Origin of the sequence: Ensifer sp. B1-9, from assembly GCF_050474445.1 — a bacterium.
In the GTDB taxonomy this organism is placed as follows: Bacteria; Pseudomonadota; Alphaproteobacteria; order Rhizobiales; family Rhizobiaceae; genus Ensifer.
Genome location: NZ_JBCHVG010000027.1, coordinates 1 through 57,671, shown reverse-complemented (window position 1 = coordinate 57,671; position 57,671 = coordinate 1). Strand labels below are relative to the sequence as shown.

Annotated in this window: 46 protein-coding genes and 1 pseudogene (1 of these 47 running past the window's edge); 24 read left to right on the top strand and 23 right to left on the bottom strand. The window is 62.3% G+C overall.

What is annotated here, in order from left to right; all coding sequences use genetic code 11:
- The 10 genes from ACQ5BM_RS32760 to ACQ5BM_RS32715 all read right to left on the bottom strand — a co-directional run.
- Nucleotides 1–850, bottom strand: partial view of a Zn-dependent hydrolase gene (locus tag ACQ5BM_RS32760; protein WP_429820165.1) — the 5' portion only. It extends 404 nt beyond the left edge of the window; 850 of the gene's 1,254 nt are visible here — the first part of the coding sequence; its start codon is at nt 848–850; its stop codon lies off the left edge, out of view.
- Nucleotides 847–1,383 carry an L-2-amino-thiazoline-4-carboxylic acid hydrolase gene (locus tag ACQ5BM_RS32755; protein WP_429820163.1) on the bottom strand — a complete coding sequence of 179 codons (537 nt, stop codon included), beginning with the start codon at nt 1,381–1,383 and terminating at the stop codon, nt 847–849. The genes ACQ5BM_RS32760 and ACQ5BM_RS32755 overlap by 4 nt, the downstream gene beginning before the upstream one ends.
- 167 nt (nt 1,384–1,550) lie before the next feature.
- Complete coding sequence (locus tag ACQ5BM_RS32750) at nt 1,551–4,103, bottom strand: spermidine synthase (RefSeq protein WP_429820160.1); 2,553 nt, start codon at nt 4,101–4,103, stop codon at nt 1,551–1,553.
- A 69-nt stretch (nt 4,104–4,172) separates the two neighbouring features.
- Nucleotides 4,173–5,816, bottom strand: coding sequence for an arylsulfatase (locus tag ACQ5BM_RS32745; RefSeq protein WP_429820156.1), 1,644 nt, complete (start codon nt 5,814–5,816; stop codon nt 4,173–4,175).
- A gap of 153 nt (nt 5,817–5,969) precedes the next feature.
- Complete coding sequence (locus tag ACQ5BM_RS32740) at nt 5,970–7,340, bottom strand: BatD family protein (RefSeq protein ID WP_429820154.1); 1,371 nt, start codon at nt 7,338–7,340, stop codon at nt 5,970–5,972.
- Nucleotides 7,337–8,908 carry a VWA domain-containing protein gene (locus ACQ5BM_RS32735; RefSeq protein ID WP_429820152.1) on the bottom strand — a complete coding sequence of 524 codons (1,572 nt, stop codon included), beginning with the start codon at nt 8,906–8,908 and terminating at the stop codon, nt 7,337–7,339. The genes ACQ5BM_RS32740 and ACQ5BM_RS32735 overlap by 4 nt, the downstream gene beginning before the upstream one ends.
- A complete protein-coding gene (locus ACQ5BM_RS32730; protein ID WP_429820150.1) occupies nt 8,905–9,909 on the bottom strand; it encodes a vWA domain-containing protein in 1,005 nt (334 codons plus the stop codon). Before ACQ5BM_RS32730 ends, ACQ5BM_RS32735 begins: the two co-directional genes overlap by 4 nt.
- Complete coding sequence (locus tag ACQ5BM_RS32725; protein ID WP_429820148.1) at nt 9,896–10,423, bottom strand: DUF4381 domain-containing protein; 528 nt, start codon at nt 10,421–10,423, stop codon at nt 9,896–9,898. The genes ACQ5BM_RS32730 and ACQ5BM_RS32725 overlap by 14 nt, the downstream gene beginning before the upstream one ends.
- A 2-nt stretch (nt 10,424–10,425) precedes the next feature.
- A complete protein-coding gene (locus tag ACQ5BM_RS32720) occupies nt 10,426–11,421 on the bottom strand; it encodes a DUF58 domain-containing protein (protein WP_429820146.1) in 996 nt (331 codons plus the stop codon).
- A gap of 16 nt (nt 11,422–11,437) precedes the next feature.
- Nucleotides 11,438–12,409 carry an AAA family ATPase gene (locus ACQ5BM_RS32715; protein WP_429820144.1) on the bottom strand — a complete coding sequence of 324 codons (972 nt, stop codon included), beginning with the start codon at nt 12,407–12,409 and terminating at the stop codon, nt 11,438–11,440.
- 263 nt (nt 12,410–12,672) lie between these two features.
- Here ACQ5BM_RS32715 and ACQ5BM_RS32710 point away from each other — a divergent pair, with 263 nt between their 5' ends.
- From ACQ5BM_RS32710 to ACQ5BM_RS32695, 4 genes are all read left to right on the top strand, one after another.
- The gene (locus ACQ5BM_RS32710) at nt 12,673–13,638 is read left to right on the top strand and encodes a formylglycine-generating enzyme family protein (protein WP_429820142.1); all 966 of its coding nucleotides are present in this window, start codon (nt 12,673–12,675) and stop codon (nt 13,636–13,638) included.
- Nucleotides 13,639–13,681: 43 nt separating this feature from the next.
- Complete coding sequence (locus ACQ5BM_RS32705; protein ID WP_429820139.1) at nt 13,682–14,728, top strand: HAD family hydrolase; 1,047 nt, start codon at nt 13,682–13,684, stop codon at nt 14,726–14,728.
- A 451-nt stretch (nt 14,729–15,179) separates the two neighbouring features.
- Nucleotides 15,180–15,455 carry a hypothetical protein gene (locus tag ACQ5BM_RS32700; protein WP_334198018.1) on the top strand — a complete coding sequence of 92 codons (276 nt, stop codon included), beginning with the start codon at nt 15,180–15,182 and terminating at the stop codon, nt 15,453–15,455.
- Between the two features lie 219 nt (nt 15,456–15,674).
- Nucleotides 15,675–17,438, top strand: a complete 1,764-nt coding sequence (locus tag ACQ5BM_RS32695; RefSeq protein ID WP_429820137.1) for a tetratricopeptide repeat protein — start codon at nt 15,675–15,677, stop codon at nt 17,436–17,438.
- Nucleotides 17,439–17,459: 21 nt separating this feature from the next.
- Here the strand turns inward: ACQ5BM_RS32695 and ACQ5BM_RS32690 are convergent, their stop codons facing one another.
- The 9 genes from ACQ5BM_RS32690 to ACQ5BM_RS32650 form a co-directional block, all read right to left on the bottom strand.
- Nucleotides 17,460–18,485, bottom strand: coding sequence for an NADP-dependent oxidoreductase (locus tag ACQ5BM_RS32690; RefSeq protein WP_429820134.1), 1,026 nt, complete (start codon nt 18,483–18,485; stop codon nt 17,460–17,462).
- 234 nt (nt 18,486–18,719) lie between these two features.
- A complete protein-coding gene (locus ACQ5BM_RS32685) occupies nt 18,720–20,081 on the bottom strand; it encodes an O-acetylhomoserine aminocarboxypropyltransferase/cysteine synthase family protein (protein ID WP_429820132.1) in 1,362 nt (453 codons plus the stop codon).
- 27 nt (nt 20,082–20,108) lie between these two features.
- Nucleotides 20,109–21,155: an isopenicillin N synthase family dioxygenase gene (locus ACQ5BM_RS32680; RefSeq protein WP_429820130.1), complete on the bottom strand. Its 1,047-nt coding sequence runs from the start codon at nt 21,153–21,155 to the stop codon at nt 20,109–20,111.
- Between the two features lie 599 nt (nt 21,156–21,754).
- Nucleotides 21,755–22,045 (bottom strand): hypothetical protein, encoded by a 291-nt coding sequence (locus ACQ5BM_RS32675; protein WP_429820128.1) that lies wholly within the window; start codon nt 22,043–22,045, stop codon nt 21,755–21,757.
- A 65-nt stretch (nt 22,046–22,110) separates the two neighbouring features.
- On the bottom strand, nt 22,111–22,836 hold the full coding sequence (locus ACQ5BM_RS32670; RefSeq protein WP_429820126.1) for a TfuA-like protein: 726 nt from the start codon (nt 22,834–22,836) through the stop codon (nt 22,111–22,113).
- Entirely contained in the window at nt 22,833–24,065 is a 1,233-nt protein-coding gene (locus ACQ5BM_RS32665; RefSeq protein ID WP_429820195.1) for a YcaO-like family protein, read from the bottom strand. Before ACQ5BM_RS32665 ends, ACQ5BM_RS32670 begins: the two co-directional genes overlap by 4 nt.
- A gap of 27 nt (nt 24,066–24,092) precedes the next feature.
- Nucleotides 24,093–24,314: a hypothetical protein gene (locus tag ACQ5BM_RS32660; RefSeq protein WP_429820124.1), complete on the bottom strand. Its 222-nt coding sequence runs from the start codon at nt 24,312–24,314 to the stop codon at nt 24,093–24,095.
- 32 nt (nt 24,315–24,346) lie between these two features.
- Nucleotides 24,347–26,218, bottom strand: a complete 1,872-nt coding sequence (locus ACQ5BM_RS32655; RefSeq protein WP_429820122.1) for an SARP family transcriptional regulator — start codon at nt 26,216–26,218, stop codon at nt 24,347–24,349.
- 27 nt (nt 26,219–26,245) lie between these two features.
- Nucleotides 26,246–26,698: a helix-turn-helix domain-containing protein gene (locus tag ACQ5BM_RS32650; RefSeq protein WP_429820120.1), complete on the bottom strand. Its 453-nt coding sequence runs from the start codon at nt 26,696–26,698 to the stop codon at nt 26,246–26,248.
- Between the two features lie 453 nt (nt 26,699–27,151).
- Here ACQ5BM_RS32650 and ACQ5BM_RS32645 point away from each other — a divergent pair, with 453 nt between their 5' ends.
- From ACQ5BM_RS32645 to ACQ5BM_RS32620, 6 genes are all read left to right on the top strand, one after another.
- The gene (locus ACQ5BM_RS32645; RefSeq protein ID WP_429820118.1) at nt 27,152–29,710 is read left to right on the top strand and encodes an SH3 domain-containing protein; all 2,559 of its coding nucleotides are present in this window, start codon (nt 27,152–27,154) and stop codon (nt 29,708–29,710) included.
- Nucleotides 29,711–29,818: 108 nt separating this feature from the next.
- Entirely contained in the window at nt 29,819–31,939 is a 2,121-nt protein-coding gene (locus ACQ5BM_RS32640; RefSeq protein ID WP_429820116.1) for a mechanosensitive ion channel domain-containing protein, read from the top strand.
- A 40-nt stretch (nt 31,940–31,979) separates the two neighbouring features.
- Nucleotides 31,980–33,434, top strand: coding sequence for a transglycosylase SLT domain-containing protein (locus ACQ5BM_RS32635; protein WP_429820114.1), 1,455 nt, complete (start codon nt 31,980–31,982; stop codon nt 33,432–33,434).
- Between the two features lie 38 nt (nt 33,435–33,472).
- The gene (locus ACQ5BM_RS32630; RefSeq protein ID WP_429820112.1) at nt 33,473–33,757 is read left to right on the top strand and encodes a hypothetical protein; all 285 of its coding nucleotides are present in this window, start codon (nt 33,473–33,475) and stop codon (nt 33,755–33,757) included.
- Between the two features lie 69 nt (nt 33,758–33,826).
- The gene (locus ACQ5BM_RS32625) at nt 33,827–34,924 is read left to right on the top strand and encodes a glycosyltransferase family 4 protein (protein WP_429820110.1); all 1,098 of its coding nucleotides are present in this window, start codon (nt 33,827–33,829) and stop codon (nt 34,922–34,924) included.
- Nucleotides 34,921–35,691, top strand: a complete 771-nt coding sequence (locus ACQ5BM_RS32620; protein WP_429820108.1) for a polysaccharide deacetylase family protein — start codon at nt 34,921–34,923, stop codon at nt 35,689–35,691. Before ACQ5BM_RS32625 ends, ACQ5BM_RS32620 begins: the two co-directional genes overlap by 4 nt.
- On the opposite strand, the gene ACQ5BM_RS32615 is transcribed toward ACQ5BM_RS32620, so the two are convergent.
- Nucleotides 35,678–36,508, bottom strand: coding sequence for an MBL fold metallo-hydrolase (locus ACQ5BM_RS32615; protein WP_429820106.1), 831 nt, complete (start codon nt 36,506–36,508; stop codon nt 35,678–35,680). The genes ACQ5BM_RS32620 and ACQ5BM_RS32615 overlap by 14 nt on opposite strands.
- 278 nt (nt 36,509–36,786) lie before the next feature.
- Between ACQ5BM_RS32615 and ACQ5BM_RS32610 the strand changes: the two genes are divergently transcribed.
- The gene (locus ACQ5BM_RS32610; RefSeq protein ID WP_429820104.1) at nt 36,787–37,956 is read left to right on the top strand and encodes a DUF3095 domain-containing protein; all 1,170 of its coding nucleotides are present in this window, start codon (nt 36,787–36,789) and stop codon (nt 37,954–37,956) included.
- 38 nt (nt 37,957–37,994) lie between these two features.
- Here the strand turns inward: ACQ5BM_RS32610 and ACQ5BM_RS32605 are convergent, their stop codons facing one another.
- Nucleotides 37,995–39,332 (bottom strand): nucleotide sugar dehydrogenase, encoded by a 1,338-nt coding sequence (locus tag ACQ5BM_RS32605; RefSeq protein ID WP_429820101.1) that lies wholly within the window; start codon nt 39,330–39,332, stop codon nt 37,995–37,997.
- Between the two features lie 376 nt (nt 39,333–39,708).
- Between ACQ5BM_RS32605 and ACQ5BM_RS32600 the strand changes: the two genes are divergently transcribed.
- The 9 genes from ACQ5BM_RS32600 to ACQ5BM_RS32560 all read left to right on the top strand — a co-directional run bounded on the left by ACQ5BM_RS32600 (nt 39,709) and on the right by ACQ5BM_RS32560 (nt 51,773).
- Complete coding sequence (locus ACQ5BM_RS32600) at nt 39,709–41,058, top strand: adenylate/guanylate cyclase domain-containing protein (protein ID WP_429820099.1); 1,350 nt, start codon at nt 39,709–39,711, stop codon at nt 41,056–41,058.
- Between the two features lie 9 nt (nt 41,059–41,067).
- Nucleotides 41,068–42,018 carry a polysaccharide lyase gene (locus tag ACQ5BM_RS32595; protein WP_429820096.1) on the top strand — a complete coding sequence of 317 codons (951 nt, stop codon included), beginning with the start codon at nt 41,068–41,070 and terminating at the stop codon, nt 42,016–42,018.
- A gap of 120 nt (nt 42,019–42,138) precedes the next feature.
- On the top strand, nt 42,139–44,031 hold the full coding sequence (locus tag ACQ5BM_RS32590; RefSeq protein WP_429820094.1) for an ABC transporter ATP-binding protein: 1,893 nt from the start codon (nt 42,139–42,141) through the stop codon (nt 44,029–44,031).
- A complete protein-coding gene (locus ACQ5BM_RS32585; protein ID WP_429820092.1) occupies nt 44,028–45,929 on the top strand; it encodes an ABC transporter substrate-binding protein in 1,902 nt (633 codons plus the stop codon). Before ACQ5BM_RS32590 ends, ACQ5BM_RS32585 begins: the two co-directional genes overlap by 4 nt.
- A 1-nt stretch (nt 45,930) precedes the next feature.
- Nucleotides 45,931–46,929, top strand: coding sequence for an ABC transporter permease (locus tag ACQ5BM_RS32580; RefSeq protein ID WP_429820090.1), 999 nt, complete (start codon nt 45,931–45,933; stop codon nt 46,927–46,929).
- The gene (locus tag ACQ5BM_RS32575) at nt 46,926–48,101 is read left to right on the top strand and encodes an ABC transporter permease (RefSeq protein ID WP_429820088.1); all 1,176 of its coding nucleotides are present in this window, start codon (nt 46,926–46,928) and stop codon (nt 48,099–48,101) included. Before ACQ5BM_RS32580 ends, ACQ5BM_RS32575 begins: the two co-directional genes overlap by 4 nt.
- 69 nt (nt 48,102–48,170) lie before the next feature.
- Nucleotides 48,171–49,388, top strand: coding sequence for a glycosyltransferase family protein (locus ACQ5BM_RS32570; RefSeq protein ID WP_429820086.1), 1,218 nt, complete (start codon nt 48,171–48,173; stop codon nt 49,386–49,388).
- A gap of 4 nt (nt 49,389–49,392) precedes the next feature.
- On the top strand, nt 49,393–50,637 hold the full coding sequence (locus tag ACQ5BM_RS32565; protein WP_429820084.1) for a glycosyltransferase family 4 protein: 1,245 nt from the start codon (nt 49,393–49,395) through the stop codon (nt 50,635–50,637).
- A complete protein-coding gene (locus ACQ5BM_RS32560) occupies nt 50,637–51,773 on the top strand; it encodes a glycosyltransferase family protein (protein WP_429820082.1) in 1,137 nt (378 codons plus the stop codon). Before ACQ5BM_RS32565 ends, ACQ5BM_RS32560 begins: the two co-directional genes overlap by 1 nt.
- 95 nt (nt 51,774–51,868) lie before the next feature.
- On the opposite strand, the gene ACQ5BM_RS32555 is transcribed toward ACQ5BM_RS32560, so the two are convergent.
- On the bottom strand, nt 51,869–52,543 hold the full coding sequence (locus ACQ5BM_RS32555; protein ID WP_429820193.1) for a class I SAM-dependent methyltransferase: 675 nt from the start codon (nt 52,541–52,543) through the stop codon (nt 51,869–51,871).
- Nucleotides 52,544–52,848: 305 nt separating this feature from the next.
- Here ACQ5BM_RS32555 and ACQ5BM_RS32550 point away from each other — a divergent pair, with 305 nt between their 5' ends.
- The 4 genes from ACQ5BM_RS32550 to ACQ5BM_RS32535 all read left to right on the top strand — a co-directional run bounded on the left by ACQ5BM_RS32550 (nt 52,849) and on the right by ACQ5BM_RS32535 (nt 57,548).
- Complete coding sequence (locus ACQ5BM_RS32550; RefSeq protein WP_429820080.1) at nt 52,849–55,551, top strand: ABC transporter transmembrane domain-containing protein; 2,703 nt, start codon at nt 52,849–52,851, stop codon at nt 55,549–55,551.
- A 91-nt stretch (nt 55,552–55,642) separates the two neighbouring features.
- Complete coding sequence (locus tag ACQ5BM_RS32545) at nt 55,643–56,107, top strand: cyclic nucleotide-binding domain-containing protein (RefSeq protein ID WP_334198743.1); 465 nt, start codon at nt 55,643–55,645, stop codon at nt 56,105–56,107.
- Between the two features lie 106 nt (nt 56,108–56,213).
- Complete coding sequence (locus tag ACQ5BM_RS32540; protein ID WP_429820078.1) at nt 56,214–56,975, top strand: FkbM family methyltransferase; 762 nt, start codon at nt 56,214–56,216, stop codon at nt 56,973–56,975.
- Nucleotides 56,976–57,344: 369 nt separating this feature from the next.
- Entirely contained in the window at nt 57,345–57,548 is a 204-nt protein-coding gene (locus ACQ5BM_RS32535) for a hypothetical protein (RefSeq protein ID WP_429820076.1), read from the top strand.
- On the opposite strand, the pseudogene ACQ5BM_RS32530 reads toward ACQ5BM_RS32535, so the two are convergent.
- A pseudogene (locus ACQ5BM_RS32530) lies at nt 57,545–57,671 on the bottom strand (IS481 family transposase); the annotation flags it as partial. The gene ACQ5BM_RS32535 and the pseudogene ACQ5BM_RS32530 overlap by 4 nt on opposite strands.

Genomic DNA, 57,671 nt, shown 5'->3' with positions numbered 1-57,671 from the left:
AATTGGGGCCGACCTCGACGAAGCCGACGGTTCCCACACCGGGGGGATTCTCCCGGGCAATGTCGCGCACGGCAAGCACGATTTCGGCGGCGGCAACGAGCGCGTCGTCGCGCTGCGCCATCGGCGTGCTGCCCGCATGTGCCTCGGTGCCGGTGATGACGACATCGAACCAGCGCAGGCCCTGGATGCCGGTGACGACTCCGATCTCGGTTGCGGACGCCTCGAGCAGCGGTCCCTGTTCGATATGGAGCTCGACGTAGGCGGCGAAGGCCGTCGGTTCGAGCGTTCCTCTTCCGCGATAGCCGATCGCATCGAGGGCCGCGCCCACGGTGGCGCCTTCGCGGTCGCTAAGGGCATGGGCCGCATCAAGCGAAAGCGCGCCGGCAAAGACGCCGGATCCCAGCATCGCCGGGGAGAATCGCGAGCCTTCCTCGTTCGTCCAGTTGACGACCGTCAGCGGATGGCGGAGCCGCGTGGAGGTTTCCTTGAGGGTACGCAGGATCTCGACCCCGGCCAGCACGCCAAGGATGCCGTCGAACCGACCGCCTTGCGGCTGGGTATCGAGATGGCTGCCGACGGCGATCGCCGACAGCGCCATGTCCTCACCCGGATAGGTCGCGAAGATGTTGCCGATGCCGTCGACTTCGACCGAGCAGCCGAGCGCCCGGCACTCGCCGACGAACCAGTCGCGGACCTGGCGATCCTCCTCGGTCAGCGTCAAGCGGGTGACCCCGCCCTTGTCGGTCCCGCCGAACCGGGCGGTCGTGACGATGTCGTTCCACAACCGATCGCCGCTTGTCGCCGGCGTGTTGATGCGCTTGGGGTCAATGCGCAAGGCTTCGACGCTCATTTCGGCTGCTCCGGGGCATCCTTGTTGAACCGGTAGCGGAAGTCGCAATGGGTGGCGCCCTGCATCACCGTCTGGGTGCGTTCCAACGTGATACGCGGATCGTAACCGGTGCAGAAGACGCCGTCGCGGTTGCAGGAAAGCAGGTGCCCGATATGGCCGAGCCCCATCTCGCGATAGGTCTCGGCGTAGCGACAGCGCTTCACGTTGTAGTGGAACTCTTCGTCCGTCGCTTTCGTGACTTCGATCGTCAGCGCATCATCCTGGGTCCACAGATCCTGCAACTCCTGGAACGTGCGTAGATTGGTGCCGCCGGGCGTTTTTGCCGCAAACGTCCGGCCGGCCTCGATCGCGGCCTTTGTGATCGCCTTGTCGAGGATTGCCTGGGCGCGCTCCTCGCCGATTTCCTCGCGCATCGCCTCGTAGATCGGCGCGATGATGCCGGCCTCGATGCGGCGACGCGCGAGAATGCCGATTTCGCCGTCCATCGCCGCCCGCGACGTGGTTTCGGTATTTTCTTTGTCCGTCTTTTCCATGGAATGCCTCCCTGTCTGCATAGGGCAGAACGACAGGGGGAGGATACTACGGCAGTGATGCCTTTGTGTTGCAAATCTGTGCCGGAAGGATCCGATGCTGTGCAAATATTTTGCGCAGACTTGAGCTTGTGCCGGAATCAATCTCGCCGACGCACTGGTTTACGCCATCAACGCTCGCTGCTCGAAACGAACCAGCGATAATAGGGATTGTCCGGCTCGACACGCATCAGCAATTCCATGTCGCGCGCCCATTCGTCGCGATAACCGGCATAGGCGTTGAGCGATGCCTGGTAGAACAGCATCAGCCGGTTGTGGGCATCCGCCACGGGTTTCTCGAGCGCCGCGTCCGCACCGACAAGCGGTGCCTTGCTGCGCAGGGCGACGAGGTTTGGCAGGGTCCGCTGCAACTCGTCGGGCCGAACCCAGCTCGCATATTCGATCCGCGGCTGGTCGTCGGTCACCGGCAGGATTTCACCCGCATAGCGCTTGAGCCCGTCGCGATCGGTCATCCAGGTTGCCAGCAAATCCGCGACGCTGCTGATGCCGACCTCGCCAAGCGCAGAGACGAGGGCCGGGTCGGCCATCCGCGAAGCAATGCGACCGACGTCGAGTTCCTGCGGTTCGACGGAGCCGACCAGCAGCATCTCATGCAGTTCGGTCGACCAGAGCGAGGCGTGCGGGAAACTGTCGAGGAAGCTGCGCACGAGCGCGCGTGTGTCCTCGTCGTTCTGGGTGGCGATCGGCAGCCATTGCGCAACGAGACCGTTCGGCGCCAGACGTTCGCGTGTCAGTTGATAGAAGTCGGACGAATAGAGGTTGACGACGCCGACGGCCGATGGCGGCGGCGGTTCCAGCGTGATGAGATCGTAGCGCTCCGCGCTTCGCATCAGTTCTCGACGACCGTCAGCAACACGCACTTCGAGGCGGCTATCCTTTGCCGCATTGAAATTGCCGGTAAAGAATCCTGAGGCGCGGGCGACGGACGGCAGCAACTCGGCGGCAACGCGCCGGTCGAGCCCGGGATAGGCAAGCAGCGAGCCCGCGGTAATCCCGGTGCCGAGCCCGATCACCAGTGCCGATTTCGGTTCCCCCTTGTGGATGAGGAGGGGCAGGAGCGCCTGGAGCCGCATGTAGCGCAGCGACGGCATGGCATCGCCGGTATTGGAAACGCCTTGGATGTAGAGGCGGCGGAAACGCCGGTCCGGCTGGCCCTGTTCGATGACGGCGACAGTGGCGCCCAGCCCTTCTTCGTAAGAGATGACCGTACCGTTGCCGCGCGAGAGGTTCAACAGGTTTGCCAGGCGGTCCGACGGCACGGTGACGGCGATCAGCACCGTGACGATGCCGAGCGCCGGCGTCGCCATGCGCCAGCCCGCCCAACCGTTCTTTCCGCGACTGAGCGCAATGAGGCCGATGATGGCTGCGGTGAGGGCGAGAATGGCGAAGCTTCTGATGATGCCGAAGGACGGGATCAGCACGAATCCGGTCAGCAGCGTGCCAGCGATGCCGCCCAGCGTGTTCAAGGCGAGAACCCGCCCGGTGTCGCGCCCGACATTTTCGGGGTCGACGGCGAGCCGCAGCGCGACCGGGAAGGCGGCGCCGAGGATCAGCGTCGGGATGAAGACGATGGTGAGCCCCGCGGCAAGGAACCGTGCGCACATTCCGGCAAAGATGCTGCCGGTGATGCCGGCCACAGCCGCTTCGGCGCTGGTCTGCAACACCGTCAGCCAGGGGCCGAGCAGGGCGAGCTCGGCGAGCGCCACGAGGCCCGCCAGAGTGATGAGCAGGCCGAAGGTGCCCCAGGGATCCGACAGTCTGTCGGTCCGGCGGGCAAAGAGTGCCGCACCGAGCGCCAGGCCAGCAAGATAGGTCGCCAGCACCACCGAGAAGGCAAATGAGCGGGTGGAGATGAACTGGACGATCGCCTGCGACCAGGCGACTTCGTAGCCAAGCGCGACGCCGCCCGCGATCGCATAGAGGATCAGCGCGAGACGCGAACCGGCGCCTTGCGTTTCGGCAGGCTGCTCGGTTTGCTGCGTTTTGCCCATCCTTGCCGTATTCAGCGAGAGGGCCATGGCCGCGGCGGCAGCGCCAAGGGCGCCGGCGGCAAAACCGGTCGCCTGGACGCCGAGCGCTGGAACGATCACGAAGGCGACCGCCAGACAGCCGACGATCGCGCCGAGCGTGTTGGCTGCGTAAAGGCGACCGCCCTTCGCTCCGACCCCACCCGGCGCCCCTTCGAGCGAACGCAGCAGCACGGGGAGGGTGCCGCCCATCAGGAAGGCAGGTGTCGCGACGATCAAGACCAGCAAGGCCCAGGCGGCGAAGGCGCTGACGCCCTCGATCGCGACGAAGAGCGGGGCGATATGGGAAAGGACGACGGTGACGCCAGTGCCAAGCACGGCAACGCCGGTTTCCAGCAGGGCATAGAGGCGGAGCGGCCGTTCGGAACGGTCGCCGATGCGGCCGAGGGCGAAGCTGCCGAGCGCAAGGCCCAGGAAAAAGGCGCTGACACCGGTGCTGACCGCGTAAACGTCGATGCCGGTCACGAGCGAGAGCTGCTTGATCCAGAGAACCTGGAAGATGAGCGCGGCGGTGCCGGAGAGAAAGAGCATGAATGCGGCGATGGCCGGACCGAAGCGTGTCCGCCTTGCCGCCAAGTCGTGTTCATTCGACTCCTCGAAGGCGACCGTTCGAGCGGGCGGAATGTTCTTCGTCATCACGATACGCCATCTGAGCAAACGCAAGAAAGAGAAGGCGGCGCGTATGGCGCACCGCCTTCGATATTGTCATTGAGCCGGTTGGGTCTTGGCCAGGATCTCGTTGATCTTGGCATGCACGCCTTCTTCGATCTGATCGACCGAGAAGCTCGCCGGCTTCTGGCTCGGCGGATACTCAATGAAGGTCTCGAGGAAGGCGGCAGCCTTGATGACGCCCTGAGCGGTCAGATAGGCGTTCTTGGTGACCCAGTCGTTGTACTGGTCGGAAACGATGTCCGCGCGCTCATAGGGGTCCATGCGCAGATTGAAGATCTTCGGGACGCGCAAGCAGGTGAACGGATCCTGCCAGACATCGAAGCCGCCGGGCTTGCGCATTTCGCAGAAGGCCAGTTTCCAGTTGTCGAAGCGCATGCCGACGAGCTTGGCGTCGTCGTTGAAATAGTAGAATTCGTTGCGTGCGCTCTTCGGTTGCTCACCGGTGAGGTAGGGCAACTGGTTGTAGCCGTCGAGATGCACCTTGAAGGTCTTGCCGTCAAGATCGGTGCCCTTGAGCAGACGCTCCTTGATGTCCTTGTCGCCGGCTGCCGCCAAAAGCGTCGGGAACCAGTCGAGACCCGAGAACATCTCGTTGGAAACGCCCGGCTTGATCTTGCCGGGCCAGCGGATCATGGCCGGTACGCGGAAGGCACCTTCCCAGTTGGAGTCCTTTTCGCTGCGGAACGGCGTGGTTGCCGCGTCCGGCCAGGAGAACTGGTTGGGGCCGTTGTCTGTGGTGTAGACGACGATGGTGTTGTCGGCGATCTTCAGCTCGTCGAGCAGGTCGAGCAGCTTGCCGACGTCACCATCATGCTCGATCATGCCGTCGGCATAGTCATTGCCCGGCATGCCGCTCTGGCCTTTGTATTGATCGCGCACATGGGTGAAGAGATGCATGCGCGTCGTATTCATCCAGGTGAAGAACGGCTTCTTGGCTTCCGTCTGCTTCTTGATGAACTCCATCGCCGCCGCGGTCGTCTCGTCGTCGATGGTTTCCATGCGCTTGGTGTTGAGCGCCCCGGTATCTTCTACCTTGCCGTCGGCGAAGGAGTGCAGCACGCCGCGCGGCGCGTAGGATTTGAGGAAGGCGGGATCGTCTTTCGGCCAATAGGGCCGCTCCGGCTCTTCCTCTGCATTCAAATGGTAGAGATTGCCGAAGAATTCGTCGAAACCGTGTGCGGTCGGCAGGAAACGATCCTGGTCCCCGAGGTGGTTCTTGCCGAACTGACCGGTGGCATAACCCTGCGCCTTCAGCGCCTGGGCGATCGTCACATCACGGTCCTGGAGGCCGACCGGAGCGCCGGGAACGCCAACCTTGGACATGCCGGTTCGCAGCACCGTCTGGCCGGTTATGAAGGTGGAGCGGCCGGCGGTGCAGCTGTTCTCGGCGTAATAATCCGTGAATATCATGCCGTCCTTGGCAATCCGGTCGATGTTCGGTGTCTTGTAGCCGACGACGCCGAAGGAATAGGCGCTGATGTTGGTCTGGCCGATGTCGTCGCCGAAGATCACGAGAATGTTCGGCTTGGCGGCATCCTGCGCAAAAGCAGGGAGCGCCGAGCCGGAAATCGTCGACATCAGCACGGTGCCGGCGAGCGCCAGCGCTTTCGGTTTCGTGGACCGCTCGACGGCACATGTCGCGAACCGCCCAAGCCTGTTCTTCAAATCGATACTCATTTCAAATCTCCCTGAGGCCGCAAACAATCGCTCTCGGAATGCAGACAAGGTTCGAATTTACCGACGTAATCTCCGCGCGAACGCGCCCGCGGGTAAGTACGTAACGGTTACGAAGGCGCACGCACGCGTGTGACGGAGGCGACGCGTGGGGCCTCAGCGGCTCTTCCGCAACGTACTGTCGAACACCGGGTTGAGTTCGGGCAATTCATCGGCCGCTTCGCCGCCATCGTCGGAGAACTCATCCAGCCAACGTCGCCGGGCCGACTTCAACCCACTTCGCAGACGGGCGAAATCGGAGCGCTCGTGTTTTGATTGCGCAGTGCCGTAGCGGCTCTGCCGATGGCGAGCAAAGGCGCTTCGCGTCTCCGGATCGGCAAACCGATCCAGCCATTTCGCAAGCGGCACGTTGCCGGTCTTGCGCGACCATTTATCGAGCGCCGATTCCAGCCGTGTCCTGTCGTGGTCGCGGCAGGCATCGAGAACGTGTCGGAAGGCCGTCTCCTCTGATTGCGCTTTGCGCAAGAGCGCCGCACCGATCCAGCTTTCCAGCCGGCCAGCCAGATTGGCGGCAAGCTGGACCAATAAGGCAAATGCGAGGACGGCGGCCACGGCAGACGTCCACCACAGCCAATCAATTGGTTCCTCGGCGCGCGGCGGCGGGGGCGGCGCAAGGGCAACTTCCGTTGCCGGTGCCGCGCCGACCACGACCTTCGCTCCGTCGGCCTCGGCCGTTTCGGCTTTTCCGGTCGCGGGGTTGAACCATTCCAGTGTAATCGCCGCCAGCGAGAAGGTTCCCGGCACCGCAAAGACATAGGTTACGGTGTCCTTGCGCAGTCCCGCGGCAACATCGCCGCGTGGCGTGCGCTCCTCCGAGAGCACCGGATCGTCCCGATAAATCTTGACGCCCTCGGGCGCTTCGAAGGTCGGTTCGGGGATCATCATCGGAGCCAGGCCGGTCGCGCGGGTGGTGACCGTGCGCACGAGCGCATCACCCGCATGCAGGCCGGCCGCGTCCCGGTCGAATGTCTGCGTGATCGTTATTTCCCCGGCGGTGACACCGGGCGCACCGGCGGCGCCTCCGGGAACCGCAGCAACGGTAAATTTGAGCCGTGGTACCGCCACCTTGCCTTGTGTCGTCTGGCCGGGCACGGCGGCATAGCCGAAGGGGATCACGATCGTCGGCAGGGCATAGTGACCCGCTGCCTGTGGCGTGATCACATAGGTCTTGCGGATGCCGGAAAAGGCCTCGCCATCAACAGTCTCATTGAGGTTCATGCCACGGTCGTCGGGCATGGTGACCACCGCACCCGGGAGATCGAACAAAGGAAATTGCGGCGGCGCCAGGAAATAGTTCGGCACGAAGACGTCGATGTCGATCTCTACCTGCTGCCCGGCATAAATCGTCCCCTCGGTTGCGAGCGTGGCGCGCGCGAAGGGGTTCGCGGCGAGCGCGTTGCCGGCGAACCAGAGCGACAGGCCGACGAGCCAGGCGAGCAGCCGAGGCAAATTGGACGAGGCGCTCACGGTGTCGCCTCCTTCGCCTCGATCGCAAATTTGCGGGCGAGCAGCTCGGCGGGCGAGACCTGGATGTTGCGCATCCACATGTCCGCCGTCTGCGGTCCACCCTGGATCGTCGCGTCCGTGCCCTTCTTCCCCTGGTCGTCGAACTGTACCTGATCGGGGTCGATACCCGCCTGTTCCTGTTGCTCGTCCTGTTCCTGCTTGTCCTTGTCGGCCTTGAACTTTTCGGCAGCCGCCAGGTTCCTTTTCGCGTCGGGCCAGTCGGGGCGGCGGTTCAATGCCTGCTCATAGGCAGCGATCGCCTCTTCCGCCTTCCCAAGGTGCATGAGGGCGTTGCCCTGGTTGTAGTAGCTTTCGGCCGTATCGGTCTCAGCGAAGGCGTCGATCGCGTCCTGGAAACGACCGGCACGATAGAGTGCCGCCCCGCGCCAGTCGGGATCGGCGAACTTTTCAGCCGCGCCCGGGAAGTCACCTTGCTCGAAGGCGCGACGGCCCTGCTGGTCCGGCGTCAGCCAGAGATCGAGGAAGCGGTCATCGGCGGCCTGCGCCCGTTCATTGCCCGTAAGCAGGGCGACGGCGACCAGATAGACTGCCCAGCGCACGGTCCAGCCGCGCCGGAACCAGAACAGACCGAAGACGGCGATCGGGATCGTCAGCCACCAGCCGGCATCGTGCCAGCGGGTCAGCCCCTCGGCGGTCTTTGCGGCAAAGTTGGTCTGGATACGCCTGACGATCCAGCGCACGTCGGCATCGTCGGCCGTGACGGTCGCGACCTCGGCCTCGGACGCGGACTGCAACGCCTTGAGGCCGTCGACATCGAGCTTGGAGCGAACGTGAGCGCCCGTCGGGTCGGTCAGGAACCCGCCGTCGGCGGTCTTCACCGGCCCGCCTTCGGCCGTGCCGATACCGAGCACCATCAGGGCGTTGCGGCCCTTGTACCGGCTGAACGCCTGAAAGGCGGCGCGCTCGACCCCGTCGGTCATGAACAGGATCGTGCCGGGAACGGTTTCATTGGCCAGAGCCTTCTCGACTTCCTGCAGGGCCTTTGCCGTATCCTTGCCGTCGACCGGCATGATCTGAGGCGAGAGGGCGGCGAGATAGGTCTTGACCAGCGCTGCATCGTCGCTGAGCGGCAGCACCATATGGGCGGAGCCGGCATAGGCGAAGAGCGCGGTGCGCGAGCCCTTTCTGAGGCTAAGGATATCCTGGACCTTGAGCTTGGCCCGTTCGAGCCGCGTCGGAGAGATGTCCGTCGCATTCATGGTCGGATTGAGGTCAATGGCGATTGCCAGCGGCGCGGTGTCCTCGACGAAGGGTGGGCGCTCGCGCTGCCAGGTCGGCCCAGCGGCGGCGATGGCCGCTACGGCGATCAGCGCCGCCGTGATGTGAACGGGTTGGAGGCGCCGCTTGCCGCCCTTTTCGACCAACAGGTGATCGAGCAGATGCGGCGCGATCATGCCCTGCCATTGCGAGCGGACATCTCCTCGCCGGCTGACGAGGTAGATGAGCAGAGGGGCGGCGACCAGTGCCAGCAGCCAGAGCGGTCTCAGGAAGTGGAAATCCGAGATCATGGCGCTGCCTCCTGCCGCCGGCGACGCTCGGCAAGCGAAGAGAGAAGCCACATGATGGCGTGATAGGCGAGGACGATCAGCAGTGCTGCGCCAAGTGGGTAGTGGAACAGTTCGATGCGCGGTCGCCAGGACAGCGTCTTCTGATTGGCCGGTGTCAACTGGTCGAGCAGTTCGTAGATGTTCTGCAGGCTCGCCTGGTCCTGACCGAAGAAATAGCGGCCCTTCGTCGTCTCGGCGATGCCCTGGAGGGTTGCCGTGTCGAGCTTCTGCTCGCCTTCTGCATTGGGGTCGCCGATGCCGACGGTGTGAATCACCACCTGTCTGTCGGCGGCGATGCCGGCGGCCTTGTCGGGCGGCATCTTGCTGGCGGTGTCGTTGCCGTCGGTCAGGAGGATCATCACCTTGTCCGGCGCGGTGCTGGCGTCGAACATCTTGATCGCGAGGCCGATCGCGTCGCCGACCGCGGTGCGCGGACCGGCCATGCCGGGCAGGCTGTCGGCCAGCATCAGCTTGACGGTCGCGTGGTCGAGCGTGAACGGCACCAGCGGATAAGGTGCGTCGCCGAAGGCGATCAGGCCGAGCCGATCATTCGGCCGCCGGTCGATGAAATCGGCGACCACCTTGTGAACCGCCTCTGCCCGGGTCTGCAGTTCGCCGGAGGGAGCGCGAAAGTCCCGCGTATCCATTGACTGCGAGAGATCGATCGCCAGCATCAGGTCGCGCTGCGGCTCGGTCTTCTCGATCGGGGGCTCGACATATTGCGGGCGCGCCAGCGCCAGCACGATCAAAGTCCAGCAGATCGGCGCAATCACCTTCTGGCCGAGATTGGTTCTCGGAACGACCGAGCCTTCGGTCGGACCGAGATTTGCGGCGGCGGTAATATCCTTGAAGAAAGGTATTCTGACGGCGGCCGATTGCTCGCGGTAGGGCGGAAGCAGCCACCAGACGAGGAAGGGCAGCGGCAGGAGGATCAGCACCCAGGCATGATCAAGCACGTACATGGTGTGCCTCGATCCAGTGACGTGCCGCGGCAACATAGGCCTGCGCTTCCGGCTCCGGAACCGCGCAAAGCGCTGCGCTGCCGCGATATTCGGCCTCCTCGAAGAAGCGCGCCGAGGCGATCGGAAACACGGGGCCGCCGGAATGGATATCGAGGAAAGCCGTCCAGCCCGTGCCGTGGAGCCCGGCTATTGTTTCGCGCGGCCAGAGCACCAAGGCGGTGCGCTTCAGGAGGACGGGCAGGGCGACGAGCGCTTCGCCACGGGTGGGGGGGGCGGTCAGCCGTCGTTCGATCTCCTTGAGGTCGGCGAGCGCTTCGCGACGGTACCGATTGGTCTCCCAACGCCGGTACCAGTGCCAGCAGGCGAAGGCGATCAGCAGGAGTATGACGCAGCCGAGAACCGCCCATGCCACGGTCTGCGGCATCATCGAGACAGGCTTGGGCATGGCGATGTCCGCAAGCTCTCGAAGGGTTGCCTCGAGCAACGGATCTTTTGCTGGGGCTGCCGTCGCCATCGCTATCGCCTCCGCTGCCGGCTGGCGAGCTGGCCGAGCATGGTGCGTAGTTGCGGCGCGACTTCCTCGGCTGCCGAAATCGGCAACATCGGCAGACCGAGCTCCTCCTGCCAGGCGCGCAGCGCCCGCCCGCGCTTTCTGGCGAAGCTGTCGATGGCCTCGCGAACATTGCCGTGGCCGAATTGGACTTCGGCCTGAAGCAGCCCGCCGCTGAAGACGATGTCGCCCTTGCGGGGCAGTTCGAGCAGGAACGGATCGTAGATGAGAACGGAGATCACATCATTGTGGGCCGAGAGCTTCAGGAGCATGTCGCGGGTTTCGAGGCTGTAGCCGTCGAAATCGCTGATGACGATAATCAGGTGATCGTGCCGCGCAATGTTGGCGACGGTGGAGAGAACCACGTCGAGCTGTTCCCCGCCATGCGGCGCGTGCGAACCGGCCTGCAGTGCCGTGTTATGGCGAACGATGCTGTCGGCCAGGCGGATCACCGCTTGCCGGCTGCGATAGGGGCGCACCTCGGTCACCTCTTCGTCGCCGAAGACAAAGCCGCCGACGCGATCGCCGCGCGCCAGCACGCGCCAGGCCGAGAGCGCGGCGACTTCCGCAGCCGCGACCGACTTCATCGCGCGGCGGCTGCCGAAGAACATGTTGATGCGCTGGTCGACGAGGATCAGCGCCGGCCGGTCCTTCTCTTCGTCATAGACTCGGACGACCGGCTTGCCGGTGCGCGCCGTCACCCGCCAGTCGATGGTACGGATGTCGTCGCCGGGGAGATAGTTGCGCAGTTCTTCGAATGAGAGCCCACGGCCGCGCATGCGCGATTCATGACGTCCGGCAAGCAGTCGCCGCACCGGTGCTTTACGCAGGAAGGTCAGGTCGCGGGCCATGGCTTCAAGGCTGACGAGCGTGTCGACCGACGTATAGACGCCGGTCGCATTGACCTGGCGGGGCTTTACGATGCCGCGGGAACGGGCGAGAGCCGGCAGGGATATGGCCATCGACAGACCTCCATCCTTAGGCAACCGCGACGAGTTCGACGATGCGGTCGATCACCTGGTTGGCGGTGGTGCCGCCCGCGTGCCCTTCGTAGGAGAGCACCAGCCGGTGGCGAAAGACGTCATGCACGGTGGCCTGCACGTCGTCTGGGGTCACGAAATCACGCCCGTTCAGCCAAGCGTGCGCCCGCGAGACCTTGTCGAGGCCAATGACGCCGCGCGGGCTGACGCCGACCTGGAGCCATTTGGCGAGGTCCTTGTCGACCTTGTCGGGATAGCGGGTCGCCATGACGAGCGCGACGATGTAGTTCTCGATCGCTTCGGAAACGGTGATCGCCGATATCTCCTGGCGCGCGGCAAACACTGAATCCTGGGCGAGTTTTTCCGTTGCGTGATTGTTGGATTTCGCGTGGATTTCCTCGGACCGCACGAGCCGCATGATGTCGGCCTCCGACGCAGCGTCGGGGTAATCCACTTGGATATGCATGAGGAAGCGGTCGAGCTGTGCCTCCGGCAGCGGGTAGGTGCCTTCCTGCTCGATCGGGTTCTGGGTCGCCATCACCAGGAACAGGTCTGGCAGGGTGTGACGCTTGCCACCGATGGTGACCTGGCGTTCCTCCATCGCTTCGAGCAGGGCGGATTGCACCTTCGCCGGCGCACGGTTCACCTCGTCCGCCAGGATGAGATTGGCGAAGATGGGGCCTTCCTGAAAGCGAAACTCGCCTTTGGTGCCATCGGAAAAATAGATCTCGGAGCCGGTGATGTCGGCAGGCAGAAGGTCGGGCGTGAACTGAATGCGCGAAAGCTCCGCGTCGAGGTTCTTCGCCATGCTCTTGATGGCACGGGTCTTGGCCAGCCCCGGCAGGCCCTCGACGAGCAAGTGGCCGTTGCTAAGCAAGCCCAGCAGCAGCCGCTCTATCATGCCTTCCTGGCCGACGATCGCTTCGCCGATGCGCTTGCCGAGTTGCTCGATGTCGTCGCGTGCACCCATGAATTCCTGCTCCCTCTGCCTTTCGGGCAGCATCAGTCATCATGAAATTTCGGCAGAGCTTATTGTTAAATCAGGTCAATTGGAAAGGACGTAACAGTAACAAAGATCAGGCAGGAAGCGCATTTGCCCGATTTCGACCATGGCCCGCGAGTTTTGCTTGTCGTCGTAACGGTTACGCACTTTGGATCGAAGGGAAATGGCGTTAGCCTGCAGCGACTTGGTGGTCGAAACCGCCGCTTCGGGGAGATGGAAGCCGCATGCCCATGTCGCAGAAGAGACCGCTTCTCAACGAAACGCCGGCGGCGATCAGTGCGCGTGAGCCGATCTGGATCGAAGGCGGCACTTTCGTCATGGGTTCGGACAAGCACTATCCGGAGGAGGCTCCGGCGCATCCGGTTACGGTGGGCGGATTCTGGATCGACGTGGCGCCGGTGACCAACCGGCAGTTTGCCGCTTTCGTCGAGGCGACGGGCTATGTCACCGAGGCGGAGAAGACGCCTGATCCCAAGGATTATCCGGGCGCACTGCCGGAGATGATGCGCGCCGGGTCGGTGATCTTCGATCCGCCGAAGAGGATTTCCGGCAGCAGTCCGTCGCAATGGTGGAACTTCAAGTTCGGCGCCGATTGGCGGCGACCCTATGGGCGGCAGAGCAACATCCGCGGCAAGCTCGATCATCCGGTCGTCCAGGTTTCCTATCTCGATGCCAAGGCCTATGCGGAATGGGCGGGCAAGGACTTGCCGACGGAGGCGGAATGGGAGTTCGCGGCAAAGGGCGGGCTCGAGGGCGCGGAATTTGCCTGGGGCGACGAACTGGTGCCGGAAGGTCGCTTCATGGCGAACACCTGGCACGGCATGTTCCCGACGGAAAATCTCAGGCCCGATGGCTTCGAACGGACCTCGCCGGTCGCAAGCTTCCCGCCGAACGGCTACGGCCTCTACGACATGATCGGCAATGTCTGGGAATGGACGAGCGACTTCTGGTCGACCCATCACCCGGCGCCGGCGCAAAAGAGCTGCTGTATCCCTTCCAATCCACGCGGCGGCGACAGGGAGGCGAGTTTCGATCCGAGACAGCCGACGATCCGCATCGCCCGCCGGGTGGTGAAGGGCGGTTCGCATCTCTGCGCACCCAGTTATTGCCGCCGCTACCGGCCGGCGGCGCGCCATGCGCATGAGGAAAACGCGGCGACCACCCATATCGGTTTTCGCTGCATTCGGCGGTCCTAATCCTTTCAGAGGATTCAAATCGTTCCCGCAAGGAGGATGCGTGATGACGGCAATTGCAACGCGATCCAATGCCACGCCAAGCCGGCGCCGATCGCGGTTCGCCGGTCTCCTGTTCCTGCTTTCGACCGCGTTGGCGGCGCCGGCTGCCGCCGTCGCGGCCGATGCGCCCGCCGACAATCTTCCGTCCTGGAACGATGGTGAGGCGAAGACGGCCATCGTCGATTTCGTCACGCGGGTGACCAGCGAGAACGGCGCGGACTTCGTGGCGCCGGAGGAACGCATCGCCGTCTTCGATAATGACGGCACGCTGTGGACCGAGCAGCCGACCTACTTCCAGGGCCTGTTCGCCGCAGACCGCGTCAAGGCCATGGCGCCGGAGCATCCGGAATGGAAGGACAAGGAGCCGTTCGCATCGCTGTTGAAGGGCGACATGGCGGGCGTCGCCGCCGCCGGCGAGAAAGGCCTCGTCGAACTCGTGATGGCGACCCATGCCGGCATGACGACGGATGCGTTTACCAAGACGGTCAAGGATTGGTTCGCGACGGCCAGACACCCGCGTTTCAACCGTCCCTATAACGAGATCACCTATCTGCCGATGCGCGAGCTGCTCGATTATCTCAGGGCCAATGGCTTCAAGACCTATGTCGTCTCCGGCGGCGGCATCGAGTTCATGCGGCCAATGACCGAACAGATGTATGGCATCCCGCCCGAACAGGTCGTTGGCAGCAGCATCACGACGAAATATGAACTCGACGGCGATACGCCGGTGCTGACGCGCGAACCCAAGATCGACTTCATCGACGATGGCCCGGGCAAGCCCGTCGGCATCAACACGTTCATCGGCCGGCGGCCGATCTTTGCTGCCGGCAATTCCGACGGCGACTACGAAATGCTGCGCTGGGTTACGGCGGGCTCAGGCCCTCGCTTCGGCCTGATCGTGCACCATACGGATGAGGAGCGCGAATGGGCCTATGACCGGCAATCGCCCGTCGGCAAGTTGGACAAGGCGCTGACGGAAGCCGGACAGAGAAACTGGCTGCTGGTCGACATGAAAGAGGACTGGCGCAAGATCTATGCCTTCGAGAAGTAGGGGGTGGTCAACCCCTTACGGTCAGCGTCCGATGTCGATCGACTTGCCTACGACAGTCGGCGGGTGCCAGCCCTCTCGGCCGCGCTCCGGTAACGATGACCTATGGTTCGACAAAGCGTCCGAACCGATCTGTCGTCGACAGGGATAGCTTTGGCAATGCCGGGGCCCTGCTGGCGTATGGAACTCGCCGTATCGAGGGCCAAATTCGGACGCTCACCTCGTTGGCGTCAAGACTATCGGGGCAAAGTTACTGTTACGTACTTCCGAAACGAAGCGGCTATCGTCACCCTAACCTTCGAGGGAGAGGTCTGCTCCCGCCGCCAGCTTTGGTTGAGCGCGTCAGCAGACCGATGTGTCGTCACGATCCCGGGAAAATAGTCCTTGAGAAATGGCGCCGACCTGTCGGGTTGGCGGTAAGGTCATCGATTGTCGATCAGGCGGGTAGCAAACAATGCCCAACGCGGCCATCCAGCGCGGACTTTTGAAGCTTATGCTGAAGCTCCCGGCGCTGCGCGGTCAATTGCAACTCCTGGGCGCCAAGAATCTTTCTCTTTCCAGCCTCTGCGAGGCCTACGAAGAGGCGAGCTCGATGCTCGACCGGCAACGTAGGCTTGATCCTCTGGATCATTCGATGATCTCGGAGTATGAATTGATCTGTCGCGAGATCGAAGAAGAGGTAATTTCTATCTGTATCATCGATTCAGGCCGCGAACCTAGCCCGTTGTGATTAACAAATAGCCTTCTTGGATTCATACATTTCATGTAAATCCTATAAGAACTTTGTGGGATTTTCTGGCAGTTCTTGCCCCGCTCTCAAATGGCTCGTTTCCTTTGCAAAAATGTTTTGTGACGGCGCGATATTTTGCTTTTCGTCACTGTAGCTCTCGTTTAGAGTTCGTCTCGCGTTTGCACTCTCTTTGGGGTTGTGGGTAGTTGGGAGCGCGTCATGGAAGCCAGAAATGCGGGTCTAGCGGCTCAGTGTGGCGTTGCTGAATGTGATGCACGCGCTGCACTTGACCATGTTCTTGCCGATAGCCAGTTTCACGCGACGGAACGCCACCGGAAGCTTCTGCGCTACCTGGTCGACGAGTTCTTCGCCGGCCGCTCGGGGCAGGTCAAGGCCTACACGATCGCGATCGACGTTTTCGGCCGGCCGGCCTCTTTCGATCCGGCAACCGATCCGATCGTGCGTGTCGAAGCCTCGCGGTTGCGCGCGGCGCTGACACAATATTATGAGACCGTTGGTGAGAAGGAGAGGCTTCGTATTGAGCTTCCGAAGGGAAACTACGTTCCGCACTTCGCGACAAGCGGTTTGGCACGAAGCCCTTTGGAAATCGCAGCGGATCCCACTGAAACGGGGAGCGGACAGGAAGAACCGGCAGACGTCGCATCCGCCCCTGTTCGACGGCCGCGTCGTCCGCTCGGCGTGATTGCGGCCGCTGCCACAGGGCTCGCGGCCATGGCTGGAGCCTTCTATCTCTCCGTCGTTGAACGCCTTCCATGGCAACCAGTGCTTTCCGCCAAGCCGACGATCGTCATCGACGTTCCAGCGGGCAGCGGAGCCGGTGGCGAAGAGCAGAGGAAGGCTGGCGACTACCTGATCCATGCATTGTCACAATTTTCCGCCGTCCGCACTTTGGCGCCGGCGCCGGGCGTCGATATCGCATCAGTTACCGGTTGGGTCGCGTCAGCACCGCAGGTGAAGCTGCAGGGGAGCAAGGAATACCGGCTCTCGGTTGCGTATAGTGCCGACGTCAAGGAGCATCAGGTCTCGTGGCAGATTGTCGATGCGCAAAGCAATGAGGCGCTGAGAGCGGGTACCGTGAAAGCCGATATAGACTACGGTGATGCCCAAGCAGTTCAGGAAAAACTGCTGGCTCGGCTCGCTCGCTCGCTCGCCGGAGAGGAAGGCGTCATCGTCAGTCTGGAGGCGGCGCGGCAGCTCGTGACGCCGTCGATCGGCTACGGTTGCGTGCTGCTTGCCGATGTCGCGGTGTCGCGGATCGACCCGGAAGGCTTGGCCTCGGCCCATGCCTGCCTGGAGCAATCGGTGACCTATCAGGCGGCGGATCCCGATGTGCTTGCGAGCCTCGCCATGGTGCTGGTGGCGACCGGCGAGGCGAGCGCCTCGCCGACAGTAGCGGCGCGGGCGGTGAAGCTGGCGGACAAGGCCGTGGCTCTCGCACCGCAATCGAGCCAGAGCTACATCGCGCAGATGCAGGCCCGCTTCGCCACCGGGGACACGGAGGCTGCGTTCTTGTCCGGTCGCCGTGCCGCTGCGCTCAATCCGCTCGATGACGCCATTCCCGCTCGGCTCGGTCTGCTGCTCTTCGTCAGTGGGCAATATTCGGAGGGTGTGAGCCTCGCGCGGGTGGCGGAAGTGGGCTGCGAGTATCTGCACCGCGACGCAGCGCTCACACTGGCGCTCGAAGACTATCGCAACGGCAGATACCGCGAAGCGCTGAAACGTGCGCGCCAACTCGCCAATCCCGCCGACAGCGCCGTCAACCTCCTGCGGATAGCCGCGGCAGGTCAACTCGGTCTGACGAGAGAGGCCACCAGCGCCCTTGACGGTTTACACTGGAACAAGGTTGGCGCGACGCGGTCGATAGAAAGCGAACTCGCCGCGCGCGGTTATGCGCCCGAACTGATTGCGCTTCTCGATGACGGTCTTGGCAAGGCCGGCGTCCGTCTCGCCGGCCTGTACTGATCGTTTGCGAGGCGTGGCTTTTCAGTTCTCCGTGGCCACGCGCACAATCAGCTTGCCGAAGTTGCGGCCTTCGAGCAGCCCGATGAAGGCATTCGGAGCGTTCTCGATGCCATCGACGATATCCTCCTTGTAGCGAACCTCGCGGCGCGCAATCCAGCCTGCCATCTCCTGGTAGAAGGCTGGGCGCTGATCGGCGAATTCACGCTGGATGAAGCCCCTGATCAGCAGGCTCCTGCTCAGCACTTCACGCATGACGCCCGGTAGCCTGTCGCCGCCAGCTCGCGGACCGCCGGCCTGGTTGTAGTGCGCGATCAAGCCGCAGACGGGCACCCGGGCGAAATCGTTCAGCAGCGGAAAGACCGCGTCCCAGACATGGCCGCCGACATTCTCGAAATAGATGTCGATGCCGTTGGGGCACGCGGCGGCAAGCTGCTCGGCGAAATCCGCAGCGCGGTGATCGATCGCTGCATCGAAGCCGAGCGTGTCGCGAACGAAAGCACACTTGTCCGCTCCGCCTGCGATACCGACTGCGCGCGCTCCCTTGATGCGGGCGATCTGACCGACCGCCGAGCCAACGGCACCGCTTGCCGCTGCCACGACGACCGTCTCGCCCGGCTTCGGCTGGCCGATCGTCAGCAGTCCCGCATAGGCGGTGAAGCCGGGCATGCCGAGAATGCCAAGCGCTGTCGACAGTGGCGCCGCGGACGGATCGAGCTTGCGCAGATCCGCACCGCGCGAGAGCGCATAGCTCTGCCAGCCGGAGTGGGAGAGCACGAAGTCGCCGTCGCTGAAGTCCGGGTGACGTGAGCGCACGACGCGGGCGACCGTGCCGCCTTCCATGACCGCGCCGATCTCCACGGGTTTGGCGTAGGATTTGCCGGCGTTCATGCGGCCACGCATATAGGGGTCGAGCGAGAGGTAGAGGATCTTCAGCAGGACCTCGCCTTCGGCCGGCTCGGGGATTGCCGCTTCGACGATGCGGAAATCGCTCGGCGCCGGTCGACCCGATGGCCGGGCGGCAAGCAGGATCTGGGTGTTCGTGCTCATAATCTCTCCTACTGCATGTCTCTTTAAATCGACCTCGATTTAAGGACGAAGACATGCCGAAAATCAAAGTTCTTCAGCGGCCTTTGCGTAGCATTTCACGGACGCCGCCACGGGCGAGCATTTGTGGCACGAAACCGATCGTCGGCCGATCGGCCATTTCTCGCCCGCCAAAAGAAACCTCCGTAGCCCGGCCGCAAGGGCCGGGGCTGCGGAGGCTGGCACGAAAGCACGCGGTCAAGCTGCGTCGATCGCCTGACGGATATCGGCGATGATGTCGTCGGCATGTTCGATGCCGATCGAGAGCCGGACGTAACCCGGTGTGACTCCGGTTTTCAGCTGGTCCTCCTCCGAAAGCTGTGAGTGCGTCGTCGTTGCCGGATGAATGGCAAGTGAACGCGCGTCGCCGATATTGGCGACGTGGTAGAGCAGTTTCAGCCCGTCGATGAAGCGGCGTCCGGCTTCGCGTCCGTCCTTCAGCTCGAAGCCGACCAGGGCCCCATAGTGCCCGTTTTGGAGATATTTCTCGGCGCGGGCCTTCACCTCGCCTTCCTGGAATTTCGGGAAGATCACGCGTCCGACCTTCGGATGGGTGCGGAGGAACTCGGCCACCTTGACCGCATTCTCGTTGTGCTGGCGGATTCTGAGCGGCAGCGTCTCCAGCCCCTGGATGAACTGGAAGGCGTTCAACGGACTGATGGCGGCGCCGAGGTCGCGCAGCAGTACCGCGCGGGCGCGCAGGATATAGGGATGGAAGGCGATCGCAGCGGCCTTTTCGAGCCAGGTCTTGCCCTGGTAGCTCGGGTCCGGCTCGTGCAAGTTCGGATGCCGTGCCCCGTGCTCATGCCAGGGGAAGCGGCCGCTATCGATGATCGCGCCGCCGATCGAGGTGCCGTGACCGCCGATATATTTGGTCGTCGAATACACGACGACGGCGGCGCCGTGGTCGAACGGGCGGATGGTCAGCGGCGCGGCGGTGTTGTCGACGATCAGCGGAATGCCGAAGCGTTTGCCGACTTCGGCCACTTCGCCGATCGGGAAGACTTCGAGCTTCGGGTTTGGCAGGGACTCGGCGTAGTAGGCGCGCGTCCTGTCGTCCGTTGCCCGGGCAAAGGCCTCGGGATCGGCGGCATCGACGAAGCGCACTTCTATGCCGAAGCTCTTCAGCGTTGCGGCAAAGAGCGCCCAGGTGCCGCCATAGAGACCGGCGGCGCTGACGATATTGTCGCCGGCGCGTGCAAGGTTCAGCAGTGCGAAAGCCGACGCCGCCTGGCCGGAGCCGAGCGCCAGTGCCGCGGCGCCGCCTTCGATTTCCGCCAGCCGTTGCTCGAAGGCGTCCTGGGTCGGGTTCGAGACACGGGTGTAGAGATGCCCCGGGGCCTCGAGCGCAAAGAGCTTGTCGGCACCATCCGTGCCGGGCAACTGATAGGAGGTCGTCTGGTAGATCGGTACGGCGACAGCGCCGCTTACCGGGTCAAAACGGTAGCTGCCTCCGTGGAGCGCCAGGGTTTCCGGATGCAGCCGCCCGCCGGTCTCCCGCAGCCCGGTCGGTGCCTTGATCTCGATTGCGGGTTCTTCCGGCTTTTGATGGATCGTCATGCCATTTCTCCTCGGTTCTCAGGTTGATCAGGCGGGTACGGCGGCATTCTGCTCCAGGAGGTCGGCGTGGTGCGCGGCCGCGACATCCGGATGCGAGCGCAGCCGGGATTTCAGCACGTTGCGTCCCACCTCGTGGAAGAGGGGGTTCTGCGGATCCTGGGTCACGCCGCGGACTTGCGCCGCCAGCTCCGGCGGCAGGTCGAGCACTGGAATGGTCGAGGCGAGGTTGGCGCCGAGGAAAAAGGCGACGGAAAGCCGGTCGCCGCCCGCCGGCGGCGTGACCACCCGGTGGATATTGGCGAGCAGGTAGCCGTTCGACGCCAGTTCGAGCAGTTCGCCGACATTGATGACGAAGGTGCCGCGCTTCGGCGGCGCGTCGATCCAGCCGCCTGTGCCGTCATCGACCTGCAGGCCGCCGACCACGTCCTGCAGCAGGATGGTGACGAAGCCGCCGTCCTTGTGGGCGCCCACCCCCTGGTCGCTCTCGGTCTTGTCGCGGCCGGGGTAGCGGATGATCTTCAGAAGCTGGTTGGGACCATCGCGATAGATCGGCCCGAAGACATCGGGCTTCTGGCCGAGTGCCTCCGAAAAGATCTCGATGAGGCGAATGCCGAGTCCGGTGACGGCTTCGATATAGCCGAGGATGGCCGGCTTCAACTCGGGCAATGCATCGGGGAACTGATTGGGGCCGACCAGCCGCTTCCACGGGGCGTCGCCGGAGGCGATGTCGAGGCTTTGGCGTTCGGGGCCGAAATCGACCTGCTCTCGCCAGTCCTGGGTGCCGCGGGTATATTCGAGGCCGGCGCGATTATAGCCGCGGAAATGCGGCGACCTGCGCATCTCGATCGCCAGCTTGTCATCCTCAGGCAGTGCGAAGAAGCGCCGCGAAAGTGAGAGGATGCCGTCGATCTCTTCCTGCGGAATGCCGTGTCCTTCGAGGTAGAAGAAGCCCACCGAGCGGGCAACGCTGCGCAATTCGGCGAGCGCCGTTGCCCGCTCGGGGTGGCCCGCCGCAAAGCGCGAAAGGTCGAGGACAGGCAGGGTTGGGTTGGTCTGGCTCAAGATGGTCTCCATTGTTTCCTGGTGCGCGCCGCTGGTTGGCGAAACCCGCGCTTTGGGCGGAGCGAGCGGCGAGCCCACCGAGGTGGCCGGTGCGATGGGGGATCCGGCAGGCGCCTGGGTTGGCCGCAAGAGAATGTGTTGCGACAAGTCGCCGGCCGTGGAATGGAATTGGCGCATGGCATCCCCGCTTGCGTCGAGTGGCCCAAGCTTACGCGGTGGCGGCATTTATTCAATAATATCTATGGAAATTATGGACTAAATTGCCTGCGATGGACGAAGCAAACGTTCGGGCGGGGCCACGTTCCGAGGAAATTCCGTCCAGCCCCTGCTTTCGGCGCTGGCGAGCGCGCTCTTGCGTCGAACGTCAAATGTCGGATACCGGCGACAGATCGACGGAAGACGCAACTGCCGTGCCCTGCAGGCCGCACGACGACACGATCGTCAGAGATGAAATCGCTTGCAGACGGCAAATGAAAAAGCCCTGTCTTGCACGTCTGCAGACAGGGCTTTTTAGCGATTTGGTTGTTCAGATCATTCCATCGTCCCCGGCAACGGGGATGATCCTTCACGACGCCGCAATTCTGGACGCTGAACGCCCGGAACTTGCCGCCTCAGCAGCGGCCGAGGCTTGGTCGAGTCATCAGCTCGTTGGTGAGATGTGCCCTCTTGTCACCGTATTCCTCAGCCTCCTTGAGCAGCGATGCGAGCGCCAGCTCGAGGCAGTATTGCACACCTTCGACATTGAGGGTCTTGGCGGAGTCTCGCGCATAGGTGACAAGGCGAGCCAATGCCAGCAGCTCTTTTTCCTTGTCTTCCGCTTCCACCGGTACAGCAAATGAAGATAGCATCATTTTCCCCAGCTCCCTATGGATCGATAGATCCAGTTCAGCGTGGTCAATCATAGCGTGACTGCGCCGCGGCGCGCGTGACATGAGCGTGACACACGTTGTATGGGAAAACCGCGCGCTTAAGATGAAGCGTCAGGTTGACCGACCAACCTCTTCCACATGCTGGTAGAATTGAATTCCCAATCTCGCGCCACAACTGCCCGTTGGTCGGAGGCGTTGTGCAGTGTGTCGAGCAAATGCAGGGCATCGATGCGTTTCTGGTCGATGAATTCTGCGGCAAGCAGGTCTGCGAGGCGGGTGCGGTTGGTGCCGGGAGGAAGTGCTGCGTGCTCGACGACCGTCGTCCAGGTGCGCTCCTTGTAGAAGACGGCGGCTGCCGCAGCAGCGATCGCCGCCATCTCATCCGCCGGAAGCAACTGGCGCTCCCGCAGGCGTCTAAGGGTCATGTCCACGTTGACGAGCGGCAAGGTCAGCGGCAGGTATCCGAGCTCGGCCGGGCCATGGATCAGGGCGACATCGGCATCGTCCACACGCTCGCCTTCTAGATACTCTCGGTAGATCTCACCGATGCCCATCATACCGAAGGCGGCGCATTCGGCAGCGCGAAGCGCGCCCATGCTGGCCGCGCCGAATACTTGAACACCTTGCGCCAGTGCATACAGGATCTCCTTGTGCCAGACCGGGGCGACGTGTTCGAAATTACCATCGATCAGGCCGATGGCCGTCGCGCCGCGCTCGGTCGCGCGGAGAATGTCGCCCTGGACGGCGGGCGGCAGGACCGTGATGGCGGCGGCTGCAAGGCGGTGCGCGTCCGGCAGGGTCGGCCCGACGAAGGCGATCTTCATCCGACCTCCAGCGCGCGTGCCAGCGCCCGCTCGCCGAAACGGCGCTTGCGCAACCCGTCGGGGTTCTCGAGGTCCGGAGCGAGCACTTTGACGACGGAGAATGGCATGTCTCCTTCGTCGACGAGGGGTACGACCACAACCGAGCGGATACGCGCCTCCTCGAGCCGTTGCATTGCGAAGCGCAGCAGTCCCTGCGGCCCACCTGCGGCGTTTCCAGACGTCGGGGCTTTCTCTTGCGGGGCCGCCTCGAACAGCCGCTGCGTCTCGCGGGAGAGGGGGCGGGTAAAGGTGTCGGGAAAAACGTCGTCGCGGGCACCGCTGATATAGGTGAGGCGTGACTGGGCGGCCTCGGTCACGGCGCGGATGGCGGCTCTGCGCGCCACCGGGTGCGCTCCGTGTCCGATCGTCACGTCGTGGTACCGGGCTTGCCGTGCACTCAAGATGCCGGCATCTGCAAGGATTGCAGTGTAACAGGGGATAGCGACGTCATTGGTCATGTCGAAGACGCGCAATTGCAGGCCGCAGGCCTCGATTTGACGCACCATCGCGTCGAGGATCGGATCCTCGAACGAGGCAGGATCGATGCAACTTCCGAGCTTGCCGTTCAGGGGCAATAGGCGCCAGAGCGTTTCGGCGTCGCGTTCGATCCGCTCGAGCAGTCCGTGCAGGATGGCTTCCATCCGGGTGTTGCCGGAGGCAAGGCCATCCGAAGATTGCCAGTACCGGCAGCCTTCGATGGTCCGGTCGAGGGTCGTCGCCTGAAGCGGTACCCAAGTGGTGGCTCCGTCGGAGAGGTCGAAGCCGCGAAGCCAGGCGATCGTCTCGTCGTCGCCGAGATCCGGCTGGCCGGTGGCGATCAATCCCGGAAGTGTCAGCGCCCGATCGCCGCTTTCACACAATGCCCGCCGTGTCGCCATTCTGGCTGGCACCGGTGGAGCGCAGGCGACGGCGCGCTCGATCGCCTCCATGGCGGCCGAAACCTTGGCGTCATCGTCGGTGACGCCCTTGCCTTGATTGATGACGATCGACCGCGCATTCGGGGAAATGGCGCTCCAGACGGGAATTCCGACCTTGTCGAGCCCGGTCAGGCGCGCAAGCCTGCTGACACCGAATCGCGGCAACAACGGTTCGATGCGCCGAAGGGTCTCTTCCGGCGGACAGGCGCGATCGCTGTATGAAAAAGCGCCGGGTGTCGAACGGCTGAAACAATCGTCCGACGCCCGGTCAATTCCGCTGACTTGTGTCACCTGTCGGCGTCAGCCGTCCATGAACCCGCCGGATACCGAGCCGGACGAGGCCGCAAGGACGGCGAGGTTGACACCCTTGTGCACCGTTGCGCCACCATTGACGCGCAGGTCGTTGGCCGCTGCCAGAGGCCCCTGTGTCGGCGTCGGAATTTGTGTCACCGTTCCCGCATCCAGATCGGCCATCCAGAGCCGATCGTCACCCGCCACGCCAATTACCACCACTTTCGCCATTTGCCCCTCCTGGCTTTCGCTGAACGAAGATCTCAGAAGCCTGCCTTGCGCAGGCCTTCGCAATAATGGACTCGTTGCCACTCTTCCCTGAAGGGAACGATGGCCATCCATTTGTCGAGATTAAAATCCGGGTGCACGTCGAATGTCTTGCGGACGAATTGGCGCGCCTTCTTCTTGTTGCCGAGCATGCCCCAACTTGCCGCCGACAGCCGGTCGGCGGGCGTCGGATCGCGCATGCGCTCGATGTAGGCGATGGCCTGTTCGTATTGGCCAAGCGAATAGCTGGCGCCGGCGGCGGTCCAGAAATACTCGTCCGGCGCAATCGGGTTAAGGTCGAGCGCGGCTTGGATCTTGCGAAGGCCGCCCTCTGGCCGCGACGCCTGCACCAGCGTGTCGGCGTAGCTCGCGATGACGTTGGCATGCTGCGGGCTCAGCGCCTCCGCCTTGTCATGGTATTCCATGCTCTCATCGAACTGTCTCAGATAGAGCTTGACGACGCCGAGCTCGCGGTAGCCCGTCGCCAGCGTGTCATCGGCCACCACTGCTTCGCGTGCGTGGCGTTCCGCAAGTGCCAGCAATTCGCTGTCGCCGCGCGCCGTCAATAGCCATTCGAAGAAGTAGCTGCGCGCCAGCCCGCTCATCGCGGGCGCAAAGTCGGAATTCTCGTACAGCGATTCACGGAAGCTCTTGCGTGCACGCCGCAGCTCCGGAAGGTTCAGCTGCTTGAGGTAGCGCTGCCCCAGCAGGAAACTGCGATAGGAGCCGACATTGGTCTCGTAGGTCTTCCGGTGCGCCTCGTTGCGCTCCACCTGGCTGGCGATGGCATAGGCGATCTGCCGGGCAATCTCCCGCCGCGAGGTCATCAGCCCGTCGTCGTCGAGATTGAAACGGTCGGCCCAGATCACTTCGTCATTGGCAAAGAAGATCAGCTGCGTGAAGAGAGTGAGCCGGCTGCCTTCGTCCGTCAGGCGGGTGTCGAGGATGTAGCTGATCGCATGCTTCTGGTAGGTATTTGCCTTGTCGGCCTGGAGGCTGATCTGCGCCGCCGTATAGGGGGCGATGATCGAGACCGAACGAAGGCCGCAAAGGCCGATGGTGACGTCCTCGATCAAGGCGCTCGCAAACAGCGTGCCGGGACTGTCGATCGCTCCGTTGCTCGGCGGCAGCAGCACGACGCGTGGCGGACGCAGGTCCGCGGCCGCCTCGGAGACCGGCGTGACGATCGACGAAGCGGGCCGCCATTCCGCGAAGGCCGGTATGGCCGGCGCATTGCCGTGTGCGATTGCCCTCGCTTCGAGGGGATTGCCTTCGAGCTGAAACACCTGGGTCAGGATCTTGCGCACATCCTCGTCGAGCGGATGGCGTTCGAGAAGCCGCGCTGCGGCCGCCTTGACCAGCTTGCGATGGGTCTTCGTCGCTTCCGGTGCGGCTGCGATGAGGCTTTCGCGCAGGAGCATCATGTGTTCGCCGCGCTGCCGTTCGATCCAGCCATGCAGCGCTTGCCCCTGCGATTTCAGGTCCTTGAGGAAGTCCTCCTGGAACGTCGTTGCCGCGCGTTCAAAGCGGGTGAGCGCATCGCCCGGGTCTCGATTGATTTCGTCCAGGTCGCTCTGCAGCCGATCGACGTCGAGCGCGACCGACGATTGGGAGAAACTCAGGAAATGGCAGCCGAGTTCGTCCTGTCGCGCGCTGATCCGGGAGATCGTCTTGCGCAGATTGACGAAGGCCTGGCTGGGGACGACTTCGTCCCAAAGCAGCTTGGCGATATCGTTTCTCGACTGTTCGCGATATCCGCCGACGATCAGATGGCAAAGGATGAGCAGACCCTTCTCCGGAAAGGCCACTTCGCGCCCGTTCTTGTCGACGAGACGCAAGCGCCCGAGGGTCTGCAGTCTGAATGTCATCCGGTCATTCCTGTCGGGCGCAAACGCTTATCCGTGCAGATCCTGAGCGTGGCTCGTTCCTGCGCGGCTGCTTTCCGTCTCAGGCGTCTGGGCCACGGCGGCGACGAGCGAGATGATCTTCTTGCGCAGCACCGGATCGGTGATCTTCAGGAAAGCGCGGTTGAGGGCGATGCCTTCCTTCGACGAAACGAAAGAGGAGATCTCGCTCGGTTCGCGGGTCGTGTCGCCGGCGCCGGTGCGAGCAGAGGCGTCGTCGCCTTCCTGGAAGAAGAAGCTCGGATGCACACCGAGGATATCGGCGATCGCCTGAAGACGGCTGGCGCCGATGCGGTTGGTGCCTTTTTCGTACTTCTGAACCTGCTGGAATGTGATCCCGAGGCCGTCGGCCAGCTTTTCCTGGCTCAACCCGGCCATCAACCGACGCATCCTGACGCGGGAACCGACAAAGACATCAATCTGGCTGGGGGCTTTTGTGTTCACTTGCATTTCCTCCGGACGTAGGAATGGTCAATTCATACATATGAGTTTGCTTGAATAAATCTCCTGATGCAATCACTACGGGCTAAAACGCCGAGATTTGCGGCGCCGTCCCGGTTTTCCAGGGGATGAGCCGGCCGACGCTGCCGTGATCGGCATGCAAGCGCGCGAATTGTCATGCTCCATATGCGGCAAATTGCCCTGATTGCGCCGAAATGCGAGGCCTGCGCGCGAATCGATCTCGTATCGCGCGGCCGCCCGAGGCGGCCATGGCCGAGGCTTACCGTCCCTTTCAGCGGCCCGTTACAGCCGCCGTTACCGTTACGTACTTGTGTTGCTTCCGCGCCCGAGGATGCTGCGATGTTACCGGTCCCATGTCCGCTCCTCACCCGCCATCTGCACGAGGGGCGACAGCGCGGTGCCGGCTCGGATTGCTGCCAGACGCCGGAGAACGAAATGCGCAGATTGACCTTGGCCCTGACCCTGTTCGCGATTGCTTCCGTTCCGGCCGAGGCCGGTCCCGCAACGACAAGCGCGTCCGTCAATTTCCGGGAAGGGCCGGGCACCGGCTTCGACAGCCTCGGCACGATTGCGGAAGGCGCGCAAGTCGACATCAAGGAATGCGACGATGGCGGCGCGTGGTGCGCGGTAAGCTTCGATGGCCAGAACGGCTTCGTCAGCGGCAAGTATCTGAACGATGCCGATCCCAAGGGGCTCGGTTGGCCGCGCGCCTTCACGACCGACAGCGGCGCGACCATCACTCTCTACCAGCCGCAGATCAACGCGTGGAAGGACTTCACAGACCTCGATGCGCTGATCGCGGCCGAATACAAGCAGTCCGACGACGCCAAGCCGGTTTACGGTGTCATCGGGGTGACCGGCAAGACCGATGCCGACAGCGCATCCGGCCAGGTCGTCGTTTCGGATATCAAGGTGACGGAGATCAATTTCTCCGTCCTCGATCGGAAGCAACTGGCGGATCTCTCCCTCGAGGTCGGCAAGCTGATGCCGGTCGGAACGATCACGGTTTCCGAGGACAAATTGACGGCGAGCCTCGCCGACTACGAGCGGCTCGGCAATGTCGAGGGGCTGAAAGCCGACCCACCGCCGATCTTCGTCAGCAAGGAGCCGGCGGTGCTGGTGCAGACCGACGGCAAGGCGGTGTTCGCGCCGGTCAAGGGCGTCGAGGGCCTGTCCTTCGCGGTCAATACCAATTGGGACCTGTTCAAGGTCGATGCGGACAGCAGCTATTACCTGCGCAATGACAAGGCGTGGCTGCAATCGAAGGATCTCGCCTCGGGGTGGCAGCCAACATTGTCGCTTCCGGACATGCTCGGCAAGTTGCCGGACGATGACAACTGGAAGGATGCCAAGGCGGCAATCCCGCCGCAGGCCGAAACGGTCGCCGCAGCGAAGGTCATCTATTCGGACAAGCCGTCGGAACTGCTCGTCTTCGATGGTGAGCCGAAGCTCGAGCAGGTACCCGGCACCGGACTCAAGGTTGCGACCAACAGCGAGAGCGACGTCTTCTACCGCGACGCGGATTCCAGCTGGTACATTCTCGTGTCCGGTCGCTGGTTTGCGAGTTCTTCGCTCGATGGCCCGTGGACTTTTGCCACGCCTAAGCTTCCCGAAGATTTCCAGAACATCCCGCAGGACGCCGCCTATTACACGGTGCGTTCATCCGTTCCCGGTACGTCCGAGAATGCCGAGGCGCGGCTGAAGGCAAGCATCCCCGAAAAGGCGCGTGTGGCGCTCGACGGGTCGGTCAAGGTGGACGTCACCTATAGTGGCGATCCGAAATTCGAGAAGATCGACGGCACCGCGCTCACCTACGCCGTGAACACGAACGAGACCGTCATCAAGGTCGGTGACCAGTACTTCGTGGTGAAGGACGGTATCTGGTTCGTCGGCGATACGCCAACCGGACCGTTCAGCGTCGCCAAGGCGGTGCCCGACGAGATCTACAAGATCCCGCCATCCTCGCCGGTCTACAACGCCACCTATGTGAGGATCTATGAAACGGAACCGGACGCGGTCTGGTTCGGCTACACGATGGGCTATCTCGGTGCCTATCTCGCCTGGGATACTTTCGTCTACGGTACCGGCTGGTACTATGACGACTATTGGGACTATGGCTGGGCCGGCGGCGGCTATTGGCCCTATTATCCCCGTCCCGTGACCTATGGCGTCGGTGCGTTCTACAACCCGGCTGTCGGGACCTTCGGCCGCTATGGCTATGCATACGGTCCCTATCGCGGCATCGCCGCCGGTGCGGCCTACAATCCGCGCACCGGGACCTATATACGCGGTGCTGTCGGCTACGGGCCGAACGGCGACCGGGGCTTCGTCGCGGCCTACAACCCGCGCACCGGCAACGCTGCGATCGCCCGCGGCGGACACAATGTCTACGGGAGTTGGGGCACGGCGGCCGTCAAGCATGGTTCAGACTATGCGCGCATTTCCGGCGGGTCGACCGCGGGCGGCGCCGGTATGCATTGGCGCACGTCGGACGGCAACCACGGCTTTGTCGCCGGCGGCAAGGGCGGCGACGTCTATGCCGGGCGCGATGGAAGCGTCTATCGCCGCGATGATGGGCAATGGCAGAAGCACACGCCGGACGGCTGGCAGCCGGTCGACAAGCCTTCCATCCAGGACAGGGCCAAGGCGGGCGAACAGTTTGTCGCCAGGCACCCGGATGCGGCCCAGAACCTGAACCAGCAGATCGACTTCGGCCAGCGAGCAGGCGCGCGAACGCTTGACCGCGCGCCCGATCATCTGGCCATCGACAATGTCGGGCGACAGCTTGGCAACCAGCGTTCCTTCGAGCGTCAATCCTTCGATCAGCGGCCGCTGAATTTCCCGAGCAGCGGAGGCGGTGGCTTTGACCGCCCGGGTGGCTTCGGTGGTGGTGGTTTCGAGGGAGGCGGATTCCACGGCGGTGGCGGCTTTCAGGGAGGCGGCGGTTTCCACGGGGGCGGGGGCTTCCATGGCGGCGGCTTCCGCCGTCGTTGAACTGCGGCGAAAGGGCGTTGGCAGAACCGCCTATAGGTATGTTAGCATTTGAAAAAGCTGAGAATCGTGCCGGTCGGGGGACCGGCACGATCAGTGGGGGTGGTAAGAATGGGCTGTATCGGGTCGTCGCATCGTTTTCTGGGGCCGGTCATCGGGCTTCTTGTGTTCCTTTCGATTGTCTTCGGTCCCGTTTCCAAGGGGTTCGCGCAGGAAGCGGCGCCCGCAGCGCCGCCCGCCAAGGTCCAGCAACTGATCCAGCTTCTCGACGACCCCGAAGTGAAGCAGTGGCTTTCGACGAAACAGGCACCTGCCGCGACGGCGACCGAGGCGCCTGCGACGGGGATCGTTGCCCGGTGGACGGCTGAAATCAGGCGCCACCTGACGGGCATCACCAATGCGGTGCCGCGTGTTCTCCCGGAAATGCAAGCCGCACGGGATCGCCTGGCCGGCGACATGGAAAACCACGGCGCCGCTCCGATCCTCAAAGGCTTCTTCTTCATTCTGCTGATCGGCTACGGCGCCGAGTATCTGCTGCGTTGGGTGCTAAAGCGCAGCCTGCAGGGTGCGGTCCTGACCGGGCCGGCCCGAACGATACTGACACGGGTCCTGCCGCTCATCGTTTTCGCGGCCGCCAGCATGTCGGTGCTTGCGATCGCCGATTGGCCGCCGCGGCTGGAGACGACGATCGCGCCGTTGCTCGGCGCCTGGATCGGCGCCCGCCTGCTGATGATCATCGCCGCGGCTGTGCTGACCGGCGGACCGGCAAGCGAGGAGGGGGCAGATGGACGGGTCGGCTACATGTCGCTGACGGCGGACGATGCCCGCTTCTGGCACCGGCACAGCCTGTGGCTGATCGGCGCTGCTGCGCTGGTCTGGGGTGTTGGCGATGCGATGCTGGCTCTTTCCATTCCCGCTGACGTGCACGATCTCATTGCCGCCGCTCTTGGCCTGGTGGTCCTGGCGCTCGGGATCTTGACGGTGGTGCGCCGGCCCACCGGTAACGTCGTCGGCTCGCGTCGCATCGTCGGAAATATCCTGCTGGTGGCCTTTCTCGTCGTGCTATGGATGCTGTGGGTCGCAGGGATGGACGTGCTGTTCTGGATCGGCCTCTACGTGATCGGCATACCGCCGTTGCTGCGCTTCACCAGCGCCTTCACCAAGACGATGCTGGATTCGTCTGCCGAAGACGACACGCGTGTGATGCGCAATATCTTCATCGAGCGCGGCGCGAGGCTGCTCGTCATCGCTCTGGCGGCCGGCTGGCTGGCGCTAATCTTCAAGGTCAGTGCCACGGCGATGATGCATGACGACGCCTTCAATCGGGTGGTTCGCGGGGCGCTCGCTGGTATCGTCATTCTGCTGGCGGCAGACCTCATCTGGCAGCTCGTGAAGGGCTTCATCAATCTGCGCGTCAAGCAGGCCAATCACGCGACCGAGGACCCGGCCGAGCGCGCCCGCAATACCCGTCTGATGACATTGCTGCCGATCCTGCGCAATTTTCTCGCGGCCTTCATCGCTATCGTGGCGGTGCTGATGGTGCTCTCCGGCCTCGGCGTGGAAATCGGCCCGCTGATTGCCGGTGCCGGTGTCTTCGGCGTGGCTATCGGCTTCGGCTCGCAAACGCTCGTCAAGGACGTCATCAGCGGCATCTTCTACATGATGGACGACGCCTTCCGCATCGGCGAATACATCCAGAGCGGCAGCTACAAGGGTACGGTCGAATCCTTCAGCATTCGCTCCGTCAAACTCCGCCATCACCGCGGCCCGGTCTTTACCGTGCCTTTCGGCTCGCTCGGCGCGGTGCAGAACATGAGCCGTGATTGGGTGATCGACAAGTTCCTGATCAATGTCTCGTTCGATGCCGACGTCGCCAAGGTGAAGAAGCTGGTGAAGGGCATCGGCGCCAAGTTGCTCGAGGATCCGGATATCGGGCCGCTGATCCTGGAAACGGTCAAGATGAAGGGTGTCGAGAATTTTGGCGACTATGGAATGACCTTGAGCTTCGCCATGAAGACGAAGCCGGGCAACCAGACCCAGGTCAGACGCCGGGCGCAGGTCATGATCAAGGAGGCCTTCAAGGAAAACGGCATCAACTTCGCCTCGCCGACGGTACAGGTGGCCGGCGACGAGCAGCAGCAGTCTGCTGCGGCCGCTGCCGCTACCCGCGACGCTATCGCCAAGAAGAATGCCGCTGCAGCCCTCGGGGAGGGGGGCCCGCCAGAGGAATAGGGTTTCGCCGACAGGTTTCCAGGGGCAGGGGAGGCCTCCCATGAAACGCGTTCTATTGGGGGTATTGCTGTTCGTGATCTTCGCGGGCGGCAGCGCCTTGGCGCAATCGAGCGAGCAATTCGTCCGCTCGATGTTCGTTCCGCACAAGGACGATTTCGACGGGATGGAAAAGAGGCGGATAATCCGCATCATCGTGCCGTTCAGCAAGACGATCTACTTCATCGACCGCGGCCAGCAATTGGGCACGGCTGTTGAATTCGGGACGGCGCTCGAAAACGAACTCAACAAGGGCCGCAAGAAGCAGATCGACAAGATCCGCGTCGGTTTCATACCGATGCCACGAGCGAAGCTTCTATCCGCGCTGGAAGACGGGCTCGGCGATATCGTCATGGCGAACCTGACGATCACCGAAACCCGGCTTGCTAAGGTCGATTTCACGGCGCCGCTCTATGAGGAAGCAAAGGAGGTTCTCGTCTCCGGCCCGTCCGCGCCGGCAGTTGCGAGCCTTGAAGACCTGAGTGGACGGGAAATCCACGTGCGCCGCTCGAGCAGCTATTACGAACACCTGGCGGCGCTTAGTGCAGGTTTCGAAAAGTCCGGCCGTACGCCAATTGCGTTGAAGGACATGGACGAGAACCTCGAGGACGAGGACGTCCTGGAGATGATCAATGCCGGCCTGCTGCCGTGGACGGTCGTCGACATGTACAAGGCGAACATCTGGTCGACGGTCTTCACCGAGCTCAAGGTGCGGGAGGACATCGTTGTGTCCAGTCACGGTGAAATCGCCTGGGCGATCCGCAAGGACAGCCCGAAGCTCAAGGCCGTGCTCGACAATTTCGTCCAGACGCACCGGGTCGGAACGACGTTTGGCAATATCCTGAAAAACACCTATTACAAGGGTGACAAGATGCTGAAGCGCGCCTATGCGCCTGACGACGTCGAACGTTTCAAGCAGCTCGTCGAGATCTTCCACAAGCACGGCAGCACCTATTCCTTCGACCACCTGATGCTGATGGCGCAAGGTTACCAGGAATCGCAACTCGATCAGTCGCGCCGCAGCCGTCGCGGTGCGGTCGGCATCATGCAGCTCTTGCCGTCGACCGCAGCGGACAAGGCGGTCAACATTCACGGCATCGACAAGGACGCGAACCTGAATGTCGAAGCCGGATCGAAGTATCTGCGCTTCCTCGTAGATACCTATATCAACGACCCGGCCGTGACCCCGCGAGACCAGTTGCTGTTTGCCTTCGCAGCCTACAATGCCGGGCCTGGAAACCTTCGCAAGTTCCGGTCAAAGGCCAAGGATATGGGGCTCGACCCAAACCTGTGGTTCGGCAATGTCGAAAATGCCGCCGCCGCGATCGTTGGGCGCGAGACGGTTCAATATGTCAGCAACATCTACAAATACTTTGTCGCCTACAGCCTGCTCGAGGCCCATGACGCTGACGCGGCCACGGTGAAAGTTGAAAACAAGGCGGCGGCCACCGCGCCATAGGTGCGGCGCACGCGTTCGCCGGAAGTGGAGATTTCGAAATGGTCGCGGGGAATATCAATACGCCTGTGAGACGATCGGCAGCCCTTCTTTGCCTTTTCGTTCTGACGCTCGCCGGCTGTACGACGCCAGACATAGAGCCGATCCCGGGCAGCATCACCTACGGTGGCCAGCCGCGGACGAAACTGACGAAGGCGCCCGTGGGCAGCATCGTCCCGCACCGCTTCATGAGCGGCAACAGTTTCGTTCAGGAGACCTATGTCATTCAGCCGGATCGCACGCTGAAACTTATCCGGCGCGACTACTATGATTTGCCGATTGATTGATGAACCCAGGGTGCGTGCCGGGCTCGGTTGGTTGACAGTCTCGCATGGAGGCACGATAGCTCGCTGCCGATGAAGATCGCTTTTTATGCACCGCTGAAATCCCCCGATCATCCGGTGCCGTCAGGCGACCGGCTGATGGCGCGCATGCTGATCGCGGCCCTTCGGATTGGTGGGCACGAGGTTGCGATTGCATCGGACTTGCGCAGCTTCATGGCGACGCCATCTGTTCAGGATTTTCGCGAACTGGAGCTCGCGGCGGACGCCGACGCCGCGCGCCTTCGGGCACTGTGGCGGAGCGAGGGCGCGCCCGATCTCTGGTTCTGCTACCACCCCTATTACAAGGCGCCGGACCTTCTCGGGCCAGGGCTCGCGGACGAATTTTCCATTCCCTATGTGACGGCGGAAGCGTCCTATTCGATGCGGCGGAACGAGGGTATCCGGGCCATTGCCCAGCGCCATGTTCTTGCGGCCATCTCGCAGGCGGCCGTCAATATCTGCCTGACACACCGCGACCGCGACGGTCTTCTTGAAGCGGCGCCTTCGTGCCGCCACGCGATGCTTGCGCCGTTCATCGACGCGGCACCGTTTATTGAAAGCAAGCCACGGGCCGATGCCGGTTGCCGGATGGTCGTGGTCGCGATGATGCGCAGCGGCGACAAGATGGACAGCTACCGCATGCTGGCGCAGGCGCTGATGCGCGTTACCGCAGGCACGTGGACCTTGACGATCGTCGGCGACGGGCCCTGCCGGGAGGTGGTCAGAGAAGCCTTCGCGGCCTTACCTCCGGACCGGTTGGTGTGGCTTGGCGAAAAGGCTGCGGCCGAGCTCCCGCAAATTCTTGCAGGCAGTGATCTCTACCTATGGCCCGGTTGCGGCGAGGCCTACGGGCTTGCTTATCTCGAAGCGCAGGCGGCCGGCCTGCCGGTCGTTGCCCAGCGAACGGCCGGCGTGCCCGAGGTCGTGAGGCACGGTGAGACCGGGTTGCTGACGCCTGACGGGGATATCGATGCCTATGCGGCGGCGATGCGATACCTGATCGAGAGCCCGGCGCGCCGACGGCGATTGGGCGCAGCCGCCCGGCGGTTCGTTCTTAAGGAGCGCTCGTTTCCGGCAGCCGCTCGACGGCTTCGCTCGATTTTCGATGAATTCCTGGAGAGGCCTGTATGAGCGAAGAAATCCATTGGCGGCGCCTTGCTGCGGAACTCGATCGCGTTGCGGCGTCGGGGCGGCAGGTGGATTTCTGGCTGCGTGACGACGACGCAGCCGAGCCGACGCCGGCACTCGATCGCCTGCTGTCGCTGGTCGACCGACATGCACTTCCGGTGGTTCTGGCCGTTCCTCCGGCCCAGGCCGGCGATGCGCTCGCGCGCCGTCTCGACGGGCTCGAACGTGTCAGCATTGCGGTGCACGGTTGGGCGCACCGCAATCACGCGCCGCCTGAGGAAAAGAAGCAGGAGCTCGGCGCACACAGGCCGCGCGCCACGGTGCTCCACGAACTCGGGCTCGGCTATAGCCGCCTGCAGACGCTTTTCCCTGGCAGCTTCGTGCCGATGCTCGTCCCGCCGTGGAACCGGATCGATCCGGCCCTTCTCGACGGCTTGCCCGATATCGGTTTCAAGGCGCTCTCGATCTTCGGGCCGGAAAAGCCGTCACCGTTCAGGCTCGTCAACACGCATGTCGACGTGATGGACTGGCGCGGGACACGCGGCTGCCGCGACCATGGCCTGATCGTCGCCGACATCCTCGCGAGGCTTCGGCAAGTGTCGGGCGATGTCGAGGAGAGAGCGGACCAGAAGGGCCGCACGATCGGCGTGCTGACGCATCACTTGGTTCATGACGAGGGAGTATGGGCGTTCCTCGAAAAGCTCTTCACTGCGACCGGCAGACATCCTGCCTGTCGCTGGCTTGCCGGCGCCGACGTTACAGGTCGATGATCTGTCCGTCGCGGGCGGCAAAGGCGCCGGCGAAGGTGGCGCGAACGTCACGCTCCATTGCGGCAAGCGCCTCGTCGGTGCGGGACGGATCATGATGGAACATGGCGAGCTGCTTGACCCCGGCAGCCATCGCCAGCCGGGCGCCATGCATGCCGGTCGAGTGTCCATAGCCCTGAAAATGGTCCATCTCGCTCTCGAGATAGGTGCAGTCGTAGACCATCAGATCACAGCCGGCGATCAGTTCGAGAACACCAGGATCGAGAATGCCGGGCTCGTGCTCGGTGTCGTAGACGAGAGCGACGGCGCGGCCGTTCCATTCGACGCGGTAGCCGACGCAGCCGCCCGGATGATTGAGACTTGTTGTGCGGATCGTTATCCCTTCGCGCGGCGTCAGCACGTCACCGGGCTTGAAATCCATGCCGTCGAGACTTGCCTGACAGATATCCGGGTCCACCGGGAACCATGGCGGGCGCATGAAGTCGCGGATCATTTCCTTGGTGGTCATGCTGCCGTGCAGGTGGCCGGACCAGAAGCGTACCGAGTTCTGACACTTGTAGATCGGCTTGAAATAAGGAAGGCCGATGATGTGGTCATAGTGGCTGTGGGTGAAGAAAAGGTCGAACCGGTCGACGCCCTCGGCGATCAGCGAGTAACCGGCTTCGCGCAGCCCAGACCCCGCATCGAAGAGCAAAACGTCCTTGCCGCATCGAATTTCGATGCAGGATGTATTTCCCCCATAGGCGACGTATTGTTGGCCGGATACCGGCAAACTTCCTCTTACGCCCCAGAACCGCACTCGAAAGTTGTCGTCACGCATTCAGTTTCGGCTTCACTACGCACGCTCGGGTCATTTTGATCCTTGTGTGACTGTTAAACAAGCACAGATGGCCATACCCCTGCAATGCCATGGGTTATTATTTGGAAAGTAACCTTAGCGTCGCCAAGAGCGCCCGACTGGAAATCGCCCGACGGAACCGCATTGCAGCGGGGACGCGGGACAGATTGCGAGGTCCTTGGCAACTGCCTATGAAACTTTTTGTTGCGCTCTTACGTGGATTGTCTATCGAACGCAGTAACGTAGGGAACAGGTCACGCATGGTTGAGACAGCAGACGGGCGGTTCTACGACAGCGTACCTCTTTTCGATGCGTTCGAAGGGGTCGCGGACGAGGCGAACTATCGCCCGCTGCCGGACAGCTGGATTCTTGCTGTTGCCGACATCGTCAACTCCACCGGCGCGATCGCCGAAGGCCGCTACAAAACTGTGAATATGGCAGGCGCCAGTGTCATTTCGGCGTTGATGAACGCGCTCGAAGAAAAGTCGATGCCCTTTGTTTTCGGGGGGGACGGCGCACTCGCCGCGCTGCCGGCACCAATGCAGGACCGCGCCCGTGACGCGCTTGCGGCCGTGAAGACCTGGGTGGCGGAGGAACTCGGGCTCGACTTGCGCGCCGCCCTGGTGCCGGTCAGCGATATCCGCGCAAACGGCCTCGACATGCGTGTCGCCCGCTTCAAGGCGAGCGAAGAGGTTTCCTATGCGATGTTTGCGGGCGGCGGCGCCAGTTGGGCCGATGCGGCGATGAAGGCGGGACGCTATTCCGTCGGTGCCGCGGCGCCTGGCAGCCGGCCTGATCTGACCGGGCTTTCCTGTCGCTGGAACCCGATCGAGTCCCGCCATGGCACCATTGCGTCGATCATCGCCGTGCCCGGACCGAAGGGCAATGGAGCAGAGTTCCAGTCGCTGATCGCCGATATTGTCGCTTTGGCCGACGAGGAGGAGCGTAACGGCCATCCGGTTCCTGAACTCGGGCCGAAGCCGCGGTTCTCCTTCAAGGGGATCGATGCCGAGACGCGGGCGGTGGCACCGAAAGGACGACGCTTCTTCGCCCGTTGCTTCATCACCGTGCAGACGCTGGTGTTGTTCGTCTGCCTCAGGATGGGCTGGAATCTTGGGTCATTCGACACGGGCCGCTACCGGCGCGATCTCGCCGACAACACGGATTTCCGCAAATTCGATGATGGGCTGAAAATGACGATCGACATCAGTGCCGAACGGCTCGGACGGATCGAGACACGGCTAAGGCAGGCCGAGGCAGCGGGTGTCGGGCACTATGGCCTGCATCAACAGGACTCGGCGCTGATGACCTGCATCGTGCCGACGCCGATGACACGGGATCACATGCATTTCGTCGACGGCGCGTCGGGCGGCTATGCGGTGGCGGCAAGCAAGCTCAAGGCCGCGCTGGTGCGCGCAGACAACGCCTAGCAACGCCCGATTTGCCGCCCTTGCTGGGCGAGGGCGCGCTAGGCCTTGACGATGTGGTCGCCGGTCAAGCCGTTGCGGTAGAAGACGTTGCGCGTATCGACGATGAGCGACGCGGAACCGGCAAGGGCGGCGTAGTCCACCCGGTCGTGGTCGGTGGCAATCAGCACCGCATCGAACGCCGCGACCGTTTGCGGGTCGAGCGGGACCGAACGCCGGCCCTTCAGGGCGCCATGTTCGCGTGTCGGCGGGATTTCGGCGACGTAGGGGTCATGATAGGCAGTGCGGCCCCCGCGCTCCTCGATCAATTCGATCAGGCGCAGCGACGGGCTTTCGCGAATATCCGGAACATTCTTCTTGTAGGCGAGGCCGACGACGAGGACGTTGGAACGGCTGAGCGCCTTGCCAGCCTTGCGGTCGAGCGCCTCGGCAAGGCGGCTGACCACGTGACGGGGCATGGCCGAATTGATCTCGCCGGCAAGTTCGATGAAGCGCGTCGGCAGTTCGTATTCCCGCGACTTCCAGGTGAGATAGAACGGATCGATCGGTATGCAGTGACCGCCAAGCCCCGGGCCGGGGTAGAAGGGCATGTAGCCGAACGGCTTGGTCTTCGCCGCCTCGATTACTTCCCAGACGTCGATGCCCATCGCCTCGTAGACGATCTTCAATTCGTTGACGAGGGCGATGTTCACCGAGCGGAAAATGTTCTCGGTCAGTTTCACCGCCTCCGCCGTGGCGTTGGAGGAGACCGGCACCACGGTCTTCACCACGGCTGCGTAGAACCGCTCCATCAACGCCGAAGCCTGCGGTCCGTCGCCGGCGACGACTTTCGGAATGCTGACGGTTTCGTACGTCGGGTTGCCGGGATCTTCACGCTCCGGCGAAAAGCCGACGAAGAAATCGCTGCCCGATTTGAGGCCGGTCTCTTCGAGGATGGTGCGCACGACGCCGTCGGTCGTTCCGGGATAGGTGGTCGATTCCAGGACGACGAGTTGTGCGGGCCTAAGGGTCGCAGTGATCGCCCGTGACGTCTTCTCGACGAAGGAAAGATCCGGGTCACGGTGTTTGGTGAGCGGCGTCGGCACGCAGATGATGATGACGTCGCAGTCCGCCAGCTTTTGAAAGTCCGTGGTCGAGTGGAAGCGGCCGGCACTGCTCTCTTTCGCAAGCGCTGCGTCCGATACGGCGGCGATGTAGGATTTACCCGCGTCGAGCGCGACGATCTTGGTCGGGTCAATGTCGAAGCCGGTGACGGCGAAGCCCGCGCGAGCAGCGGCGATGGCGAGCGGCAGGCCGACATAGCCGAGACCGATGACACCAACCCTGGCGCTCAAGGCGGAGATGGACGAGAGCAGGCTTTCGTAATGAGGTGAGGTCAAGTTGGTTTTTCCGGATCTCGTGGGCGGGCGGTGGCGCCCGCGCGAACATGTCGTGGTTTGTTGGAGAGAAACAAGCGGCAAGTCAAGCGAGGCACTGCATCACGCCTGCGTTCAGGCCCTTGAGCCGGCTATCAATTCTTCGTGCGAGAAAAACTTTGTCGCGCCTCTGGAAATCGGCGGGTGGGATCAATATCTGCAACATATAAGTGCCGCATTCCGGGTGCCTGCACGTCATCGACGCCGGAATCGGCTGGAGCATTTTCTTAACGGGCACGGCTCATCATCATCCCCCCGCGAACATGAACCGGCACTTTGCCGGGGCGTTCGTCGTCTCCGGATGCTGACGCGGGACGGTCTGTCATGGTGAGGACGCGAAATGGCCCCGACGAACGACAACGTATCCGAAATCCTCATCGACAAGGTTGCCGACTGGCTGATGCGGACATCGCTGAGCGACGCTCCACTGGAGACGATCGTCAAAGGCTTCTGCGAGCGGCTCGCCGCCGCCGGCCTGCCGCTGATGCGCGTTCATCTGTCCTTTTCGATGCTGCATCCGCTCTATGATGCGCTTGGTTTTACCTGGATCCGCGGCAAGGGCGTCGAGGTCAGCGGCCTTCGGCACGAAGAGCTGGCGCTCAATCCGGAGCGGTTCCTCCAGAGCCCCTATTATTATCTGCTCAACAACAATCTCGAGCATGTCCGGCGGCGCATCTATCAGGATACCCCGTCCGAGTTCCCGATCTTCGACGATCTCAAGGAGATGGGGGCCACCGACTATCTGGCCTTCATGCAGTCGCTCGGCGCCGATTCCGGTCACGGCATGGTCGGTTCCTGGACGACGGATCGTCATGGCGGTTTCACCGACGATGTGATCGGCGCCTTGCTGAAGCTGCAGCATCATCTCGCGGTCGCTGCCAAGATGGCGGTACTTGGAAAACTCGCCGACAACATGTTGACCACCTATCTCGGCTCCAGTGCCGGTCGGCGCGTGATGAGCGGTCAGGTCCGCCGCGGCGACGGCGAAACGGTGCGCGCGATCCTGGTCATGGCCGACATGCGCCGTTCGACGATGCTGGCGGAAAAGGAAGGTCGACAGTCCTATATCGAGACGCTGAACACCTATTTCGATGCCATTGCCGCGCCCTTCAACCGCAATGGTGGCCATATACTGAGCTTCGTCGGCGATGGGTTCATTGCCGTCTATCCGTGCGGCCGTCACAAGGAGCCCTCCGAATTTGCTGCCCGCGAGGCTTTTTCCGCCGTGCGCGCAGCAACGGCGCGCATGGAGATGTTGAACGGCGAAAGGCGCAAGCAAGCGCGCGATCCGATTGGCTACGGCATCGGGCTGCATGTCGGCAACGTGATGTTCGGCAATGTCGGCTTGCGCGACCGGTTGACCTTTTCCGCTTTCGGCTCGGCCGTCAATGAAGTGCAGCGGTTGCAGAACCTCACCAAGAAATATGCGCATAGCGTTGTTGCCAGTGAGGCCTTCGTAAACTACTGCGGCGGTGATTGGACGGCTCTCGGCCAGGAAAAACTGCGTGGAGTCCGGCAAAAATTCACGATTCTCTACCCCAACGATGCGGCGTTGCTTGCCAGGACAGACGAGCGCTTTGACGATGTGTTGCAGGATGGACTTTCCGAGGCGGAGCATGTCATGTTGCTTCATCGCAATACTCGTCCGCTACAGCCGCCGCGCGGCCTTATCGACAAGATGCTTCAATAAGGGGGAAGAATGTTCCGAGTCGTGTTTGTCGCCGCCAGCATCGCAATGGCCGGGGCCGCGATGGCGCAACCATGGGAAGCCAAACTGTCAGACGGCTTCGAGGGACAGAATTTCGCGCCCGAAGGTGGGCTCTACTATCGCGAGAATTTCGAGCAGAGCGCCGGCACGGTCGAATTTCAAAACCAGGTCACGCATACCGGAAAGGGCGCGCTCAAACTGAGTGTCGTTCCGACCTGTCCCGACTCGCTTGACGGTTGCAGCGAGCGAGCCGAGATCTGGGAGAAGACGGCGCTTCGCGTGCCCTATGACCAGGGCGTCTGGTATGGATTCGCGGTCAAATTCGCCGATCCGATCCCCAGCGAGGATCATCGCTATCTGATCGCCCAATGGAAGCGTGAGATCGATCCCGGCGCCGAAGGCGACTTCAGCCCGTTCCTTGCCTTGCGCCTCGAGGCGGGCAAGCTCTTCGTCACAGTGGAGACGAATTACATCGCGCCGCTCTCATCCGGACCGGAAGGCACGCCTGCGAACTGCAAGCCGGGCGAGATCCCTGTGTGGGGGCGGCCGAGCGTCAACCAGATGCGCATGCTGGTTGCTGCCGACAGCAACTGGAAACTGGAGGACGGCAGTCTGTTCAATGCCTGCACGGATGCCATCAAGGTGACGAGCCACGGCAACCCGCTGCCCGACCCGAAATCCGGCTGGATCGACTTCGCGGTCTACACGCTGCCGGGCGCCAATGGAACCGGACGCATCGAACTGTTCGCCAATGACAAGCCGATCGTCACGGTAACGGGGCATGTCGGCCACGACGACAAGGGGCTCGGCAAGAACCAATACTTCAAGTTCGGCCCCTACCGTGCGGCCGACAGGACGGATTGGACGCTGTTTTATGACGACTTCCGTCGCTCGCCGAATTGCTCCGACGTGTTGAAGGGCGGGGCGTGCCCTGCGCTCTAACCAACTGAATGCACGGGGCAATGCTGTGGTTGCAGTCGGCCCTGCTGGACAGCCCTCTGAAGCTGCGCTAGTCTTTTTTTAGAGGCGGCGGATAAAAAGCGATGAGGGAAGCGTGCTGCGATGACATCTGGGGCGGACCTGCTTCGAGTTGAAGGTCTGCGGATCACATTCTCGGTGCTCGGCGGCGAAGTTCAAGCCGTCAATAACGCGAATTTCAGGATTTTGCCCGGGAAGGTTACGGCTCTCGTCGGCGAGTCGGGATCGGGAAAGTCGGCCATCAGCCAAGCGGTAATGGGCATTTTGCCCAACGTCGCGAGGGTTGGCGGCAAAATTTTGTTCAACGACCCCGCCACGGCGGCAAAGCCGATCGACCTGCTCTCGCTGGAGCGGGAAGGTGAGGAAATACGCGCACTACGCGGTACGCGCATCAGCAAGATCTTTCAGGAGCCGATGACGTCGCTGTCGCCGCTCCATACGATCGGAAACCAGATTTCCGAAGTGCTGAAAATCCACACGGATGCGGAAAAGGCCGAGCGCCGTGCGCGGACCGAGGAACTGCTCGGCTATGTCGGCTTCGCCAATCCGAAGCGCGCCTACGAGATGTATCCGTTCGAGCTTTCCGGCGGGATGCGCCAGCGCGCGATGATCGCCATGGCACTGATCTGTCGGCCTGCCCTGTTGATCGCCGACGAGCCGACGACCGCGCTTGACGTCACGGTACAGGCACAGATCCTGAAACTTCTGCGCGAGCTTCAGGTGAAGCTCAATATGGCGATGCTGCTGATTACCCACGACCTCGGTGTTGTCGCCAACATGGCGGACGAGGTTGTGGTGATCTATCACGGGCAGATCGTCGAAGCAGGTCCCGTCGAGGCGATCTTCCGCAATCCGCAGCACCCCTATCTCAAGGGGCTGATGGCGGCCGTTCCCCATTTCGACATGAAGCCCGGCGAGCGGTTGAAGGCGCTGCGCGAAGTCCCGGTCAAGGCGGGCACGCTGCTTGGGAGCTCGGCAGCCGACCGACGGGCCGGTCCGGACGTCCTCTTGTCTGTCCGCAATGTTTCGAAGACTTACGGAACGCGAAAGTCTTCGTGGTTCGGCGGCGGGGAGAGCACGCTGCATCGCGCCGTTGACGACGTCAGCTTCGACATCCGCCGTGGCGAATGTCTTGGTCTCGTCGGCGAGAGCGGCTGCGGCAAGACGACCGTCAGCAAGATCCTCATGCGGGCGGTGACACCCGATGGCGGATCGGTGATCTTCGACAACGGCGAAGGTCCCGTCGATGTCTTGAAGGCGCAGGGCGACGATCTCCAGGCATTGCGCTCGAAAATCCAGATGGTCTTCCAGGATCCGGTTTCGTCGCTTTCCCCGCGCATGACGGTCAAGAACATCCTCAGCGAGCCGCTGGAGATTCACGGGCGCGGGACGGCGAAATCGCGTGTCGAGACGGTGCGTTCGCTGTTGCAGGCGGTGGGTCTGGACCAGCGTTTCATAAACCGTTACCCGCACAGCTTCTCCGGCGGTCAGCGTCAGCGTATCGGCATTGCCCGGGCTCTCGCACTGGTACCGGAACTGTTGATCTGTGACGAACCGGTTTCAGCGCTCGACGTTTCGGTCCAGGCGCAAATTCTCAACCTTCTCAAGGATCTGCAAAAGGAACTGGGGCTGACCTGCCTGTTCATTTCGCACAACCTCGCAGTCGTGGACTATATGGCGGACCGCATCGCGGTCATGTGCGCCGGTCGCATCGTCGAGCTCGCTCCGCGCGAGGTGCTGATGCGCAAGCCGGTGCATCCCTATACCAAGTCGCTGTTGGCGGCCGTTCCCTATCCGGATCTCGACCGGCAGCTCGATTTCGACAGGCTGAAGGACAGCGAAGGATCGGATATGCGGCGCTGGGGACCGCAATTCCGTGACGACGACGGCGGCGACACGCTCACCCCCGCAGATCTCGGTGGCGACCACTTCGTACTGGCGCGCCGGTCGGTGGATGCAAGGGAGTTACGGCCATGATCACCCGCCGAACTGTACTGGCATTGCTTGCAACCGTGGCGTTTCCCATGCGGCTCTTGGCTGCTGCCGGTGAGCCGGCGTTTCTGGAAAAGCTGATTGCCGAAGGCAAGCTCCCGCCGCTTAGCGAGCGCTTGCCTAAGATACCGCGCGTCATCAACGTCGCGGCGTTGGGGCGCAAACCCGGCAAGCATGGTGGCGTTGTGACGATGATCATCGGCAGCGCCAAGGACATCCGGCTGATGACCGTCTACGGCTATGCCCGACTGGTCGGCTATGACGAAACGTTGAAGCTCGAAGCGGACGTGCTCGAAAGCTACGAGACGGTCGAGGACCGCATCTTCACCTTCCATTTGAGGGAAGGGCACAAGTGGTCCGACGGAACACCACTGACGGCCGAGGACTTCCGCTATTGCTGGGACGATGTCCTCAACAACGAGAAGCTGAGTCCCGCCGGATTGCCGACTGCGCTCGTCATGGACGGCGAAGCAGGAAAGTTCGAAGTCATCGACGAGCGAACCGTTCGCTATACCTGGTCGACGCCGAACCCGGACTTCCTGCAGAAGCTCGCGGCACCGCAGCCGCTGGTGGTGGCGATGCCCTCCGCCTATCTCAAGCAGTTCCATGAGAAATATCAGGAAGAAGACAAGCTCAAGGCTTTGATGAAGGAGCAGCGCGTCAAGAAATGGAGCCAGCTCCATATGCGCATGGCTCGCTCCTATCGCCCTGAAAACCCCGACCTTCCGACGCTCGATCCATGGCGCAACACCACGCCGCTTCCGGCAGAACAGTTCGTCTTTGAGCGCAACCCCTATTTCCACCGCGTCGACGAGAACGGATTACAGCTTCCCTATATCGACAAGTTCGTACTCAACGTCAGCTCGCCGGCGCTGATTCCGGCAAAGACCGGAACGGGCGAAAGCGATTTGCAGGCGACGGGTATCGATTTCGTCGACTATACCTTCCTCAAGGATTCCGAGAAGCGGTATCCGGTGAAGGTGCTGCTGTGGAAGAAGACGCAAGGCTCGCGTCTGGCGCTCTTGCCGAATCTCAACTGCTCCGACACGGTCTGGCGCTCGCTTCTGCAGGACGTGCGCGTTCGCCGCGCGCTCTCGCTTGCAATCGACCGCACCGAGATCAACAAGGCAGTCTTCTACGGCCTGACCAAGGAGAGCGCCGACACGGTCCTGCAGGATAGCCCGCTCTTCCGTCCGGAATTCGCCAGCGCCTGGATCGCCCACGATCCGGCCCAGGCCAATGCGCTGCTGGACGAGGTGGGGCTTACCCAACGCGGCAGTGACGGCATTCGCATCCTGCCCGACGGCCGGGCCGCGCAAATCGTCGTGGAAACCGCGGGTGAAAGCACGCTCGAAACGGACGTGCTGCAGCTCATTACCGACTACTGGCAAAAGATCGGGATATCCCTTTTCATCCGCACTTCGCAGCGCGACACGTTCCGCAGCCGAGCCGTAGGCGGCGAAATCATCATGTCGATGTGGTTCGGCCTCGACAACGGCGTTCCCACCCCGGGCATGAACCCGGGGCAGTTGGCGCCGACCGCCGACGACCAGCTGCAGTGGCCGGTCTGGGGGCTCAACTACCTGTCCCATGGCGAAATGGGCCAGCCGCCGGATCTTCCGGCCGCAGTCGAACTGACGGAGTTGTTGCAGCGCTGGCGGCATTCGGCTGAAGATGCCGAGCGTACGGAGATTTGGACCCGCATGCTGTCGATTTACACAGACCAGGTCTTCTCGATCGGTATCGTAAACGCCTCGCTACAACCGATCCTCGTGGCGAATAAGCTTCGGAATGTGCCGGAAACGGCGCTCTACGGCTTCGATCCCACCTGCTATTTTGGTGTTTACAAGACCGATACGTTCTGGATCGAGCAGGAAGCCTGACATGCTGCGATATATTCTCTGGCGTATCGCGGCGATGGTTCCAACCCTCCTCATCATCTCCGCTCTCGTGTTCACCATCATCGAACTGCCGCCCGGCGACTACTTCGAGAGCTATGTCTCCGAGCTCAAGGCGCAGGGCGAAGGCGTCGACATGGAACAGATCGAGGCGCTGAGGAAGGAATACGGCTTCGACCAGCCGGCCGCTGTGCGCTACGTCTACTGGCTCGGTGGCATGCTAACGGGCGATTTCGGCTATTCCTTTGAATACGAGCTGCCGGTCAGCGCCGTGGTCGGCGACCGTCTGTGGCTGACGATCCTCGTTTCCTTCGTCACCATCATCTTCACCTGGCTGATCGCCTTTCCGATCGGCATCTACTCCGCGACGCATCAGTACAGCTGGGGCGACTACGGCCTGTCGCTCATGGGCTTGATCGGAATCGCGATCCCGAACTTCATGCTCGCACTGATCCTGATGTATTTCGCCAATATCTGGTTCGGGATTTCGATCGGTCACCTGATGGACCAGAAGTATCTGGCCGAGCCGATGAGTTGGGCCAAGGCGAAGTCGATCCTCGAACACATCTGGATTCCCGTCATCATTGTCGGTGCGGCGGGCACGGCCGGCATGATCCGGCGCCTGCGCGCCAATCTGCTCGACGAGTTGCAGAAGCAGTACGTCGTGACGGCGCGGGCCAAGGGCCTTTCGCCGATGCGCACGCTGGTCAAATACCCCCTGCGCATGGCCTTGAACTTCTTCATATCGGATATCGGCTCGATCCTGCCGGCGATCATTTCCGGCGCTGAAATCACCGCGATCGTGTTGTCGCTGGAAACCACCGGGCCGATGTTGATCAAGGCTCTGCAAAGTCAGGACATGTATCTCGCCGGTTCGTTCCTGATGTTCCTCGCCTTCCTGACGGTGATCGGCGTGCTGATTTCCGACATCGCGCTCGCCATCCTCGATCCTCGAATTCGGCTGCAAGGCAGGAGCACCAAGTGACGTCATTTCTCCCGGCGCCCGGCGAGCCCTTGCCGCATTACGTATCGACGGCTCCCTTCGATCCCTATTCCGTCGAGGCGATGACCGACGAGCAGGTGCGCGTCAACCAGGCTTCGCAGCTTCGCCTGATGTGGTGGAAATTCCGCCGCCACAGGCTCGCGCTCGTCTCCGGCATTTTCCTTGCGGTGCTCTATCTGTCGATCCTCGTCTCCGAGTTCCTGGCGCCCTATAACCTGCACACCCGCAACATGGATTTCATCTATGCGCCGCCGCAGGCGGTGCACCTATTCCATGAGGGCAAGTTCGTCGGTCCCTTCGTCTATGGACGGACCATGACCCTCGATATGGACACGCTGAAGCGCAACTACGCCGACGATACCAAGGACGTGCAGCGACTCCGCTTCTTCTGCCGCGGCGACAGCTATCGTTTCTGGGGCCTGTTCGACAGCAACGTGCATCTGGTTTGCCCGGCCGAGGGTGGCCAGGCCTTCTTCCTGGGAACGGACCGTCTCGGCCGTGACGTGCTGTCTCGCATCATCTACGGCGCTCGAATTTCGCTCACGATCGGTCTTCTCGGCATCACCGTCAGCTTCGTGCTCGGCATCGTCATCGGCGGCCTTGCCGGTTATCACGGCGGCGTCTTCGATCTCATCGTCCAGCGCGTCATCGAAGTCCTGCAGTCCATCCCGAGCATCCCGCTCTGGCTGTCGCTGGCGGCGATCATGCCGGCCACCTGGAGCCCGATCCTGATCTACCTGGCGATCACGATCATCCTCGGACTGCTGGACTGGACGGGGCTTGCGCGCGCGGTGCGCTCGAAACTGCTGGCACTTCGCGAGGAAGATTACGTCCTGGCGGCCCAGTTGATGGGGGCGAAGAGCAGCCGCATCATCGGCCGACATCTCGTGCCCGGCTTCATGTCGCATCTGATCGCCACCGCGACGATCTCGATCCCCGGCATGATCCTCGGCGAGACGGCGCTGAGCTTCCTCGGTCTCGGCCTCAGACCCCCGATCACCAGCTGGGGCATTCTCCTGACCGAGGCAAAAAGCGTCAGTGTCATCGCCTTCTATCCCTGGCTCCTATTTCCCACAATTCCAGTCATTTTTGTGATTTTGGCATTCAACTTCCTGGGAGATGGGTTGCGTGACGCGGCCGATCCCTACAAATGAGGCCCGATTTGATGCCGGTAACCGAACGGCGTGAAACGGTTCATTGTTCCTGAGCGAAAGGTTTCTTGCATGATGCGGCGCTTTGAAGATGCCCGGATCCTCATGTACAGCCATGATACGTTCGGGCTCGGGCACCTTCGGCGGTGCCGCACGATCGCGCATTCGCTGGTGGAAGACTACCGCGGTTTGAACATTCTGATCATCTCCGGCGCGACGATCGCCGGCGCTTTCGACTACCGTGCGCGCGTCGATTTCGTGAAGATCCCGAGTGTCATCAAGCTGCACAATGGCGACTACACGTCGCTCGACCGCCACATCGAGCTCGACGAGACGCTGAAGATGCGCCAGGCGATCATCCGCCACACCGCCGAGACCTTCAAGCCCGACATCTTCATCGTCGACAAGGAGCCGATGGGCCTGCGCGGGGAGGTCGAAGAGACTCTCACCTATCTGAAAGCGCACGGCACGACGCTGGTCCTGGGTTTGCGCGAGGTCATGGATGCGCCGCACCTGCTGGAAGCGGAGTGGAAGCGGCGCGACACGATGCGAAAGATCGAGCAGTATTACGATACGATCTGGGTCTATGGCCCGCCGGATTTCTACGATCCGCTGACCGAGCTCGAAGTGCCGCCGGCCGTGCGCGACCGGATGAACTTCGTCGGCTTCCTGCAGCGCAGCGTTCCGCGCGAGGAATTGCCCGGACACAAGCCGCAAGGCGACTACATCCTGGTGACGACGGGTGGCGGCGGCGACGGTGCCGACCTGATCCACGATGTGATCCACGCCTATCAGCAGGATCCGGAACTCACGCACAATGCGTTGATCGTGCTCGGGCCCTATATGCCGGTCAAGAAGCGGGAAAAATTGATCCGCAAGGGCAGCAAGATTCCCTACATAAAGATCATCGAGTTCGACAACCGCATGGAAGAGCTCATCGCTGGGGCAAAAGGCGTCGTCGCCATGGGCGGATATAACACCTATTGCGAAATCCTCTCTTTCGACAAGCCGGCCCTGATCGTGCCGCGCATCCAGCCGCGCGAAGAGCAGTTGATCCGTGCGCGACGCGCCGCCGAGCTTGGGCTCGTCGAAATGCTGCTGCCGGACGAAGCGGAAGATCCGCTGCGGTTGGCGGCGGCGCTGAAGACGCTGCCGTCCCGGGAGCCGCCGTCGAAAAGCACCGCCAACGGCTTGCGGTTGGAAGGACTTGCGCATATCTCCGAAATCGTCGGCGGGTGGCTCGAACGGCCTTCGAGCGACCACCTGAGTATCGTGAAGAAATCGAGCTGAAGCATTGCCGACAAATCGCAAGATTGCAGTCGTTCTGAAGGGCTATCCGCGTCTTTCGGAAACTTTCATCGCGCAGGAACTACTTGGCCTCGAGCGGGCCGGACTAGACCTCGTGCTGATCGCGCTTCGCCGTCCGACCGATGGCAAGCGCCATCCGGTCCACGATGAAATTCGTGCCGATGTCCACTATCTGCCCGAATATCTGCATGAGGAGCCGCTGCGGGTGCTGCGCGGTCTCGTGCGTTGCCTGCCGAAGCCAGGTTTCTGGCCGGCATTCGGGCTCTTTCTGAAAGACCTGCGGCGCGATTTCAGCCGCAATCGCTTTCGTCGGTTCGGGCAGGCCCTGGTGCTTGCTTCGGAATGGCCGGGCAATCCGCGCTGGCTGCACGCGCATTTCATCCATACACCGGCGTCGGTGACAGCCTATGCCAGTGTGATCGCCGGCACGCCCTGGTCCTGCTCGGCGCATGCCAAGGACATCTGGACATCGCCGGACTGGGAGCTTTCCGAAAAGCTTGGCCGGGCGCGCTGGACGGTCACCTGCACGCGCATGGGCTATGAACATCTGAAGAGCCTGACGACCGAAAAGGCCAAGGTGCATCTGAGTTACCATGGCCTTGATCTTGATCGATTCCCTCATTTCGAGGGCGCGCATTCTGGCCGCACTGGTTCCGACCCTTCGGATTCCGTCCGCATCGTCAGCGTCGGCCGCGCTGTCGGCAAGAAAGGCTACGACGTGCTGCTGAAGGCACTCTCGCTGCTGCCGACAGATCTCCATTGGCGGTTCGAACACATTGGCGCCGGTGAGCTGACCGCCACACTCAAGACACTGGCCGCCGAGCTTGGCGTTTCCGACCGGATCGCCTGGAAGGGCGCGCTCGACCAGACGGACGTGCTTGCGCATTACCGGACGAGCGATATCTTCGCGCTTGCCTGCCGGGTCACGGCCGACGGCGATCGGGACGGATTGCCGAATGTGCTCGTCGAAGCCTCGAGCCAACGGCTCGCCTGCGTTTCGACGGCGATTTCCGGCGTACCGGAACTTCTCGTCGACGGCGAGAACGGCCGGGTCGTCCCGTCGGAAAACCCACAGGCGCTTGCTGCGGCCCTCGAAGCACTCATCCGCGATCCAGCGCTTCGTCACAGGCTGGGCGATGCGGCGGAACGGACAGTCCGCGCGCAATTCGACCACCATACGAGTATCGATCAGCTTGCCGGGCTGTTTGCCAGCGAATGGAGAGCCGCGTGATGCGCGCGCGCCGTGTCTTTTTCTACGTGCAGCATCTGCTCGGCATCGGCCACCTGGCGCGGGCAAGCCGGATCGCGAGCGCTCTTGCCGCCAGAGGTTTCGAGGTGACCGTCGTGACCGGCGGCAGTCGGGTACCGGGCTTCCCGGGAAATGATGTAAAGCACGTGGCCCTTCCGCCGGTGCTCGCCGGCGATAAGGGGTTTTCCGGCCTTGCCGACGGCGAGGGAAATCCGGTCAGCGATGCGTTCAAGGACAGGCGCCGGGACCTGCTGATCGAGGCGTACCTTGCCTGCGATCCCGATATCGTCATCTTCGAAGCCTTCCCCTTCGGCCGCCGCCAGATGCGTTTCGAGCTGATGCCCTTGCTCGAAGTCATCGAAAGACAGAACCCCCGGCCCCTGGTTGCGGCTTCGCTTCGGGATATCCTGCAGGAGCGGACGAAGCCAGGGCGTGCCGAGGAGACCCTCGACGTCGTCATGGCACATTTCGATCTCGTGCTCGTGCATGGCGATCCTGCCTTCGCGCGGCTCGAAGAGACCTACCCTTACGCGGCTGAGATCGTCGACAAGATCGCCTATACCGGCCTCGTGGCTGGGCCGGCACCCGAAGCTCCGTCGGAAACGTTCGACGTGCTCGTTTCGGCCGGTGGCGGTGCGGTCGGCAAGGAACTGATCGGTGCGGCGCTGCAAGCGGCGAGCTTGCTGCCGCGCGCGCTGCAATGGTGTCTGGTCACGGGGCCAAACCTGCCGCAGCAGGACTACGATGCCTTCGCGGCCGCCGCGCCTGGCAACGTACAGCTCTTCCGTTTCCGCAAGGATTTCGCCAGCCTGCTTTCGGGCACACGGCTTTCGGTTTCTCAGGCCGGCTACAACACAGTCTGCGACATCATCCGTGCCGGTTGCGGATCCTTGCTGATCCCCTTCGTCGCCGGCGGCGAAACCGAGCAATCGACCCGGGCGGAGCGGCTCGAAAAGCTCGGCCTTGCCGGCGTGCTGCCGGAGGCCGAGGTGACGCCCGTAAGGTTGGCGCGCGATGTCGAAGCGATGCTGGCGAGACCGAAGCCGAACATACCGCCGCTGGACCTTGGCGGCGCGATGAAGACCGCCGAAATCCTGGAGCGACGCATCGCCCTTTGATCGGCCCCGGCGCGTCTTGTTGGCGTGCGTGCCCGGCGAGGCTGACTGTTAAACGAGCGGCGGCTGCAAGCGTCGTGGAGCAGCTGCGGCAGCGCTCAGACCGTTCCGATCAGCATGAAGCGGGTATATTTTTTCGTCGGCAGGGCGCCCGCAAATTCCACTGTCGTCAGCGCCGCCTGCTTGACGAATTCCTCGACGGAAGCGACGCAGTTGATGTGGGTCGGCTCGCTGAAATAGTCGTTGGATTGCAGCAGAACGCGCGTACCGGCGGGAATGCGGTCGAGCCACGATTTCAGGTCAGCGATGTGTTCACAACTCGTGTTGATGATGAGGTCGGCCATAAGCGTCACGTAGTCGATGGCATACATGTCGGCCGTGACGGCGCGGAATTTTTCCGGGAAGGCGGCATTCAGGGTTCGCGCAACCGCTTCTACGTCCGGATCGATATCGAAGCTGTCGACCGCGGCCACGTTGAAGCGCGCGTCCTCCAGCAGCATCGCGCCCAGGATTCCGTACCACCCGCCAAGAATCGCAATCCTGGCGTAGGAAGAACCCGCCACGTTCAGGAGCGTATCGCGCGCCCAGATCTTGCAGGCAACCTGCTTGTGATTGAAGGCGTTGGCAATGTGGGCTTCGGGGTGTTTGGCGATTACCTTCGCGACGCCTTCGATGAGGGGGCTCTGCGTATAGGCGGCGATACCGCGTGCCAAATCAAAGGCATGCTCATACCAATCGCTGGTTTGGGAGGGCGGGTGGCTGGTGTGTTTCATGTGCTCGTTGTAAGCTGGGTGTCGGGCGAGTGCAATAACGGCGTGTGCTTCGGAGAGTGACAGTCTCTGTAGTTGCCTTCGCGGCAGTGGAGACGAACCCGCGTCCATTGCAGATTTCCCCCGCACCTGCATAATCGGTGGAACCGGATTCGGCGCCGGGCGGAATATGCAGGGCATCTACTTCGCGATCGAGCGCCGATAGGCACCCATCCGGAGGCTCTGCCGAGGAATGATGCGGGGTGGGGCGATCGGCAGCCCGCCACGCCAGCAGCTATCGTGTTCAATAAGGTCCTATTGCCAGACACATGGAACCACGCCTTTCCCGCTATATCTGGACCCACACGCGCAAGGATCAGCTTTGGATTCTGGTGGTCGTCGCGCTGTCGATGGTCCCCTATTTCCTGTCCTTCGACCTGCCGAAGCAGATTGTCAACGGACCCATCCAGGGCGACGGATTCGATAGTCCGGAGGCGACGCAGGCCTTCCTGCCGATTTCGTTCGACTTGCCATATCTCGGCACAATCAATGTCTTTGACGGCTTCCAACTTGGTCGCGAAGGCATGCTGCTCGCGCTCAGCCTGGTGTTCCTGCTGCTGGTGGTCATCAACGGCCTCTTCAAGTTCTATATCAACACCTTCAAGGGCCGACTCGGCGAGCGCCTCCTGCGGCGCATTCGCTTCGAACTCGTCGACCGCGTCCTCCGGTTCCCGCCGAGCCACTTCAAGAGGGTAAAGCCGGCCGAAATCGCGACTATGATCAAGGATGAAGTCGAGCCGCTCGGCGGGTTTACCGGTGACGCCTTCGTCTCGCCGGCGCTGCTCGGTGGCCAGGCGCTGACGGCACTGGTGTTCATCCTGTTACAGAGCTTTTGGCTCGGTCTGGTCGCGACGCTGATCGTGGCGGTTCAGGCGGTCATCATCCCGCGCATGCGCAAGAGGCTTCTGGTGCTCGGGCGTGAACGGCAGCTGACGGCGCGAGAACTCTCCGGCCGCGTCAGTGAGATCGTCGACGGTATCGGAGCCATCCGCGGCCACGATACCTCCAACTACGAGCGCGCCGACATCGCGTCGCGTCTCGGCAGGATCTTCAAGATCCGCTACGATCTTTACCAGTGGAAATTCCTCGTCAAGTTCATCAACAACTTCCTGGCGCAGGTCACACCTTTCCTCTTCTACGCGATCGGCGGCTACTTCGCCCTGCAGGGTCGCCTCGATATCGGTCAGCTCGTCGCGGTCATCGGCGCCTATAAGGACCTGCCAGGTCCGCTGAAAGAGCTCATCGACTGGGACCAGGCCCGCCAGGACGTTCAGGTCAAGTACGCGCAGGTCGTCGAGCAATTCAGCGTCGAGCCGTTGCTCGATCCGAAGGTTCAGGCCGTTGCGGCAGGGGTTACCGAGTCGTTGAGCGGTCCTCTGGCGGCGGTGAACCTGACGGTGATCGACGACGGCGGCTCCACCGTGCTCGAGCACGTGTCGCTTCAGGTGCAGCAGGGCGAGAAGGTCGCCCTGACCGGAGGCGGCGAGGTGCTGGCCGAGGCCTTCGGCCGGTTGGTCTGGCCGGCGAGCGGCAAGGTGGTCATCGGTGGACAGGATATTCTGGAGATACCGGAATCGGTTACCGGGCGTCGCATCGCTTATGCGTCGTCCGACGTCTACGTGTTCCAGGGCAGCCTCGGCGACAATATCCTCTACGGGTTGAAGCACGCCCCACTGACGGACGTAACTTATGAGGGAGAGGGGGCCTCGCACCGGAAGTGGGAAGTGACCGAGGCGCGCCTGGCCGGCAATCCGCATCTTGATATCAACAGCGATTGGATCGACTACGGCTCGGCCGGAGCCAGCGGTCCGGATGATCTGCTCGTGCAGATCCGACCGGTCCTCGATGCCGTGCTGTTGACCAATGACGTGATGGCGCTTGCCGTGCGCTCGACGATCGATCCGAACCGCCACGCGGCCTTTGCGTCCGGCATCGTCGAAATGCGCAGTGCTCTAAGGCAGCGTCTTGAAAAGGAAAAGCTCAGCGATCTCGTCGTCTTCTTCGAACCGGGGACCTACAATGTCGAGGCCACTATCGGTGAAAACATGCTGTTCGGAACCATCACCGATCAGGTGATGTGGGCGAATGCGCTTGAGAACCATCCGTTCTTCAAGACGATCCTGCAGCGCGTCGGTTTGCGCGACACTTTCTACGAGATGGGCATCGAGATTGCCGAGAACGTGGTCGAACTGTTCCGTGACTTGCCGCCGGACCATCCGTTCTTCCAGCAGCTGACCTTCATGACCGCCGAGGAAATACCTGTCTACGAGGCCATCCTGCAGAAGGTGCGCAGCCGCGGTAAGGGCGAGGTTTCGGAAGACGATCAGATCAAGATCATCCGACTGTGCTTCGATTACATCGAGCCGCGGCACCGCTTCGGTTTGTTGACGGAAGAGGTCATGGCGAAGGTCGTTGCCGCGCGCCGTGAATTCGATGAGGGCCTGCCGGCCGACCTCGCCGGGATGATCGAGCACTATCGCCCGAACCGCTACATCGCCTCGGGCAGCATCATTGACAACGTGCTCTTCGGCCGCATTGGGCACAAGCATGCCGACGGGTCGGAAAAAATCCGGGCGATCGTTCGCGATCTCTTCGAGGCCGGCGGCCTCTATAACGAAGTGCTGGCCTTCGGCTTCGACTATAATGTGGGCGCCGGCGGCAAGCGTCTGACGGCGGCTCAGCGGCAGAAGCTCGACCTTGCGCGCGCGCTTATCCGCGCTTGCGATTTCTATATCTTCAATCAGCCGCTGCTTGCGCTCGATCAACGCGTCCAGGAGCAGGTCGTGCGCAATGTCTTCTCGCTGCTTGACCGCGCAGGGCGTGATCCGGCGATCGTCTGGGTCCTTGCCAATCCCTCGTTGCTGGACCTCTTCGACCGCGTCGCTCAGTTCGAGAACGGGCGCCTGATTCATGACACCGGTGTCGACACGGCGGTGGATGACGGACGCGACTACAAGGAAATGGCATCTTGATGTAATATTAATGTCAGGGCACGAGCCTATGGTCCCGCCGCGATGCGGGAGGCAGACTGCTCCCGACGGGAAATCGGAGACACGGATTGTGATGTTGCTCAAGGATGAAGTTGAAATGCTGCGCCGGATTACCCTGTTTTCGGGGCTGCCGCCGGCGAAGTTGAAGCTTCTTGCCTTCACGTCCGACAGGGTCATGTACGGTGCCGGCGAGGCGCTGTTCTATCAGGGCGACATCGGCGATGCGGCCTATGTCATCCTCTCCGGTAAGGCAGAGGTTCTCATCAATACCGCCGGCGGGCCCTTCAAAATTGCCGAGTTCGAGCAAAACTCGATCGTCGGCGAAATCGCCATCTTGTGTAACACCCCGCGCACGGCGACCGTCCGGACCACTACGCCGCTCGAAGCCCTGCGCATTCGCAAGGATGATTTCCTCAAGCTGCTGGCCGATTTTCCGGAGATGGCTGTGGAGATCATGCGTGTGTTGGCTGACCGCCTGACCCAGACCACGGCTGAGCTTAGCGAAGCCCGTAGCCAGATCGAGCGGGTGGAGGCCTGACGCCTACGCACGGCTGAACTGTTTCATGTGGAGACATTCCCTTCGGACATGTGAGCCTTTCGTAAAAGCGATTCCGCTTTGCGGGGATATCGGCTAGACAGGCGACATGCGTTCGATCACCTATTTTCGCAAAACCGTCCAGTTTCCCGACAAGCCGGAGAAGAAGCGTTTCTTCGCACGGTTGCAGAATGGCGACTGGGAGCCTTGTACGTTCCAGAACATCGAGCGCCTCGTCGATCGCAAGACGACGTTCATAGACATCGGCGGATGGATCGGGGTGACGCCCTATTGGGCGGCGCAGATCGCCGACAACGTCATCACCGTCGAGCCTGATCCCGTCTGCTTCGGCATTCTCAAGGAGATGCAGCCGGAAAACAGCGGTGAGGTGCGTGTGATCAACGCGGCACTCTCCGAGGACGAGATGCTGGTGCTGCATTCCGTCGGCGGCGGCTTCGGCAGTTCAGAAACGTCCGCACTGATTGCCGACGATAACGGCGAGGCGATCCGCGCGCAGACGGTTACGATCGGTGAGCTCCAGACGATGGCCCGGACCGAACGGCTCTGTTTCAAGATCGACATCGAGGGATACGAGTATCGTGCCATGGACCAGTTCCGGGCTATCGATCCGAAGCGTACCGCCGGCGTCCTGCTTGCCGTGCACCCGCAAATTCTCTTTGCCTCGCTGACCGGACCCTCGCTGCTGCGTGCCATTCGCACCATCGCAGCCACGATCCGCCTGGTCCGCAGCCTGAGTGGCTTTCGTCTCGACAACCCCCAGGCGATCTGGGCGGCGCTGCGCAAATCGATCGCGCGGCGAGAGTTTCGAGGCTTCGACCTCTTGTTCGTTTCGAGGCGGCGCGATCGCTAAGCCCTCCCTCCGGACGCCAGGAGTATTCTCCGTTTCCGTGATACGAATGGCGGTTCCATTGCGCCGCAGATGCGCTGCCTGACAGGGCGTATAAGTGCCGTCATGCCTGATCATTTTCGAGCGGGGCAGACACCCGTCCGAGGGAAGCCGCCGGCATTAACCACTCTTTAGACAATATTAATTCTTCGTTTAAAGGCGTGCCTTTCGATGCTATGAATTTCTCGGCCGTTTTGTCCAAAGCGCCTCGCGATCTTTCAGGTTCGCTCCTTGCGCTTTGAGTTGTTGATATTTCGCTTGTCGTTGTCGTAGCCGCCGCGCACTTTCGCGCGACATGCCTTGGGCTTGATATTGTGTCGTGAGGGCGACCGCATGTCATTGATGTATTTTGCGATTGCCGCCTATTGTCTGACCGCCTTGTTCCTCGTGGCGATGACTTATCTTGAAGGTTTGCAGGCGCGTGCGCCTTGGAACATGTATCGTCTTGCGGGGCTGCTGGTCTGCATTCTTTGGCCGGTCCTGTTTCTCTATCTGATGTTTAAAATGATATCGAAAACAAGAATTTCGCAGCGCTAGATGTTTAGTCCCGGCATTTGCTGGAGCGGATTGAGGGTGAAACGTTGGGGTTGTGAAGCCCATGCTTTGCAGATGAACTCGTAGGGCGTGAGGCCCTTGAGGGTCTTGAGCCTACGGCCGAAA

Bases quoted from the DNA above. Each gene is read 5' to 3' on its own strand.
- ACQ5BM_RS32625 (WP_429820110.1), top strand. From the start codon at position 33,827: ATGAAGATCGCTTTTTATGCACCGCTGAAATCCCCCGATCATCCGGTG.
- ACQ5BM_RS32690 (WP_429820134.1), bottom strand. From the start codon at position 18,485: ATGAGCACGAACACCCAGATCCTGCTTGCCGCCCGGCCATCGGGTCGA.
- ACQ5BM_RS32545 (WP_334198743.1), top strand. From the start codon at position 55,643: ATGTTGCTCAAGGATGAAGTTGAAATGCTGCGCCGGATTACCCTGTTT.
- ACQ5BM_RS32725 (WP_429820148.1), bottom strand. From the start codon at position 10,423: ATGGCGACGGCAGCCCCAGCAAAAGATCCGTTGCTCGAGGCAACCCTT.
- ACQ5BM_RS32620 (WP_429820108.1), top strand. From the start codon at position 34,921: ATGAGCGAAGAAATCCATTGGCGGCGCCTTGCTGCGGAACTCGATCGC.
- ACQ5BM_RS32645 (WP_429820118.1), top strand. From the start codon at position 27,152: ATGCGCAGATTGACCTTGGCCCTGACCCTGTTCGCGATTGCTTCCGTT.
- ACQ5BM_RS32660 (WP_429820124.1), bottom strand. From the start codon at position 24,314: ATGGCGAAAGTGGTGGTAATTGGCGTGGCGGGTGACGATCGGCTCTGG.
- ACQ5BM_RS32750 (WP_429820160.1), bottom strand. From the start codon at position 4,103: ATGACGAAGAACATTCCGCCCGCTCGAACGGTCGCCTTCGAGGAGTCG.
- ACQ5BM_RS32710 (WP_429820142.1), top strand. From the start codon at position 12,673: ATGTCGCAGAAGAGACCGCTTCTCAACGAAACGCCGGCGGCGATCAGT.
- ACQ5BM_RS32615 (WP_429820106.1), bottom strand. From the start codon at position 36,508: ATGCGTGACGACAACTTTCGAGTGCGGTTCTGGGGCGTAAGAGGAAGT.
- ACQ5BM_RS32675 (WP_429820128.1), bottom strand. From the start codon at position 22,045: ATGATTGACCACGCTGAACTGGATCTATCGATCCATAGGGAGCTGGGG.
- ACQ5BM_RS32685 (WP_429820132.1), bottom strand. From the start codon at position 20,081: ATGACGATCCATCAAAAGCCGGAAGAACCCGCAATCGAGATCAAGGCA.
- ACQ5BM_RS32580 (WP_429820090.1), top strand. From the start codon at position 45,931: ATGCTGCGATATATTCTCTGGCGTATCGCGGCGATGGTTCCAACCCTC.
- ACQ5BM_RS32730 (WP_429820150.1), bottom strand. From the start codon at position 9,909: ATGTACGTGCTTGATCATGCCTGGGTGCTGATCCTCCTGCCGCTGCCC.
- ACQ5BM_RS32670 (WP_429820126.1), bottom strand. From the start codon at position 22,836: ATGAAGATCGCCTTCGTCGGGCCGACCCTGCCGGACGCGCACCGCCTT.
- ACQ5BM_RS32540 (WP_429820078.1), top strand. From the start codon at position 56,214: ATGCGTTCGATCACCTATTTTCGCAAAACCGTCCAGTTTCCCGACAAG.
- ACQ5BM_RS32735 (WP_429820152.1), bottom strand. From the start codon at position 8,908: ATGATCTCGGATTTCCACTTCCTGAGACCGCTCTGGCTGCTGGCACTG.
- ACQ5BM_RS32560 (WP_429820082.1), top strand. From the start codon at position 50,637: ATGCGCGCGCGCCGTGTCTTTTTCTACGTGCAGCATCTGCTCGGCATC.
- ACQ5BM_RS32590 (WP_429820094.1), top strand. From the start codon at position 42,139: ATGACATCTGGGGCGGACCTGCTTCGAGTTGAAGGTCTGCGGATCACA.
- ACQ5BM_RS32720 (WP_429820146.1), bottom strand. From the start codon at position 11,421: ATGGCCATATCCCTGCCGGCTCTCGCCCGTTCCCGCGGCATCGTAAAG.
- ACQ5BM_RS32595 (WP_429820096.1), top strand. From the start codon at position 41,068: ATGTTCCGAGTCGTGTTTGTCGCCGCCAGCATCGCAATGGCCGGGGCC.
- ACQ5BM_RS32535 (WP_429820076.1), top strand. From the start codon at position 57,345: ATGTCATTGATGTATTTTGCGATTGCCGCCTATTGTCTGACCGCCTTG.
- ACQ5BM_RS32695 (WP_429820137.1), top strand. From the start codon at position 15,675: ATGGAAGCCAGAAATGCGGGTCTAGCGGCTCAGTGTGGCGTTGCTGAA.
- ACQ5BM_RS32550 (WP_429820080.1), top strand. From the start codon at position 52,849: ATGGAACCACGCCTTTCCCGCTATATCTGGACCCACACGCGCAAGGAT.
- ACQ5BM_RS32585 (WP_429820092.1), top strand. From the start codon at position 44,028: ATGATCACCCGCCGAACTGTACTGGCATTGCTTGCAACCGTGGCGTTT.
- ACQ5BM_RS32705 (WP_429820139.1), top strand. From the start codon at position 13,682: ATGACGGCAATTGCAACGCGATCCAATGCCACGCCAAGCCGGCGCCGA.
- ACQ5BM_RS32610 (WP_429820104.1), top strand. From the start codon at position 36,787: ATGGTTGAGACAGCAGACGGGCGGTTCTACGACAGCGTACCTCTTTTC.
- ACQ5BM_RS32555 (WP_429820193.1), bottom strand. From the start codon at position 52,543: ATGAAACACACCAGCCACCCGCCCTCCCAAACCAGCGATTGGTATGAG.
- ACQ5BM_RS32680 (WP_429820130.1), bottom strand. From the start codon at position 21,155: ATGGAGACCATCTTGAGCCAGACCAACCCAACCCTGCCTGTCCTCGAC.
- ACQ5BM_RS32570 (WP_429820086.1), top strand. From the start codon at position 48,171: ATGATGCGGCGCTTTGAAGATGCCCGGATCCTCATGTACAGCCATGAT.
- ACQ5BM_RS32630 (WP_429820112.1), top strand. From the start codon at position 33,473: ATGGTCGCGGGGAATATCAATACGCCTGTGAGACGATCGGCAGCCCTT.
- ACQ5BM_RS32715 (WP_429820144.1), bottom strand. From the start codon at position 12,409: ATGGGTGCACGCGACGACATCGAGCAACTCGGCAAGCGCATCGGCGAA.
- ACQ5BM_RS32755 (WP_429820163.1), bottom strand. From the start codon at position 1,383: ATGGAAAAGACGGACAAAGAAAATACCGAAACCACGTCGCGGGCGGCG.
- ACQ5BM_RS32600 (WP_429820099.1), top strand. From the start codon at position 39,709: ATGGCCCCGACGAACGACAACGTATCCGAAATCCTCATCGACAAGGTT.
- ACQ5BM_RS32700 (WP_334198018.1), top strand. From the start codon at position 15,180: ATGCCCAACGCGGCCATCCAGCGCGGACTTTTGAAGCTTATGCTGAAG.
- ACQ5BM_RS32655 (WP_429820122.1), bottom strand. From the start codon at position 26,218: ATGACATTCAGACTGCAGACCCTCGGGCGCTTGCGTCTCGTCGACAAG.
- ACQ5BM_RS32745 (WP_429820156.1), bottom strand. From the start codon at position 5,816: ATGAGTATCGATTTGAAGAACAGGCTTGGGCGGTTCGCGACATGTGCC.
- ACQ5BM_RS32640 (WP_429820116.1), top strand. From the start codon at position 29,819: ATGGGCTGTATCGGGTCGTCGCATCGTTTTCTGGGGCCGGTCATCGGG.
- ACQ5BM_RS32635 (WP_429820114.1), top strand. From the start codon at position 31,980: ATGAAACGCGTTCTATTGGGGGTATTGCTGTTCGTGATCTTCGCGGGC.